This is a genomic window from Mesorhizobium sp. M0060 (assembly GCF_040323155.1).
Classification (GTDB): Bacteria; Pseudomonadota; Alphaproteobacteria; order Rhizobiales; family Rhizobiaceae; genus Mesorhizobium.
The window spans coordinates 1-54,938 of sequence record NZ_JAMYUP010000012.1 but is presented as its reverse complement, the minus strand read 5'-3'; the positions used below and the strand labels follow the sequence as shown (position 1 = coordinate 54,938).

Genomic DNA, 54,938 nt, shown 5'->3' with positions numbered 1-54,938 from the left:
CCTCGCCATAGCCGGAACCCGAGCAATAGATGATGCCGGGATTGATCGCCTTGAAGTCTTCGTAGCCATAGCCAAGCCTGGCGAGCACGCCGGGGCGGAAATTCTGCACCACCACATCGGCCTTCTTCGCCATGTCCATGATGATCGCATGCACCTTGCGGCTCTTCAGATTGAGCGCGATGGAACGCTTGTTGCGGTTCCAGGCGAGGAAATTCGGGCTTTCGGAGCCGCCGACCCATTTGGCGAAGAAGGTCATGCCGCGGAACATGTCGCCGGCACCGGCACGCTCGATCTTGATCACGTCGGCGCCCATGTCGCCAAGCAGCTGCGTAGCGAACGGCCCTTGCAGCAGGTGGCTGAAATCGAGAATGCGGATGCCGTCAAGGGCCTTGTTCATTTTTGTCTCGTTTGTTGTCAACGCAGATCGGGGGTCAAAGCAGGTCGGGTACGTAGCGGGGTGCTGCGGTGAGGCCGCCGTCGACGCGCAGGTCGGTACCGGTGGTGAAGCCGGCGGCATCGGAGGCCAGATAGACGGCGGCTTCGGCCACTTCGGACGGTTTGCCGATGCGGCCGAGCGGATGCATTTTCACCCAGGCCTTGGCGAGATTGCCGCCGATCTCCCTGACCAGCTTGTCGTTCATCGGCGTGTTGATGGTGCCGGGCGAGATCGAGTTGACGCGGATGTTGAGCGGGCCGAACTCGACCGCCATCTGGCGCGTCATCGCCATTACCGCGCCCTTGGCACCGGCATAGGCGGTCCAGCCGTCGAGCCCGATATGCCCTTGCGCCGAGGCCATGTTGATGATCGACCCGGATTTCTGCGCGATCATGTGCGGCAGCGCATATTTGCAGCCGCGGAAGACGCTGGTCAGGTTGACCGCGATCAGCCGGTGCCATTGCTCGTCGGTCATCTCATGGACCGGCATGCCGCCGATGGCGATGGCGGCATTGTTGACGAGAACGTCGAGATGGCCGGTCTTGCCGACGGCGCCGTCCACCAAGGCGGCGATGTCGGCCTCCTCCGCCACGTCGCAATGGACGTAGTCGGCGCGGTGGCCGGCGGCTCGCAACTCGGCCGCGAATCTTTGACCCTTCTCGTCGGCGATGTCGCTGAGGAAGACGTGCGCGCCCTCGCGCGCCATCGCCTCGCTGATCGCATGGCCGATGCCGTCGGCGGCGCCGGTGATGATTGCGGTTTTCCCTTTGAGACGATCCATGTCAGCCTCCAATGATGCGCCGGCGCTTCGCTTCGTCGAAAGCGACGGCGGCTATGATGATCATGCCGGTGATGACCAATTGCCACTCGGTCGGCAGGCCGAGCCCGCGCAGCCCGTTGGACAGGAACTGCAGGATCAGCACGCCGAGCGCCATGCCGGTCAGGCTGCCGATGCCGCCGGCAAGGCTCACCCCGCCGAGCACGGTGGCGGCAACGACCTGGAATTCGAAATTCAGTCCGGCCGTGTGTTGGGCCGAACCGACGCGGGCGGCCAGGATGATGCCGGCAACCGTCGCCAGCAGCGCGCTGATGATGAAGCAGATGAACTTGACGCGGCGCACGTCGTAGCCCGCCAGCCTTGCCACTTCGGGATTGCCGCCGACGGCATAGATCTGCCGTCCGAACGGCCGATGCTGCATCATGTAGGCGAAGACGGCGAGCAGGACGATGGCGATGACAGCCGAATAGGGAACGACGTTGAACAGGCGGCCGTCCGACAGCGCGATGAAGCTGTCGAGCGCGGCATCGTCTGGGATGGCGCGCTGGCCGGTGTAGAGATAGACGCCGCCGCGCATAATGAACATCGTGCCCAGGGTCACGATCAGCGAGTTGATGCCGGCATAGGATGTCAGATAGCCATTCACCACACCGATGATCAGCCCGAACAGCAGCGCGCCGCCGATGCCGAGCGCAAGCGAGTTCGTGTCGTTCATGATGATGATCAGCGGCAGGGCGATGGTCGCCAGCAGCGACCCGATCGAAATATCGACCTCGCCGGACATGAAAACGATGGCGCAGCCGATGCCGGCGGTGAGCGCAAGCGACGCCTGACCGAGCACATTGGTGATGTTGCGCACCGAGAAGAAGTTCTCCGCCGTCAGGGAAAAGAAGGCGATCACCAGGATGAGGCAAAGGAGCAGCGCCAGTTCCTGCCGCGCGAAGAGCCGCGCCAGCATGGACGGCCCGGCTTTGATGGACTCGGTGCTTGCAAGGCTCATCGCTTGCTCCCTTCGAAGGCCTGGGCCGAATGACAGGGAATGCTGCCGCAAAGTGTCATCGCCTTATCCGATCGCTGCATTGAGGATTTTCTCCTGCGTGGCGTCGTCGCGGGACATGATCGCGGTGAGGCGACCTTCGCACATCACTGCGATGCGGTCGGCAAGCCCCAGCAGTTCAGGCATTTCAGACGTCATCATGACGACCGCCAGGCCTTCGCCGGCGAGCCGGTCAATGAGCGCGAAAATCTCCGATTTGGCGCCGACGTCGATGCCGCGGGTCGGCTCGTCGACGACGATCACCTTCAGGCCTCGCATCAGCCAGCGCGAGATCAGCACCTTCTGCTGATTGCCGCCGGACAGGTTCTTGACCTGCTGGAACAGGCTGGGCGTCCGGATGCGGAAACGGTCGACATAGTCCTGCACCGCCTTGCGTTCCCTGGCCTTGTCGACAATGCCCATTTTGGCGAAAGCGCCGAGCGAGGCGAGGCTGGCATTCTGATAGACCGGCAACTCACCCATCAGCCCTTCGCTCTTGCGGTCCTCGGTGAGCAGGCCGATGCCGAGACGGACGCCGGTGTGCGTGTCGTGCGGCATCAGCCGGCTGCCATCGACGGCAATCGTGCCGGAAGTGATCGGGTCGTAGCCGACAACCGCCTTGGCGAGTTCGGTCCGGCCGGCCCCCATCAGGCCGAAGAAGCCGAGGACCTCGCCGGCATGCGCCTCGAACGACACATCCTTCAGCTTCTTCGCGGTGCTGAGCCCTTCAACGGAAAGCGCGACCTTGCTGCCCGGCGCGCCGCGCTTGCGGGGAAACAGGTTTTCGATGCGTCGGCCAATCATGTCCTGGATCAGCGTGTCGTTGGTGTGTTGGCCGATCGGCCTGGTCGAGACGTGGCGGCCGTCGCGCAGCACGGTCACGGTGTCGGCGATCTCGAAGACCTCGTCGAGCTTGTGGCTGACATAGAGCACGGCGATGCCGAGCGCGGCCAGCCGGCGAATGACGGTGAACAGCAGCGAGACCTCGTTCGGCGTCAGCGAGGAGGTCGGCTCGTCCATCACCACGACGCGGGCTTCATGGGCGAGCGCGCGGGCGATCTCGACCATCTGCTGCTGGCTGACCGGCAGCGATCCTGTGCGCGCCGCCGGATCGACGTTGAAGCCAATGCGCTTGAACAAGGCGGCAGCGTCGGCACGAATCTTCCTCCAGTCGATCGAGCCGCTTTTGCCGGTCGGATAGCCCTCGAGGAAGATGTTCTCGGCGACGCTGAATTCGGAGATCAGCGCGATCTCTTGGAATACCACCTTGATGCCCTCTTTCAGGCTGTCGCGCGGCGACTTGATGTCGGCCTCGCGGCCGCGCAGGCGGATGCTGCCGGTATCCTTGCCGTAGACCCCGGCCATGATCTTGATCAGTGTCGACTTGCCGGCGCCGTTCTCGCCCATCAGAGCGTGGATCTTGCCGGGTTCCAGGGTCAGGTCGACATTGTCCAGCGCCACCACGCCGGGAAAGCGCTTGCCGATGCCATGCATTTCGAGCGCCGGCACGCTTTTGTCGACGGCCGCGGCTTCGCCGGAGTGAAGGAAATCAACCGACATTGGCTCTGTTCCGGACGATGTCGAGATAGGTCGCGAGGATGATGACGATGCCCGGCACCACCATCTGCAGGTCCTGGTTCCAGCCGAGGATAATGATGCCGTTGTCGATGACCTTCAGCACCAGCACGCCAAGCAACGTGCCGAGCAGCGAGCCGCGGCCGCCAAGCAGGCTGGTGCCGCCGAGGATGACGGCGGCAATCACCGTCAGCTCGAAGCCGCGGCCGGCGGTCGGCTGGCCGGCATTCATCAGCGACGACAGGATCATGCCGGCGATGCCGACGCAAAGGCCGGTGGCGACGAAGGCGAACAGTTTCAGGCGTTCGGAGCGCACGCCGGAGAGGCGAACCGCGCGCTCATTGGCGCCGACCGCGTAGAGATAGCGGCCGAGCGTGGTGAAGCGCAGCGTTGCCGCGGCCAGCGCGAAAATCACCGCGGCAATGACCACGGGCAGCGGGATCGCGCCGATATAACCGGCGCCGAGATCGGTGAAGCTTGCAAGCCGGTGGTGGTTCTGCACCGCCTCGCGGGTGAACAGATAGACGCCGCCCTGCAGCATCATCATCGTGCCGATGGTGGCGATCAGCGAGTTCACCTTGAGCCTGGTGACAACCAGCCCGTTGAACAGGCCGACCGCGCCGGAAAAGGCTAGCGCCGCCAGCAGGCCGAGCGTCAGGCTGTGCGTTGAATTGAGGACGGCCATGCCGATGCAGCCGACAAAGGCGAGCGATGCACCGACCGACAGATCGACTTCAGCAGTGATGATCAGCATCGTCATGCCCGAGGCGACGATCAGTACCAGCGCGCATTGGCGCAGGATGGCGATGATGTTGGCCTCGGAATAGAATTGCGGCGCCGCTATCGAGATGGCGATGCAGAGCACGGCCAGGATCACGCCGAGCACCAGGTGGCTGCTGCCCAGCAGCTGGCCGCCGATGAAACGCCTTGGCGCGGAGGATTGCGTAAGCTCGCTCATTTCCATTCCATTTCCGGGCCGTATCGGTGCCGTCGCCATTTGGAACCTGCCGGCCTAAAACCGGACGGTTGACCTGTTTTGTCGTCGGCATCCGATCCGGTGCCTTCCCGCCGCGCGGGAAGGGCTATCCGGGATCCTTACTTCTTCAGGTCAGCGGAGGTTTTCATGCATTTTTCCGGCGGCTGAAGCGCATTGACGGCATCCCATTTGATCGTGCGTGTGGTGCCATCGTAGTCGTAGAATTTCTTCCACTCGTCGCCGTTCATCGGCGCGGTCGGGCTGACGATGTGCTCCGGCACCTCTTCGCCGTTGAAGAGCTTAACTGCTGCATCGATGGCGGTGTAGCCTTCCTTTTCCGGGAACATCGCGGCCTCGATGCGATAGGACGGCTCGTTCTGCATCGCATTGATGAAGGCAAGGCCTTCGCCGCCAGTGCCGACCGTCAACAGGCCGTCCTGCGACTTGCCGGCCGCTTTCCAGGCCTGAAGTCCGCCGAGCGACGAGGAATCGTTGATGCCATAGATGATGTTGATGTCGGCGTTCTTGGCAAGTGCTGCCGAAGAGACTTCGAGCGCGCGGTCCGGATTGCCGCCGCCGTCGAGGTCGTGGACCATGACCGCGTCAGGCACGATGGTCTTCAGGCCGTCCATAAAACCCTGCGAACGCAGGACCGTGGCGGACAGGAGCGGAAGGCCGACATTCATCACCTTGGCTTTGCCGTCGAGCTTTTCCTTGGCGAATTTACCGGCTTCGACGCCAGCGGTGTAGCCGGTATCATAGTCGCAGATCGCGACCATTGTCGTCATTCCCTTGACCGGATTGCCTTCGAGCACGACCGGAACGTTGTTGGATTTCGCCTGGCGCAGCAGCGGCACGACGCCTTCCTCGTTGACAGGTGTAATGATCAGAACGTCGACGCCCTTGGCCATGAAGTCTTCGGCGGCGGAAACCTCCTTGGCAACGTCGAGGTTGGCGTCCTGTACCTCGAGCTCGATACCGAGTTCCTTGGCGCGGGCCTGCATGCCCTTGATGACGTTCTGATACCACTCATGGGTGGCGTAATTGGTGACGTAGCCGATGCGCTTCGGCATGTTTTCAGCCTGTGCGGCAGCGGCGCTCAGAGCCAGCGCGGCCGCCGAGGCAAACAGCATTGATTTGGACCAGTTCATGTTTCTTCTCCCTGTATTTCTTGTCAGTTGCTGAACGGATAGTCCCCCCGTTCCGGGTCGGCACGTGAAGAATTGGCAGCTTCGCCCGCGCCCAGCGCCGCCGATATCTTTTCGGCCGCCGCCTGGGTCCGCTCGAAAACGGTTTTGCGATCGAAGCGCGCGGCCTTTTGCGGCAGAAACGGGACGGTAAGCGCCGCAATGACCGCGCCGGTATGGTCGCGCACCGGCATCGAGATGTTGGTGCAGGCCTCGACTGCCAGCGAGGCACGCATTTCATGGCCGAGCCTTGCGACTTCGTTCAGTCGCGCTTCGATTTCCGTCCGGCTGCCTTGCCCTTCGCCGGCAGCGACGATCCGCTCGACGATGCGGTCGCGCTCGGCGCGGCTCGAATGGGCGAGCAGCACCGCGCCGGAGCTCGTTTCGAGGATCGGGAAATGCGAGCCGAGGGCAACCGAATAGCGCATCGGCAAAGGCGAATCGATCTGCAGCACGACTAGTGCGCTCTCGCCTTCGCGAACGACCAGATGGCAGCTCTGATCGGCATTGGCGGCGAGGCCGCGCATCACCGGCAGCGCGCATTCGACCAGGCGGTTTACCGGCGGATGCATATGTGCCAGCTCGAACAGCTTCAGCGACAGGCGGAAGCGGTCCGATTGGGTCCGGAAAATGTAACCGCGCTTCTCCAGCAGCAGCAGGATGCGATAGATCTCGTGAATGGAGCGCCCCATTCCGGTGGCGATCTCGGTCTGGGTCAGCGGCTCGCCGCTCGCAGCCATGAATTCCAGGACGTCGAGCGCCTTCTCCACCGCGGGCACGCGATAGCCGTTGCGGCCGCTTTCGCCTTCGTCGGCGATCTGGGCAATACCGGCGGCCATTACGCGACGCTCCTTTGCGGCTGGCCCTGCTTGGTCTCGCGATAGAGCCGGCCCAGCCGATCCGCGAGCTCCGCCGCCGGCAATTCGCCGGCGATCGCCGCAGCGGCATGGGGGGCGCATTGGCGGAAGAAGCTGATGAAGCCCGGATGGGTCGGGCGCAGATAGGACGCCTCGATGGTCGCCAGCGTCGAAGCGAAGAAGTCGCCCGAAAGAGCGTTGACCTCGGCATCCTGCCACGCCGCCAGCGATCCCGGCTGCCCGCCGGATTTCACATAGTCGCTGCGCTGGTAGCCGGGCGAGCACAGAAAAAGCGCGTAGTCGACAGCGGCTTGCTTGTGTTTCGATTGGGCGCTGACGCCGATGCCGGCGCCGCCCAGCAAGGCGCCGGCGGATCGCGGCGTGGGCACGTCGGCGAAGCGCAGATACGGCCTGTCGGCCTTGGAAGCATAGTTCACATAGCCGAAGGCGAACGGCACATAGACCACATCGTCATGCGCGATCATGTGATCGTAGCAGCGGATCGGGTTCCATTTCGGCGAATTCGGATGCGACAGCTCGGCAAGCTGGCGCAACTGCGCGGCAGCCTGCTCGACCTTCTCCCTTGCAATGAACTCCTCACCGTTTTCCTGCGGATGGCCGAGCGTCAGGAGCAGGCACATGGCGTCCGTCGGCACGAACGGCAGGCCAAGCCACTTGCCGTCCTTGCGCGCGCGCCGGCCAAGCTCCAGCACCTCTTCATGAGTAGTGGGCACTGCTGCGTAGCGCTCCAGGAGATCTGGGCGATATGAAGCGATCTGGCAGGCGGCATCGATCGGCAGTGCCCATTGGCGCCCGTCCCTTGTGTAGGATCGCCAGGATGCGCCGACCGAATCCTGTTCGAAGCCGCGGCGCTGCTCACCCGGCAAATCGAACGGCACCATCAGCTCACCTTCAGCAATATCGCCAATGAACGGGTGGTCGAACACGACAAGGTCATAGGCGCCGAGCACCGGACCAAGTGCGCCCTCGCCGAACTCGTAGAGGCCGCGGCGGTCCCATTCGATCTCAAGACCGGGATTGGCGGCGCAATACGGCCCGATGCTGGCGTCGAGCGGACCCCAGCAGCGTCGGTGATCCCACGCGAGACCGCGCAGTCTTGTCATGCCCGAAATTCCTCCCTGAACCGTCCATGCGCCGGGTCAGCCGATTAGTAGCAATTATTTTCACCTAGACAAGTAATTTTTACATACGCAAAGCCGGCCTCGGCTTCCGTTTGGCACGGAAGCCACCAACGGCCCGTGGTGCGCATCACGTTGCCGCCGGCCTGCAACCAAAGGCTGCAATGGATCTGCCTTTTTTGGAACTTTCGCGACGAACATTCGTTCGGTTGGCGCAGCCATTCAGAGCAGCGTCACCGGAATCAGCGCCGCGTCGCAGGGAGCGGACTAAATGGACCAACTGTGGGCGCGGCCATGAACCGGTTTACCGCCTTGGCATTCGCCACGTTTCTGGCGATAACTTCAATCTGGGTCCTGTCGCTGGTTTCTTAGGATTTGGCTCTGGTTTCTTAGGATTTGGAGGGGTTCTCGACAGGTTGACCGCTTAACAACGACGTCCAAGGCGTGTCGTTCTGCCAGCCGGAGCCGCGTGCGTGAAGAAACTGTCGCCAGGAGCACGTCGGCGCGCACATTCGGGGTTGGCACCCATGCTGCCTGCAACGCATTCCAATCGGTTTTCAGGAAACGGCGAGATCTCATGTTACCGAGGGCGATCGTTCGAAATTGTGCCGCCATCCGTCTTTGTTGCATCGGCGCGACGATATTTCTTGCCGGGCTGCTTGCCGGCTGCCAGGGCGGCGTGCTGGACCCGCAAGGGCCAGTCGGCGCGGCGCAGCGGACGATCCTGCTCAATTCGGTTGCCATCATGCTGGCCATCGTCATCCCGACCATCGTGGCGACGCTCGGTTTTGCCTGGTGGTTCCGGGAAACCAATACAAGAGCGCGGTTTCTGCCGGACTGGGCCTATTCCGGACGGATCGAACTGGTGGTCTGGTCGATCCCCATCCTCGTCATCCTGTTTCTGAGCGGCATCATCTGGATCGGGTCGCATGACCTCGATCCAATGAAGCCGCTGGATTCCCAGCAAAAGCCGCTTGAGGTGCAGGTCGTCTCGCTCGACTGGAAATGGCTGTTCATCTACCCGGAGCAGAATGTCGCGAGCATCAACCAGCTCGTGGTGCCGGCGGGCAGGCCGGTGCATTTCTCGCTTACCTCGGCAAGCGTCATGAACGCGTTCTTCGTGCCTCAGCTTGGCGGCATGATCTACACGATGAACGGGATGACGACGCAGCTTCACCTGCAGGCGGATCAGCAGGGCAAATTTTATGGGCGGTCGGCCCATTTCAGCGGCGACGGTTTTCCAGGCATGCAATTCGTGCTGCATGCAGTCGCAGCGGATGCCTTCGACGCGTTCGTCAATTCGGCGCGAAGCCAGGGACAGGCACTCGACAAGACCAGCTACCAGGAACTGGCCAGACAGAGCATGGACGTGCCGTCTTCGACCTATGGCTCGGTGGAGCCAGACCTTTTCCATGAAATCGCGACGCAGGGCGTTCCGCCCGCGCCCGGCCCCCAGGCCGGACGCCCCGAGCCGAGCGCATCGCCCAAGGCAGGAGGCTGACAATGCTCGGAAAATTGAGCTGGGACGTCATTCCGTTCGATCAGCCTCTGCCAATGATCGCCTCGGCGATCGTCGCCCTGGCAATCCTCGGCGTGCTGGCCTGGGTCTTTCTGGCCGGCCATTTCCCCTATCTGTGGCGCGAATGGATCACTAGCGTCGATCACAAGCGGATTGGCGTAATGTACACGCTGCTGGCGCTGCTGATGCTGCTGCGCGGCTTCAGCGACGCCGTCATGATGCGGTCCCAGCAGGCTCTCGCCTTCCAGGCGCCCGGCTATCTGCCGCCCGATCACTTCAACCAGGTCTTTTCCGCCCACGGCACCATCATGATCTTTTTCGGGGCGATGCCGTTTGTCATCGGCCTGATGAACCTGGTCGTACCGCTGCAGCTCGGCGTCCGCGACGTTGCCTTTCCGACGCTCAACTCGGTGAGTTTCTGGCTCACCGCCACCGGCGCGCTGCTGGTCAACATCTCGCTTGTCATAGGCGAGTTCGCGCGTACCGGATGGCTGCCCTATCCGCCGCTCAGCGAGACCGCCTACTCGCCGGGCGTCGGCGTCGATTATTATCTGTGGGCGGTGCAGATATCCGGCGTCGGAACGCTGCTCACCGGCATCAATTTCGTCACTACGATCCTGAAGATGCGGACGCCCGGCATGAACTACCTGCGCATGTCGATGTTCTGCTGGACTTCACTCGCCGCCAGCCTGCTCATCGTCGCCGCCTTCCCGATCCTCACCGCCACGCTCGCGATGCTGACGCTCGACCGCTATTTCGGCTTTCATTTCTTCACCAACGAAGCCGGCGGCAACATGCTGATGTTCGTGAACCTGATCTGGGCCTGGGGCCATCCCGAGGTCTACATCCTCGTCTTGCCGGCGTTCGGCATCTTCTCGGAAGTTATCTCCACCTTCTCCAGCAAGCCGCTGTTCGGCTACCGGTCGATGGTGGCCGCGACGCTCTTCATCTGCATCGTTTCCTTCATGGTGTGGCTGCACCACTTCTTCACCATGGGCGCCGGCGCCGACGTCAACGCCGCGTTCGGCATCGCCACCAGCATCATCGCTGTCGGTACCGGCGTGAAGATCTACAACTGGATGTTCACCATGTATGGCGGCCGCATCCGCTTTGCGACGCCAATGCTGTGGTCGCTAGGCTTTATGGTGACGTTCGTCATCGGCGGCATGACGGGCGTTTTGCTGGCCGTGCCGCCGGCCGATTTCCTGCTTCACAACAGCCTGTTCCTGGTGGCGCACTTCCACAACGTCATCATCGGCGGTGTGCTGTTCGGCGCCTTCGCGGGATATACCTATTGGTTTCCCAAGGCATTCGGGTTCCGGCTGCACGAGGGTTGGGGCAAACTGGCCTTCTGGCTGACGCTGATCGGGTTCTACGCCACCTTCGTGCCGCTCTACACTGTTGGCCTGCTCGGCATGACCCGCCGCATGCAGCATTTCGACGTGCCGGCCTGGTATCCCTGGGTGCTGGTTGCCGGCGCCGGCATGATCATCACCACCGCCGGCGTGATCGCGCAAATCATACAGCTCGTCGTCAGCGTCCGGCAGCGTGAGGCGCTTCGCGATGTCACCGGAGACCCCTGGGACGGCCGCTCGCTGGAATGGGCCACGCCCTCGCCGCCGCCGGTCTTCAACTTCGCCGCGCTTCCGCATGTCGAGGGTGAAGAGCCCTACTGGAACATCAAGCAGCGGGCGCGCGAGCAGAACCGCCTGCGCGACGAGCCGGACTACGAGCCGATCGAGATGCCGCGCAACAGCCCCACCGGATTCGTCTGCGCCTTCTTTGCCACCGTGATGGGCTTCGCCCTCATCTGGCACATCTGGTGGATGGTGGCGCTCGGCGCGCTCGGTGCTTTCGCCACCTTCGTCGTATTCGCGTGGCGCGACATACCCGAATACGTCATTCCGGCCGCCGAAGTCGCTCAAATCGACCGCGCCAACCGAGGCGCCCGCCGCGAGGCGCTGGCCACGTATACGGGGCCAAGGCCATGACCGCGATCGACGTTCGAGACCGCGATCCCTACCGACTCGGCCATCGCGTGCACGGTCCTGCATCCGGCCATGGCGAGGGCGGCCCGGCGCCGATCAGGATCGTCGTGGGCTACGGCTTCTGGATCTTCCTTTTGAGCGACATCGTGATGTTCTCGGCCTTCTTCGCGGCCTATGCCGTGCTGGCGGGCAAGACGGCGGGCGGGCCGAGCGGAGCCGAGCTGTTCAACCTGCGCAACGTCGCGATCGAGACGGCGGCCCTGCTGTTGTCGAGCTTTACCTGCGGTCTCGCCAGCCTCGCCGTGGCAGCGCGGCGAAGCTCCTGGTTCTACGTCGCGATGGCCGTCACCTTCGCGCTCGGCGCCGCCTTCATCCTGCTCGAGCTGCGCGAATTCGCGAATATGGTTGCCCGCGATGCCGGACCGACGCGCAGCGCCTTCCTGTCGGCGTTCTTCACGCTGGTGGGATGCCACGGCCTTCACGTCACGGCGGGGCTGCTGTGGCTGCTCACGATGATGGCGCAGATCTTCGCCAAGGGATTTCGCGACGACATCCTTCGGCGTTTCATGTGCTTCAGCCTGTTCTGGCACGCCCTCGACATCATCTGGGTCGCCCTGTTCACCGTGGTCTATCTCCTGGGAGCAAGCCGATGAGCAATGCTGGGGATCGCCATGCGCAACAGCGCGACACCGATAGTCTGGAACGCTACGACATCGATACGGCGCCGGGCGACGAATATCTCGGCGATGCCGATGTCGCATCCGGCTTGCGCAGCTATGTGATCGGTCTCGGGCTGGCAACGCTGCTGACCATCGCCTCGTTCTGGTTTCTGGGAACGAACCTGATTTGGGCACCCGGCATTCCGGTGGCACTGATCGTGCTGGCGATCGCCCAGATGGGCGTGCATCTCGTCTTCTTCCTGCATATCACGACGGGACCGGACAACACGAACAATGCCCTGGCGCTTGCCTTCGGCGTGCTGATCGTGATCCTGGTGATCGGCGGCTCGATCTGGATCATGGCCAATCTCGACCACAATTTGATGCCGGTGCATGAGACGATGACCATGGGTCGTTAGCGATCATATCGCGACAGCGCAACCCCGGGCCTCGCCCGACGTTGCCCGCGCCCGTGCTTTGGGCGCATCGTAGGATGGCGAGCCGCTATCAGCCGGCATCCTCAAACCCGTTCGAATGTGCCGACGAGCTCGGCCTCTCCCACGACGTGCGGCTCGGCCTCTTTCAGCACGTCGTCGACGGCAGCCTTCTCGCCGAGACGCAGCGTCTCGACGTCGACCGCAAGAAGCCGGAAATGGTAGTGGTGGAGCCCATGCCCAGGCGGCGGCTGGGGACCGTCATAGTGAGGATTGCCGAAATCGTTGACACCGAGCCTCTCGGTCTTGGCGCCGGCGGTCGTTCCTTCGGGAAGAAAATTGCGCTGTGCGTCGATGTCGTAGACCGCCCAATGACGGAACGTGCCCGAAGGGGCATCGGGGTCCTCGACGGCCAAGACGAAGCTTTTGGTTCCTTGCGGCGCGTCCGTCCACTCCAATGGCGGCGAGACGTTGCCGCCGTCGCGGGAATAGCGCGGCGGTATTTTTTTGCCTTCTGCAAAGGCAGCGCTTTTGAGCGTGAAAGCCATGGTTTCCATCTCCCTGTCTGAGGTTTCCGCATAACAACCACGAGCCGCCGATGTTCCGGTCGCCGCGCCTCGGTCAAGCTGGATAGCTCGCCGTTGCCCGGAACATTCGCCGAGGAAGCGGGTTTTTCGGTTCGGACGCATCGCCGCGGAATAACGGCAATGGGGCTCGGCAATGGACGAAGAGCGCGACATGACCGGGCTAAGCGGTATGCAATCAAGCGGGGCAAAAGGTGTTGTGGTCGCATTCTCCGTACCGGGCGGCGAGACCATCTATGCCCACGAGCGGGAAACCGTCGCTGCCGTCGCGCGCACGATTGCGGCGTCGAAGGGCTTTGCCTTCCGCGAGGGCCTGAGTGACGGCGGCGGTGACAGCGGCGGGCTGTATTTCGTGCCGGACGACAGCCTGCTTGCTGCCGATGCGGTCCGGCTCGGCATCAACGGGCCCGACGACCTCTTCGGCGGTGTGGTGCCTTGGCGCCTCGCAACCACCAAGGCCATAACCCACGAGTTGGTGGACGGGTCGGTGGCACGGCCAAAAGAATGGCCAGTCGGCTTCGGCAGAGCCGTCGGCGCGGCCGTGCTGCCCGGCTACACCGCATTTTCACGCTATGATGCGCTGCGCGCAGCGGAACGTCTGCTGGAGTTCGGGCTGGTCCGGTACAAGCCACCGCGCGCTTCGCGGGGCCGGGACCAGCATATCGCCGCGACGGTCGCCGACATCGAAAGGCTGCTGGAGCGATATCCATCCTCCGACCTAAGGGAATACGGGCTTGTTCTCGAAACGGAGCTTCGCGACATCGTCACGCTGAGCATTGGCAGAACGGCGATCGACGGAACATTGGTCAGCTATTACGGCGTGCAGCGGACGACGACCGACAATGCCGGACAGCCCGTTTACGGCGGATCCGATCTGGTCGTCGTGCGCGGCGGATGGGAGGCGCTCGACGGGCTGCAGCTTTCTCCGGCGCGAAGTTTGGCTGTGGCGCAGGCGAGGACTTACGACGCGGCGATGGATGGCTATCCCGGATTCTTCGCCTCGCGGCGCAATTACGACATCGGCCAAGGTGTCGATTCCTCGGGCGTCTGGCGATCGGGCGTTCTGGAAGCCAGCTGGCGGATCGGCGGCAGCAGCACCGCCGAGCTTGCGGCAATGGACGCTATGAAGCGTGACCCCGACGTGCAGATTGTGCATGTCTCCGCTGTCAAGCAGTTCGGCAACACTGCGCGGCAGCCGCTGAACGCAGAAGTCCATTTCCACGGAGAGGATCCCGAGGAGGGCCAGGTCACGCGCTATACTATCGTCACCCAGGCTATCCGAGGGCCCGTCGGGGACGCCGGCCGATCGTCTTTTAGCTATGTCAGGTCGAAGTGAAACACGTCCCCGGCAGGGAACATCCGTGAGTGGCCCGAGTTTGTTTCGGGCAGCCAGCGAAGTCAGAAAACGGAGGAAAAAATGATCGAGATCATTTCCGCTCCCCGAAACGTAGCCGCCTTTCGTGTCGCGGGTACCGTGACGGCGGACGACTACGACAAAGTCATCCCGGCAATCGAAGCGAAACTGAGCGATCACAAGGACATCGGCGTCCTGACTGATCTCACTGATTTCGAGGACATGACGGCTGGCGCTTTGCGTCGCGACCTGCAGTATGGGCTGACCAAACTTGGCGAGCTCCACCGCTTCAAACGTGCTGCAGTGATCTCCGACAAGCAGTGGATCAAGGCAGCCACGGAAATGACGGACGCGCTGTTTCCGCAAGTCGAGGCGCGGGTGTTCCCGGAGAACGAAAAAGCCCAGGCCCTGGTATGGGTGGCGGGCGTACAATAGCGGCATTGGGGAGTGGCCATGCCCTACGACAAGCGACAGGATTCGGAAGGCCTCTGGGAGGTCTATGACAGCGAGAGCGACGAAGCCGTCGTGGTCGACGGATTGCCGCTTTCCGGGCTCGACGAAAGCGAAGCCGATGAAGCGATTGAAAAGCTCAATGAGGGCGAGCTGACGTCGGACAACATCCCCGAGACGGTTCGGTCAGGGTGGCCTCCTACCAAAGACGGTTTGTGATGACAGCCCTGACGGACGTGCCCGAGGACCCGTCGCGGATCTACGACGAGGCCTTGACCCCGAGCTTGCGGGCTTTGTCCTCAAAGTCGTCGCGAATATCCTCGATTGTCGGCAGGTGCAGGCGCCGCAGCTGGGAGTGCAACTTTTTGGCGGCATCGGAGCTCAGGTCGCGCTTGAAATTGGTCGCGACCTCCTCGGCTGAGCCGTAATGGCGATAGCGCTCGATCTCGGTCTTCGTGGCCTGCTGGACGTGCTCGAGAGTCTTGCGTTCGGCATCGGATTTTCCGTCTGGTTTGGCCCGCATGACCGGATTGAACGCTTTGCTGATAACGAAGTCGACCAGTTCCTGGTGGGCGTGAGCCATGATTGTTCTCCCTCGAAGAAGGCCTGTCCGAGCCTAACCGCGGCGGCAATTGAAGGTTCCGTGGCTTCGGATTTCGTTACCGCTACAGGTCAAGGCGGTTCCTCGAAGATCACAGCCGCGCCTTGGTGGTGCGCGGCGTTGCCAAGAGCAGGCTTGTTTCGCTGCCGGTAATTCCGGGAATCAGTCGGATACGTCTCAGCACCGCATCAAACTCGCTCAGGGTCTGGGTTCCGAGTTCTATCACCAGATCCCAGCGACCATTGGTGGTGTGGATCGTCGAGACCTCGGAGAAGCCGCCCAGCGCCCGGATGACGCGATCGGCGGCGTGGCCTTCGATCTCGATCATCATGATGCCACGCACGCGCTGATCGACCGCGTCGGCGCGCAAAATAACGGTGTAGCCGACGATGACGCCGTCTCTTTCAAGTCGCTCCATTCGAGACCTCACCGTCGCCCGGGAGACACCCAGGCTGATGGCAAGGTCCGAAATGCTGCGTCTGGCGTCGTGCCGCAAAGATGTGATGATCTGCTCGTCGAGCTGGTCCATGATTACTCATAACGGAAGTAGATGATGCCACTATGGTAAGGCACTTCGACAAATTTGCCAATTTGACATGTTCATTCTGCCAGCGATGCGGGCTTCAATAAAGGCATCGTAATTTGGTGGGGTATGAGAATGCATTGCACGATCGTGGGCGCACCGATCCAGGCCGGCTCGGGCAGGATGGGCTGCGAGATGGGGCCAAGCGCGCTGCGCACGGCCGGCCTGGCCGGCGCACTGACCGACCTCGGCCATACGCTGACCGACCTCGGGACGATCGTTCCTGCTGACATGCGCCCTGTCGTACATGGCAATGCGGCGGTGAAGGCGCTGCCGGAAATCGCCGCCTGGACGGCAGCGATCAGCGAAACCGCCTATGCCGCGAGCGCCGACGCAATGCCGATCTTTCTTGGCGGCGACCACAGCATTTCGGCCGGCACGCTCGCCGGCATTGCCCGCCGGGCGGCGAATGCCGGCCGGCCGCTCTTCGTGCTGTGGCTCGACGCCCACCCCGATTTTCATACGCTCGACACGACGACCAGCGGCAATCTGCATGGTGTGCCCCTGGCCTATGCCAGCGGGCAGCCCGGCTTCGAGGGCTATTTCCCCCGCCTCGCAGCGCAGGTCGACCCGGCTCGCATCTGCACGCTGGGGATCCGCAGCGTGGACCTGGCGGAACGGGAAGCGTTGCGCAGAGCCGGCGTGACGGTCCACGACATGCGTTCCATCGACGAGCACGGCATCGCGCAACTGCTTCGCGCCTTTCTCGAACGGGTGAGCGCCGCCAACGGCATGCTCCACGTCAGCCTCGACGTCGATTTTCTCGACCCGTCGATCGCCCCGGCGGTGGGCACCACCGTTCCCGGCGGCGCCACCTTCCGCGAGGCGCATCTGGCGATGGAAATGCTGCATGACAGCGGCCTCGTCACCAGTCTCGACCTGGTCGAGCTCAATCCTTTTCTCGACGAGCGCGGCCGCACCGCCACGCTTTTGGTCGACCTGACCGCAAGCCTGATGGGCCGGCGGATCATGGATCGCCCGACAAGGGGGTTCTGAGGCATGACCGTGAATTTGAACATCGTTCCTTTCGTCAGCGTCGACCGCATGATGAAACTGGTGCTTGCCATCGGCGTCGAGCGCTTTCTGGTCGAGCTTGCCGCCTATATCGAAGAGGATTTCAGGCGCTGGGAGCTGTTCGACAAGACGCCGCGTGTCGCTTCGCACAGCATTGACGGCGTCATCGAGCTGATGCCGACCAGCGACGGACAGCTTTACGGCTTCAAATACGTCAACGGGCATCCGAAGAACACGCGTGACGGCCGACAGACCGTGACCGCTTTCGGCGTGCTTGCCGATGTCGGCAACGGCTATCCGATGCTGCTTTCGGAAATGACCATCCTGACCGCGCTCAGGACGGCGGCGAGCTCGGCCGTCGCGGCGAAATATCTCGCTCCCGAGGCCGCCAGGTGCATGGCGATCATCGGCAATGGCGCGCAATCGGAGTTTCAGGCGATCGCGTTCAAGGCGCTGCTTGGCGTCGACAGGCTGCGCCTCTACGATATCGACCCGGCGGCCTCGACGAAATGCATGAAGAACCTTGCCGGCCTGGGTTTCGACATCAAGCTCTGCGCGTCGGCGCAGGAGGCCGTTGAAGGTGCAGAGATCATCACCACGGTTACCGCCGACAAACGATCGGCAACAATCCTGACCGACAACATGGTGGGATCCGGCGTGCACATCAATGCGGTAGGCGGCGATTGCCCGGGCAAGACCGAGCTGCATCGCGACATTCTGCTCCGCTCGGATATTTTCGTCGAATATGCGCCGCAGACGCGCATCGAAGGCGAGAGCCAGCAGCTCGATGCCGATCATCCGCTCACCGAATTGTGGCAGGTGATGACAGGAAAGGCAGCAGGGCGCACAAGCACCAGCCAGATTACGCTGTTCGATTCCGTCGGCTTTGCAATCGAGGATTTTTCCGCATTGCGCTACGTCCGCGATCAGCTTCAGCGAACCGGCCTTTATGATGAACTAGACCTTCTGGCCGATCCTGATGAACCGCGTGACCTGTTCGGCATGCTGCTGCGCGCCAAAAAAGCCGCCGAACTTGCGGTCGCCGGCAGCTGAGCAGCGCTCCGTCCGTCAGTGCTTCTTGTCCTGATACAGGCGCTCGGTCGCGCGGTCGGCTTCCCTGCGCTCCGCCGGGCCGCGACGGCGCTGCGTGAGGAGGGCGTAGGCGAACACGATGGCCAGCAGCAGCGGGCCGCCTGCAACAACGAGCAACCACATACTATTCTCAAACATCGAACCGTCTCCTTTCCCTCACAACCGGGAAGGAGCAGAACCGTTCCTCCGGCTTGATGGAGGTTGCCCGCACGGCGTGGTGCGAAATCAGGATTTTATGTCCCGAGCAGGACGTTTTACGTCTTTTGCGGGCCATCATGGCGCCCTATCTAGACTCCTAGCATTGGGTCGCATCCACTCTCTTTGAAGTGAAGGGAACCACAACGGCTTTCCGACATTTGATTGTTCAAGAGACAAACATGCAGCCAAACCGGCTCAGGGGCTAGGATATCATGCGTGAGAACCAATCCGACGTCTTCGATCTGTTTTCCGAGGTTTACAAGAATGCGGCGCAGGAGGAGAGAAGCCTCCAGCAATATCTGCTTGCCTGCCGCGAGGACAAGTCGATGTATGCGTCGGCGCCCGAACGGATGGTCGAGGCGATCGGCGAGCCGACCTATGTCGACACCAGCAAGGACGAGCGACTCGGCCGCATTTTCGCGAACAGGACGATCAAGATCTATCCTACCTTCGCCGACTTTTACGGCATGGAGGATACGATCGAGCGGATCGCCGGCTATTTCCGCTATGCCTCGCAAGGGCTGGAGGAACGCAAGCAGATCCTTTATCTGCTTGGCCCCGTCGGCGGCGGCAAGTCCTCATTGGCCGAACGGCTGAAGAGGCTGATGGAGCAGCGTCCGATCTATACGCTGAAGGTCGGCGGCCAGATCAGCCCGGTGTTCGAATCGCCGCTCGGGCTGTTCGACCCCGATCGCATGGGCGACCTGCTGGAGGACAAATACGGCATCGCGCGGCGCCGGCTGAACGGCCTGATCTCGCCATGGGCGGCCAAGCGCCTCGACGAGCTGTCCGGCGACATCTCCAAATTCAGCGTCGTCAAGCTGATGCCGTCCAGGCTTCGCCAGATCGGCATCGCCAAGACCGAGCCGGGCGATGAGAACAATCAGGACGTTTCGGCGCTGGTCGGCAAGGTCGACATCAGGCAACTCGAGCACTTCAGCCAATCTGATCCGGACGCCTACTCCTACAGCGGCGGGCTGAACCGGACGACGCAAGGCCTGCTCGAATTCGTCGAGATGTTCAAGGCGCCGATCAAGGTGCTGCATCCGCTGCTGACCGCCACCCAGGAAGGCAGCTACAACGGCACCGAGAATTTCGGCGCCTTTCCCTATCAAGGCATCATCGTTGCCCATTCCAATGAATCGGAATGGCTGCAGTTCAAGAACAACAAGAACAACGAGGCGTTCCTCGACCGCATCCTGGTGGTCAAGGTGCCGTATTGCCTGCGGGTCACCGAAGAGCGGCAGATCTACGACAAGCTGCTGCGCGAAAGCGAGCTGGCCTCCAGTCCCTGCGCGCCGGAAGTGCTCGACATTCTCAGCCGGTTCACCGTTTCGACCCGCCTGGCCGAACACGACAATTCGCCGCTCTACACCAAGATGCGCGTTTATGACGGCGAGAATCTCAAGGAAACCGACCCCAAGGCGAAATCGGTCCAGGAGTACCGAAACGCCGCCGGCGTCGATGAAGGCATGACCGGCGTCAGCACCCGCTTCGCCTTCAAGATCCTGTCGCAGACCTTCAACTACGACACCGAAGAGGTGGCCGCCGATCCGGTGCACCTGATGTACATCCTGGAAGAGGCGATCAAGCGCGAGCAGTTCCCGAAGGAAACCGAGGCGGCTTATCTCGATTTCATAAAATCGGAGCTGGCCACCCGTTATGCCGAGTTCATCGGCCACGAGATCCAGAAGGCCTATCTGGAATCCTACAGCGAATACGGCCAGAATCTGTTCGACCGCTACATCGCCTATGCCGATGCCTGGATCGAGGATCAGGACTACAAGGATACCGATACCGGCCAGATCCTCAATCGGGAGGTTTTGGACAACGAACTGTCGCAGGTCGAAAAGCCGGCCGGCATCGCCAATCCCAAGGACTTCCGCAACGAGGTGGTGAAGTTCACGCTGCGCGCACGGGCCAGAAACCATGGCCGCAACCCGTCATGGACAAGCTACGAAAAGCTGCGCGAAGTCATCGAGAAGCGGATGTTCGGGCAGGTCGAGGACCTGCTGCCGGTGATCAGTTTCGGCTCCAAGCAGGACAGCGTGACGGAGAAGAGGCATACCGAATTCGTGCAACGGATGGTCCAGCGCGGCTACACCGAACGCCAGGTCCGCCGGCTGGTGGACTGGTATATGCGGGTGAACAAGGCGGGTTGAAGCCAGCCCGGGGTAACATATGCCGATCTTCATCGATCGCCGACTGAACCCGAAGGACAAAAGCCTCGGCAATCGGCAGCGTTTCCTGCGGCGGGCGCGCGAAGAGTTGAAGCGCACCATCCGCGATCAGATCCGCACCGGCAAGATCGCCGACGTGGACGCCGAGCATGCCGTTTCGATGCCGGCGCGGGGCACCGGCGAGCCCACGTTCAATGATGCCAGGAACAGCGGCAGCCGTCAGCATGTCCTGCCTGGAAACAAGCGTTTTACCCCGGGCGACCGGCTCCCCAAGCCCGGCCAGGGCGGCGGCATGGGGTCAGCCCCAGGCAGAACCGAATCGGAGGACGATTTCCGTTTCGTGCTGTCGCGCGAAGAGGTGCTCGACCTCTTTTTCGAAGACCTCGAACTGCCCGACATGGTCAAGCTCAACCTCAAGGAGATCCTCGCCTTCAAGCCGCGCCGGGCCGGTTTCGCCGCGACCGGCTCGCCGACCAACATCAATGTCGGGCGCACGATGCGTAACAGCCATGGCCGCCGCATAGCGCTCAGGCGCCCCAAACAGGTGGAGCTCGACGCAATCGCGCAGGAGATCGCGTCGCTGGAGGCGAAGCCGCAAAACGCCGAGATGCGCCAGCGCATCGTGGCGCTGCAGGAAGAGTTTGAGCGGCTGGAGCGCCGCCGCAAGCGGATCGCCTATGTCGACCCGGTCGATATCCGCTTCAACCGCTTCGACGCCCAGCCGGTGCCGAACGCCAATGCGGTTATGTTCTGCCTGATGGACGTGTCCGGTTCGATGGGCGAACGCGAGAAGGATCTGGCCAAGCGCTTTTTCGTGCTGCTGCACCTGTTCCTGAAACGGCGCTATGACCGGACCGAGGTGGTCTTCATCCGCCACACGCACGAGGCGCAGGAGGTGGACGAGGAAACCTTCTTCTACAACACCCAAAGCGGCGGCACGGTGGTTTCCACGGCACTCGAGGAGATGCACCGCATCGTCGAGCAGCGCTATCCCAGCCGCGAATGGAACATCTATGTCGCCCAGGCTTCGGACGGCGACAATTTCGTCACCGATTCCGAGCGCTGCATCGCCCTTCTCGACGAACAGATCATGCGGCTTTGCCAGTATTTCGCTTATGTCGAAATCCTCGACGAACGCGAGAGCCACATCTTCGGCGCCACCGACAACGGCACGTCGCTGTGGCGTGCCTACAGTGCAGTCAAGCTGAGATGGTCGAATTTCCAGATGAGCCGCATCGCCACGGCGGCCGACATCTACCCGGTTTTCCGCCAGCTCTTCGCCAGACAGCCGGGTTATCAAAAGAGCGGTGAAAGAGGGGGCTGATGGCGAGCAAATCCGGGTTGCTGTTTTCCGGTTCCGACTGGGATTTCAGGACGCTGTCGCGCGCCTACGAGACCATCGAGGCGGTCGCCACCGAAGAGCTTCACCTCGACGTCTATCCGGTGCAGATGGAGATCATCTCGTCCGAGCAGATGCTCGACGCCTATTCCTCGGTCGGCATGCCGCTAATGTACCGGCACTGGTCCTTCGGCAAGCACTACCTCTACCAGGAATTGCTCTATCGCAAAGGCGGAAGGGGGCTCGCTTATGAACTCGTCATCAATTCCAATCCCTGCATCGTCTATCTGATGGAAGAAAACACCATGGCCCTCCAGGCCCTGGTGACAGCGCACGCGGCACTCGGCCACAATCATTTCTTCAAGAACAACTATCTGTTCCAGCAGTGGACGGACGCCAGCGCCATCCTGAGCTATCTGGACTTCGCCAAGGGCTACATTGCCCGCTGCGAGGAGCGGCATGGCGTCAATGCGGTGGAAGAGATCCTCGACGCCGCGCATGCGCTGATGGAACAGGGCGTGTTCAGATACCACCGGCCGCCGAGGCTGTCGTCGGAAAGGCAGCGCGAGGGCGTTCGCGAGCGCCTGGAATATGAAGCGCGTTCCTACAATGACCTGTGGCGCACGCTGCCGCCGTCGAAGGACGGCAACAAGGCCCGCGAGACGGATACCATGACGGAGCGCAAGAAATCGCTCAAGCTGCCCGAGGAAAACCTGCTTTACTTCCTGGAGAAGAACAGCCTGATTCTGGAACCCTGGCAGCGTGAGGTCATCCGAATCGTCCGCGTCATCGCGCAATATTTCTATCCGCAGCGGCAAACGCAGGTGATGAACGAGGGCTGTGCGACCTTCGTGCACTACACGCTGATGAACCTGCTGTTCGACCGCGGCCTGATCGGCGAAGGTGCGATGCTGGAAGTGCTGCGCAACCATTCGAACGTGATCTTCCAGCCGGGCTTCGACGATCCGCGCTTTTCCGGCATCAATCCTTATGCGCTGGGCCTCGACATGATGCAGGACATCCAGCGCATCTCGACCGCGCCGACCGCCGAGGACCGCGACTGGTTTCCCGATATCGCCGGCAATGGCGACTGGCGCCAAACCTTGCTGGACGCTTGGGCCAACCATCGCGACGAGTCCTTTATCCGCCAATATCTGAGCCCGGCCCTGATACGGAAATGGCGGTTTTTTGTCCTCGCCGATGCTGCCAACGATCCACATTACGAAGTTGCGTCGATACACAATGAGCGCGGCTACGAGAGCATCCGCGCCGCGCTCGCCCATAGCTACGACATCGGCGCCAGCCGGCCGGACATCCAGGTGGTGGACGTGGACCTGCTCGGCGACCGGCATCTGCGCCTGCAGCACAAGGTCAAAGACGGCATCGTGCTGGAAGGCGGCAGCCGCGACGCCACGCTGCGCCATATCCGCAAGCTCTGGGGCTACGAGGTCAGCATGGCCGCGGTCGACGCACAGACTGGCGCCGCACTCCACGAGCGGTCGACCAGCCAGATCGGGGAATGACCTTTACCGCATCACTGATCGTCCTATGTACGCGCGCACGACGAGGGGTGCTGGGAGTAAGAACATGCGCGTATTCATGATCGCCACCCTTCTTCTGGTCGCTATCACGATGGCGCTCTCACTTGCGCACGCATTGGAATTGCCCGGCAAGTTGCGCCTCGAGGAGGCCACCTACAAATCTGTGCAGGCGATCTACTATCCCGGCTTCACGGTCGGCGGGTTCGCCGAGATCGGCGGCATCATCGCACTCGCCATCCTGCTCTACCTGACGCCTTATCCAAGCGCCCGATTCTGGTGGACCTTGGCAGCCCTTGTCTTCTTGCTGGCGGAACATGCGACTTATTGGTTGATCACGCATCCCGTCAACAATTTCTGGGTGCAAGACGTTGCTACGCCGAAATCAGCCGCGACGTTTTTTTCAATGTTCTCTCGAAAGCAGGTCGGCGACTGGAGAGAGTTGCGCAACGTCTGGGAGACCTCGCATGTCGCCAGGGCAGGTTTGGCGATGCTGAGCCTCATCTCAATTGCTGTCGCCGCGACATTTTTTGCTGAATAGGGCCGAGGAATCCTGAATAGGGCCGAGGGATCGCGACGGCGCCCTCGTCCGCCAATTTTCCGGCCGCGAACGTTCCATCCTCAGATCAGGGAACGAGACGCGGCGCCGTACTGTCTTAACGTTGAGCAATCCGGTCGTTCAGCGGCCGGCGCGATGCTTGTTATGGGCGCTTTCCTGGTGCTCGCCGCGGATGATGTTGCGATCGTCGGGATCGGCAATGTCCTTTGGGTCCGACCTGAGCTCGGCACCGCGCCGGAACGCCTCGCGCTCTTGCCTGGTCTTTTTCAAATCCGCTTCCGCGTCGAAATCCTTGCCGGCGTTTTTCGTGTTCTCGCGCTCTTCGATAATGCGCAATTGCTGCTCATGAGTCTTTTTTCCGACCATCGGTGACCTCCTTCTTTCTATGTTCCGCTTCCCCAGGTCCAATCCGCTAGAGCCCGAAAGGATAGGTCTCGGGAACGCCTGTCCCAACATGCTCCGGCCCAAGCGGCGTCACGGCACTGGTTTCATCGAACCAGACGAAAGCATCGAACTGCCGGGCAAGCGAGGCATCCGCATAGTGGCTGTGCAGCTCGGTCTCGGGCCGGTAGATGACGCCGATAAAGCGCTCCAGCCGGCGCTCCAGAAGCCGTTGGCGCAGCGTGTCGTCGCGCTCGAAATCGAGCAGGAAAGGCGAGACGCCGCTGTCATGGCAAAGCCGCTCATAGCTGTCGTTGTGGGAAGGCCGAACCGGTTTCACCTCCATGTCACCGTCCCAGTCCGTGGCCGCGGCCACCGTCCCGGAATGCGTGCCGAACCCGATCAAGGCAACCTCGTCGCCAAAACGCTGGCGGCAGAGCTGGCCGATGTTCACTTCGTCTCTGATGACCCCCATCTCGGTGTAGCGGGCATCACCGATATGGGAATTATGTGCCCATACCACCGCCTTGGCGTTCGGGCTGCGGGCCTGCAGTAGGTGCTCCAGCGTTTCGAACATATGGGTGTCGCGCAGGTTCCAGGATTGCGCGCCGCCATAATACATGGTGCGATAATAGCGCTCGGCGGAGGCGACCAGACGGGCATTCTGGGTGGCGTCGAGGAAGTCGATGCCGTCCTGCTGCGCATAGTCGAGCTCTCTGGAAAGCAGTTCGCGACATTGCTCGAGCACGGCCTTCTCGCATTTCTGGTAGCCGGAGGTGAGTGCGACACGGCCATAGGTGGCCGGGTCGTTCTGCCACGGCGTCAAGCAGCCGTAGCGTTCGCGTGCGATCCTTGCGGCCTGTGGGTCGACCCGATCGAGATATTGCAGGACCGCCGCGATCGATCCACCCATATTGTAGATGTCGAGGCCATAGAACCCGGCCCGCCGGGAGGATATCCTGATCCGCTCATTATGCTCTCGCATCCAGTCGACGAACACCGCGACGTCGGTGTTTCGCCACATCCAGGTGGGAAACCGCTGGAACGGCGGATCGGCGCCGGGCCGCGGCGGCCTGTGGCGGACATAGCGGTCGATCGCCGCGGCATCGGGCCAGTCGGCCTCGACCGCGATGATGGTGAAGCCATGCTTTTCGATCAGCCTGCGAGTGATCGCCGCGCGCGCCCGGTAGAACTCCGACGTGCCGTGGCTGGCTTCGCCGAGCAAGACGACGCGCCGGTCGGCAAACCGGTCGAACAGCGCACCGAAGGCCGGATCGTCGAAATCCGGAAGCGGTTCAGCGGCGGTCGCTATCATCTGCGGCAGGCTGCTTCTGCGCTGATGCCGGTGCGGAAGATCGGCCGCTATTTGGCTGTCGCTGCCTGGCTCGCCCCAGCCTTGCTCGCCGATCAGCGGAACAAACCGCACGCCGCCGAAATCCTCCTCGGTGTAGGTTGCGGCGCCGGTACGGGTGACCTTGAGCAGGCGCTGCGAGTCGAATTCATCGCCGACCGGGATGACAAGCCGGCCAGCGACGTCGAGCTGTTCTTGCAGAGCGAGCGGTGCGCCGGGTCCGGCGGCCGCAACCAGGATCGCATCGAAGGGTGCCGCCTCGGGCCAGCCCTTGGTGCCGTCGCCGGTGCGGACTTCGATATTGTCGTAGCCAAGCTTTTTGAACCGTTGCCATGCCGTTTCAGCCAACGCGGCGTGGCGCTCGATCGTGTAGACGCGTTCGACGATCCGGCTCATCACGGCAGCCGCATAGCCCGAGCCGGTGCCGACCTCGAGGACATGGTCACCGGCTCCGATCTCCGCCATTTCGATCATGAGCGCAACGATATAGGGCTGCGATATCGTCTGACCTTCGGCGATCGGCAGCGGCCCATCCTCATAGGCGAATTCCTCAAAACCAGGATCGACGAAAGCCTCGCGCGGGACCTCGCGCATCGCCTGAAGGACATTGCGGTCGCGAATGCCACGGCGGCTTAAGTGGATGTCGACCATTTGGTTGCGGGCATCGGAGAGATCGAGCATTTTTTTGCTCCTCTTACGGGCCTCCGCCACAATCGCCCAAGCTGCTCAACGGCACTTTGGCCGGTCCATATCCCGGGGCCTCGGCAGTCCACTTGGATTCATGCAATGCGGTGCATCTTCCTAACCGTTGGCAAGCCCCGAGGTTCCCCAAAAGCCCGACCCGCTTTTTGTCTGCGAGGCAGGTTGTAGGATCGGCAAGCGGGCGCTGGCCGCGCCGCCCAAACTTATTTCGAGGCAAATCCTTTCTCCGACGCGACGCCACTCCAGATAACGACGGACGAGGGTATTCCGGAGGCATTGCCATGAACGACGAGGCCCGCACTCCCGCGCAAACAACCGGCCTTGACCAGGGAGATCTGATGAACCGCTACTGGCGCGCCGCGAACTACGTTTCGGTTGGGCAGATCTATCTGCTCGACAATCCGCTCTTGCGCGAGCCCTTGCGGCCCGAGCACATCAAGCCGCGGCTGCTCGGCCATTGGGGCACGACACCCGGCCTCAATTTCATCTATGTGCATCTGAACCGGATCATCCGTGAACGTGGTCTCGATGTCCTGTTCATCTGCGGTCCGGGTCACGGCGGCCCGGCAATGGTCGCCAACACCTGGCTCGAGGGCACCTACAGCGAAATCTATCCCGAGATTGGCAGGGGTGAAGACGGTTTGCGAAAGCTGTTCCGACAGTTCTCGTTTCCCGGCGGAGTGCCGAGCCACGCGGCTCCGGAGACGCCCGGCTCCATCCACGAGGGCGGAGAGCTCGGCTATGCGCTGGTCCATGCCTTCGGCGCCGCCTTCGACAACCCCGATCTTGTGGTTGCCTGCGTCGTCGGCGACGGCGAAGCAGAGACCGGCCCGCTCGCCGCGGCCTGGCATTCCAACAAGTTCCTGAACCCGGCATCCGACGGTGCCGTCCTGCCGATCCTGCATCTCAACGGCTACAAGATCGCCAACCCGACGATCCTCGGCCGCATGGAAGACGAGGCGTTGCGGAGCCTGTTCCTCGGCTATGGCTACGAGACCTTTTTTGTCGAAGGCCATGAGCCTGCCACGATGCACCGCGAGATGGCCCGCACGCTCGATGCCGTGCTCGACCGGATCCGCTCGATCCAGGAGCCTGCCCGAGCCGCGGGCTGGAAGGGAGAGCGCCCGTTGTGGCCGATGATCGTGCTGCGCAGCCCAAAGGGCTGGACCGGACCGAAAGAGGTCGACGGCAAGAAGGTGGAGGATTTCTGGCGCTCGCACCAGGTGCCGGTGTCGAACGCACGTGGCGACGGGGCGCACCGCCAGATCCTCGAAGACTGGATGCGCAGCTACGAACCGGAGACGCTGTTCGACGAAGGCGGCCATCTCCTGCCGGAGCTCGCGGCGCTTGCGCCAACAGGGTCACGACGCATGGGCGCTATCCCTTACGCCAATGGCGGCCTGCTGAAACAAGACCTGGTGCTTCCCGATTGGAAAGGCCTGGCGCTGGACGTACCGCGTCCGGGTGGCACCGTCGGAGAGGCGACGCGGACAGCCGGAAGCTATCTTCGCGACGTGATCCGCTTGGCCGCCGATGCCAGGAATTTCCGGCTGATGGGACCGGACGAGACGTCCTCCAACCGCCTCGACGACGTGTTCGAGGTTACGGACCGTGTCTGGATGGAGCGGATCGAGCCTTACGACGTCCATCTTTCCCGTGACGGCCGCGTCATGGAAGTGCTCAGCGAGCATCTTTGCCAAGGTTGGCTGGAGGGCTATCTGCTGACCGGCCGCCATGGCCTGTTCTCGTGCTACGAGGCGTTCGTCCACATCGTCGATTCCATGGTCAACCAGCACGCCAAATGGCTGAAGACCTCCGGCGAGCTCGCCTGGCGCAAGCCGATCGCCTCGCTCAACTACCTGCTGACCTCGCATGTCTGGCGGCAGGATCACAACGGCTTCAGCCACCAGGACCCGGGCTTTGCCGATTTCGTGGCCAACAAGAAGGCGGATACGGTCAGGCTCTATTTCCCGCCGGACGCCAACACGTTGCTCTGGATCACCGACCATTGCCTGAAAACCTACAACCGCATCAACGTCATCGTCGCCGGCAAGCAGCCGGCGCCGCAATGGCTATCCGCCGACGCCGCGGAAGCACACTGCAAGGCCGGCGCGGGCATCTGGGAATGGGCCGGGACAGTTGCCAGGGACGAGGATCCGGATGTGGTCCTGGCCTGCGCCGGCGACGTTCCGACGCTGGAGACGCTCGCTGCCGCCGACATCCTGCGATCGCGGATTCCCGACCTGAAGATCCGCGTCGTCAATGTCGTCGACCTGATGATTTTGCAGTCGAATTCCGAGCATCCGCATGGCTTTGCCGACGACAAGTTCGACGCGCTGTTCACCAGGGCCAAGCCGGTCATCTTCGCCTATCACGGCTACCCCTATCTCATTCACCGCCTGACCTACCGGCGCGTCAACCACGACAACATGCATGTGCACGGCTTTCGCGAGGAAGGCACGACGACGACGCCGTTCGACATGGTGGTGCTCAACCAGCTCGACCGCTATCATCTGGCGCTTGCCGCGATCGCGCGCGTGCCCGGGCTGGCCGAACGGGCGAAGGATCTTGCCACCGAGCTGCATGGGAAATTGGCTGAGCACACGGCCTATGTCCGCCAGCATGGCGAGGATATGCCCGAGATCCAGAAATGGAGCTGGCCGCAAGACACGGCAACGAGGGCTGGCGATTGATGCGCTCGATCCTCGCGCTGAATGCCGGCTCGTCCAGCATCAAGTTCGGGCTTTACGATCTTGAAGCGTCCGCCGAACTGGATCTTGCCTCGCGCGGTTCGCTGGATTTGGGCGATGCGCCAAGGCTGACTGCGAAAGCCGGCGATGGGGCGGTGCAGTGCGATCGGCCACTTGCCGCACACTCATCGCGCGACATGGGCATCGGCCAGATGCTGCAATGGATCGAGAACGAACTTGGCGGAAGGAAACTGATCGCCGCCGGCCACCGCATCGTCCATGGCGGACGCGACTTCGTCGAACCTGTCCGCCTGACGTCGACAGTTATCCAGGCTCTCGATAGGCTGACGCCGCTTGCGCCACTGCACCAGCCGCGCAGCCTAGCGCCGATCCGGGCGCTTGCCGCGTTGCGGCCGGACCTGCCGCAGGTCGGATGCTTCGACACGGCCTTCCATCGGACAATCGAGCCGATGGTCAGCCGTTTCGCGCTGCCGCGCCACTATGAGGCAGACGGCATCCACCGCTACGGGTTTCACGGACTCTCCTATGAATATGTCGCCGACCGGCTCAAGCAGATGTCACCCGATCTGGCGGCGAAAAGAACCATCGTCGCCCATCTCGGCAACGGCGCGAGCCTATGTGCCATGCGCGACGGGCGAAGCGTCGATACGACGATGGGCTTTTCGGCGCTTGACGGCCTGGTCATGGGCACGCGCTGCGGCGCCATCGATCCCGGCGTGCTTTTGTACCTCCTGCTGGAGAAAGGCGTCGGAGGCGACGCACTTCAGCACATGCTCTACGAGGAATCCGGGCTGCTGGGCGTGTCCGGCATTTCCGGCGACATGCGCACGCTGGAAGCCAGCGATGACCGCCAGGCCCGCGAAGCGGTGGAGCTTTTCGCCTTCCGCGCCGCCAGGGAGATGGCGGCCCTCGCCAACACGCTGGGCGGCCTCGAATGCCTGGTATTCACAGCCGGCATCGGTGAGCACTCTGCTCCGGCCCGCAAGGCAATCTGCGACAGGCTTGGCTGGCTTGGCGTGGCGGTCGACGAGGTCGCCAATAGTTCCCATGCCGCGCTCATAAGCCAGGCGGGCAGCAAGGTCGAAGTCCGCGTCGTGGCGACCGACGAAGAAGGGATGATCGCCGCTCACACGCGCAAGCTGATGGAGGAGCCCAGCTGATGCGCATTGTCTGGAACGATCCCGTTTGCGGCGGCGCTGTCCGACCGGCTACGTCGCGAGCGCGGCCGATCTGTTGAAGACGATGGTGACCCGCGTTCCTTTGCCCGGGGTCGAGTCCACCTCGAACCGGGCTTTGGCATTCTCGGTCAGCGACTGCGCGATCAACGCTCCAAGCTTGCCGGGTTTCGGCCAGGTCTCGCCTTCGGGCAGGCCGATGCCGTCATCGGCCACAACGATGCGAAATCCGTCGCCGTCTACCACGCTGCGCAGGGTGATGGTCCCGCCTTCACGGCCCTGAAAAGCGTGTTTCAGCGCGTTCGTTAAAAGCTCGTTGACGACCAGTCCCGTGGGCATCGCAACGTTGATGGACACGGGATGGGTATCGACCTTCATATCCAGCCGGATGCCCTGCATGGCATGCGACGTCATCACGGCAGAAGCGATCTGGCTGAGATAGACGCCGAGGTCGACCTCGGCCTTCTGTTCGTCGGCCGACAGCGTCTGGTAGAGGATCGCAAGCGCATCGACGCGGCCGGCGAGGCGCTCGAAACGTTTCTGGTTGGGTGATGCCGCGCTGCGGGCCTCCAGCCTGATGAGCGCCGTGATCATCTGGAGATTGTTCTTCATCCGATGCTGCAACTCGCGCAACAGCGTGTCCTTTTCGCGGATGCGTTCTTCGATGGCCTCGCTGTCGCCTGCCTTGTGCGCGGTGACGTCGACAAAGGCGACCAGTCGAAAGGACCGCTGCCCGCGCTCGTCCACGATCAGGTTCGAATAGACGTCGACGATGGCCGGCTCCGCGCCGGCACGTCGCATCCTGAACGTTCCCGCCCGATCGGTATCCTCGACGATGGCCTCGGCCAGCGGCCGATGCTCGTGTTCGCCCAAGCCTTCTCCGCTGAGCGCAGCCCAATTCCCGCGTTGCAGCTCTGCCCCGGAAACACTAGACAATTTCTGGAACTCGGAGTTGACATAGACGACACGCTCGTCGCCGCTCAAATCGGAAATTGCGATCGCTATCGGGAGCTGGTCGAGGAACCTCTTGAAGCGGTCGCTATCCAAGGCGCTCGCCAGATCGGGGGTGTCCAGCAATTGCTGGATCTGCTCTGTTTCGGCTTCGGCGGACATTCCAGGCTTTCGATGTCTTCGGATGAGGCCAGATCAATATCAGACACTCGCCAACTGCGAAGTACGCTCATTGCCGCCGTGCGGCCAGGGATGGCGGACAGTCAGGGTGGGTCAGGAATGGGATGCATCCGAAGGCTCAGCTCGAACGCTCTGCTCGACCAGATGGTATCTATACCGGTCGCGAATATGCTCGTTGAAGAACCGGCCCTTCGACGAGGATTTGCGAAACGCGGCGTGGACCTGCGGCGGCACGTCCTCGTAATCATAGCGGTTTCCGCTCGGGACGAACCATACGGAGAGTATCCTCGTCGCCGGTTGGTAATCGATGCTTCTGATCGCAGTTGAAGGCATTCTCAACAGGTCCAATCCACGCCGTCGTGTGAATAACCCTGCACGGAGAGCGAAGTTCCTTCCTGCCGAAGCAGCCTTGCCGCTACGAGGCGGCTTCACGAAATACGGTTGATGCCATCGCTCAAGACATCGGCTGCAGGCCGCCAGGGTGATCTCTTTGCCGCCGCGGGCGACCTGCCGGAAGGATTTCACTACCGGCCCGAACTGATCACGCCGGACGAAGACGCAGAGTTGACGAGCCAGCTCGCAAGCCTGCCTTTTCGGGCCTTCGATTTTCACGGCCATCTGGCAAACCGGCGGGTGGTCGGTTTTGGGCTGCGTTATGATTACGACCGGCGCGAAGTCGTCGAGGCACCGCCGATACCCGGCTTTCTGCTGCCGTTGAGGGAAAAGGTTGCGGATTTTGCCCGCTTGCCCGCCGAGACCTTCGTGCAGGTTCTGATCAACGAGTACCGGCCAGGCGCCGGTATCGGCTGGCACCGCGACAAGCCTCATTTCGAGGCGGTCGCCGGCGTTTCGCTGCTGGCCGCCTGCAGCTTTCGCCTGCGCCGGAAAAACGGCACGCGATGGGACCGCAAGACGGTCATGGTCGAGCCAAGATCGGCCTATCTGATGACGGGCGCAGCGCGCAGCGAATGGGAGCACAGCATTCCGCCGGTTGCCGAGCACCGCTACTCGATCACGTTGCGGACGTTGCGGCCGCAAACGCACTTAAACCAGAGCGGTGACGAAGCCTGGGCACTGCCCTGAAGGACCACTGCCCTGAAAACTGGGCCGATACGGTTCATTCGGCGCCGTGCTGCTTGGCAAAATCCGCCAGCATGGCGCGCTGGCCTTTCAGGATCTTGATCTCGGCCTCAGGCAAGGAGAACCAGCCCGCTCTGTCCACTTCGGGAAATTCCTTCATCGAGCCGGACCTTGGCGGCCATTCCATGACGAAGGTATTGCTGCTGATGGCTTCGGTGTCGAAGTCCGCTTCGACGCACCATGCGATGACGAGCTTGCCGCCCGGCTGCCTGTAGCTGCCAAAGTGTTCGAAAACTCCATCGATGGCCACGCCGAGCTCCTCTTCTGCCTCGCGTTTTGCCGCCGCCAGCTCGTCCTCGTTCTCGTCGACCAAGCCCTTCGGGATCGACCATGCGCCGTGGTCCTTCTTCGCCCAGAACGGTCCGCCCGGATGCACCAGCAAGACCTGGAGAAGGCCTTCGCTTCGGCGATAAATCAGCAACCCAGCGCTGCGTTTGGCCATTCCGCTATTCCCTGACGAAAATGAAACGAACGTTCTCGTCCGGGCCGACATATGGAACAGCCTGCCATGGCGGAACGATTTCCGCTCGCAGCCGTTCCGTCCGTTCGGCAAATGAGTGATTGACATGGCGACGCCGCGAGCTGCCTGGAAGGGCTTTATGAAAGTCGGATCGGTTTCCTGTGGCGTCAAGATCGTCGGCGCCGTCAGCGAGGCCGAGAAAGTGCATTTCAGGATCCTGAACCGCAAAGACGGTCTCCCGGTCAAGAGCGCCTATCTAGACGAGGAGACCGGCGACACGGTCGAGGCGGCCGAGCAGGTAAAGGGCTACGAGGTCGAGAAGGGCGAGTTCATCCGGATAGAGCCGGACGAAATCAAGAAGCTGAAGATGGTGTCGCAGCATACGCTTGAGATCGGCGAGTTCGTGCCGGCCGTAGAAATCGACACGCGCTACCTCGAAAAACCCTACTATCTCGTCCCAGCCGACGCGCCCTCCACCGAGGCTTTCGCGGTGATCCGGGACGCGATGGCCAGGAAGAAGGTGGCAGCCCGCTCCTGCGTCGTGCTGTACCAGCGAGGCCGAGAGGTGCTGATCCAGCCGCTGGGCAAGGGCATGCTGATGACGGAACTGCGAAATCACAATGAAATGATCGCGGCGGCCGCGGTCTTCGAAGGCCTCAAGGCTCGCAAGGTCGATCCTGAGATGCTGGAAATCGCGCAATTGCTGATCGACAAGAAGCCCGCCAAATTCGACCCTTCGAAGTTCGAAGATACTTATGAAAAGGCGCTGGTTGCGATGATCGAGGCCAAGCGCAAGGGCAAGAAGCCGCCCAAGCCGGCGCCTGAGCCCAAGACGAACGTCATCAATCTCGCCGATGTTCTGCGCAAAAGCCTGGCGCAAGAGGGCGGCAAGGTTTCGAACAAAAGTTCGAAGACGACCGCGAAACGCAAATCGGCCTGAATGCCCGAAAGCAGAGCGAACGGAACCGAAACCATTCACGCGCATTTAGGAGGACGTTGCAATCCGTCGGCAAGCAAGCGGAACGGGGGACTGGTGAACGTCGTTGAACTAGGGGCCGCCGGAATCCCGCAAGTTTCCTCCGCCGACCTGATGCAGGCGTTGCCCGTCGCTGTCTACACCACCGACAAACAAGGCTACATCACCTACTTCAACGAAGCCGCTGCCGATCTCTGGGGATATCGCCCGGTGATCGGCCAGGACCGCTGGTGCGGTTCATGGAAGCTTCGCCATCTCGACGGGCGGCCGATGGCGCATGACGAATGTCCGATGGCCGTTGCCTTGGTCGAGGAGCGGGACGTTCGTGCGGGCCGGGCAATCGCCGAGCGGCCGGACGGCCAGCTCATCCCGTTCAGCGCGCATCCGATCCTGCTTCGCAATGAAACCGGCGAGGTTGTCGGCGCCATCAACACGCTGCTCGATCTGCGCACGCAGACGCTGGCCGACGAGGCCGGCATAAGGCTTGCTGCCATCGTCGAATCCTCGATGGACGCCATCGTGTCGAAAGACCTGAACGGTATCATCACCAGCTGGAACGACGCGGCGCAAAAACTGTTCGGCTATACGCCTGCCGAGGCGATCGGACGGCCGGTGACGATCCTCATCCCGCCCGACCACCTGGATGAGGAAACCCTGATCATCAGCCGCATTCGCGCCGGCGAACGGGTTCCTTCATACGAGACTATCCGGCAGCGCAAGGACGGCACCCTGGTCCCGGTTTCGCTCACCATCTCGCCGATACGCGACGGCATCGGACGAATCGTCGGCGCCTCGAAGATCGCGCGCGACATCAGTTCCCACAAGGAGAGCGAACGGCGCATCCGCATGCTCATGCGCGAGGTCAACCATCGCGTCAAAAACCAGTATTCGGTGATCGTCTCGATGATCCGCGAGACCAGCAAACTGGCGAGCACGCCGGCGGCTTTCCTTTCACAGGTTCGGGAGCGCATCATGGCCCTTTCGGAATCCCACGATCTCCTGGTCGATGCCGAATGGCAGGGCGCGACGGTCGGCGAATTGATCCATGCCCAGACCAAGGCCTTCGCAACACAGGCCCGTCTGTCGATGACCGGGCCGACTGTCATGCTGCAGCCGAACGCCGTGCAATATCTCGGCATTGCCTTTCACGAGCTGGCCACCAATTCGGTAAAGCACGGAGCGCTGTCGCGCCATGGCGGACGGGTCGAGATCGAATGGACCGTGACGCCGGCCGCCGATGGCAGCGATGGCTTCCGCCTTGTCTGGCGGGAACTGGACGGACCGTTGGTGGATGAGAAAACGCGACGCGGCTTCGGAACGGTTGTGCTTAAACGCGTTACGCCCCAGGCGCTCAGCGGCACAGGACGCCTCGAGTTCCACAGGCACGGCGTCACCTGGACGCTGGAAGCGCCGCTGCGCTTCGTACAGATGTCGATGGCTGAGATCGCGATTGATTGAAGGCCGCTCGGGCTCGGCAGCCACGACGTGAGCAACCGCAATTCCTTGTGGAAATAATAAGGAGGAGCAGCGATGAGTTGGCTGGGCACCTGGCGGAACCAGTACGGGTCGGTGGTCGAAATAACCGGCGAAGAGGACGGACGGATCAGCGGAACCTTCAGGACGGCGCTGGAGGACAGCGCCTTCTTCGGCATGACGGTGCCCCTGTTCGGAACCTGCCACGGAGACGTCATCGGATTCACCTGTGCGGCCGAAGGGCGGGTCGGAGCCGCAGCGGTGAGCTATACCGGCATCCTCAGGAATGGAAAGTTGGAGATGCTGTGGCACACTGTTGCGGATGCCGCTTTGTCGGCGGAAAAGGAAGGTGCCCCGGCCCGAGCCAAGAAACTTCCTGCATGGCGCGCCTTTGGAACCAGCCTCGATCGTTTTGAACGCGTCTCCTGACTTGTCGCGCCCGCCGCGCGGCATTCAGCTCGCAAGTGAGGCAGCAGGAGCCGTGGTGCGCCGGAACTCGCGCTGACGATGGCGCGTTGGTGAGCCAGGAACGTGCTGTCCGTTACAGGATCGTCCAATGAGCGTGCTTTATCGCGCGGCGAAAATCGCCGAACAGGCCCATGCCGGACAGGCGGACAAGACCGGGCGGCCTTATATCGAACATTGCCGCCGAGTCGTCGATGCCGTCGAAACGCTCGACCAGAAAGCCATCGCCTATCTTCACGACGTTCTCGAGAAAGGCGATGGCTGGAACCGCGACCGGCTGGAGGCGGCCGGGTTTGGACCATCCATCGTGTCGGCCGTCGACGCCCTGACACGCCGGCCGAACGAGGACGATGCCGCTTTCGTTCGCAGGGCTGCGGCCAACCCGCTGGCGTTGCCGGTCAAGCGCGCCGATCTCGCCGACAATCTATGGCAGGCACGGCAGATCGGGGCCTCGACAGCGAAATACGAAGGCGGCTTGCGCATCCTCGACGAGGAATTTGCCCACTGACGAATGACTGTCCGCGCAACCGGTCGATGCGGAATTCAAGCTACTCGGTGACGTGCGGCGTGTGCCGCTTGTCTTCGGCAGGATCGGCCTCGATCCGCGCCTTGTCCGGGTCGAACGCGCCGTGGCGGGCGATCGCCAATGCAGGGGTGTCGGGCGTCTCGTAGGCCCACATGAAATCTTCCGCCGACGAACCGACCGCATGAACACGCCAATAGCTTGCCGTGCCCTTCAACTGGTCGTGGCTCGTTGTGTTCGTCTTTTCCAAAAGGTCGAAATAGATATCCTCGAACGGAATATAAAAGACAGGGTCATGGCCGTCTTCATAGAGCACCTTTGCCCGCTCGCTCGACGCAATGATTGCGTCGGAGAACCGAACGGTCACGGTTCCATCGAATGGGGCAATCGTAAGCGGGCCGGAGCGGCGGCCGGAATTTGCGGCTAAGGGCTGCATTCGACTTCTCCGTTGACTGCGCTGCCTTCTCCAAAACGTGTTATTGCCCGTCAGAGTTCCAGACGGCGGGTGCGACGAGGCCGGCGACGGAACGGTTTTTCAAGGTCGTCGTTGTTTCAGACCTCCGCACGCGCCATAATCGCAATGGCCGCAACTCACCGACTCAACAGCAAACGGACGCCATGCTGGATCGATCGCCCACCCTTCCAAGGTCGCTTGGCGCAGCCCTGCGAAGGGAAGTGCCGCGGTTCACAGCGCCCGGCAACGACACCTCTTGCACCACAATTGCATCCTATAATGTGCATAAATGCGTCGGTACCGACGGCCGGTTCGATCCGGAGCGCGTGGCGGCCGTGGTCAAGGAAATCGACGCCGATATCATCGCTTTGCAGGAGGCCGACGAAAGGACCGGAAGCAGGCAGGGATTGCTGGATCTGGCGGCGCTCGAGCGGGACAGCGACCTCGTCCCCACACATGTCCCGGAAAATCGCCGAAGCCATGGCTGGCATGGAAATCTGATCCTGGCACGCCGCGGCGTGGTCGAAAGCGTGAACCAGATCCGGCTGCCCGGCCTCGAGCCGCGCGGCGCGGTTATCGCGGATCTGGAGCTGAAAGGGGTCGCGCTCAGGATCGTTGCCGCCCATTTTGGCTTGCTTCGGCGGTCACGCTCGCTGCAAGCCAACGCACTTGTCGAAGCCACCCACCCGGTTCTGCGGCCAACCATCCTGCTCGGCGACCTCAACGAATGGCGCGTCCGCAACAGATCCTCGCTGCTTGCCCTGTTGCCGCATTTCGGTCCGATCGATGCGGTTCTGCCGAGCTTCCCGTCGCGCTTTCCGCTGTTTGCGCTCGACCGCATTCTGGCCAGGCCGCCGCACCTGATTTCCAGCATCGAGGTGCATAAGACGCCGTTGGCGCAGCGCGCCTCCGACCATCTGCCGATCAAGGCCCGCCTGAACCTGGACGCGATAAGGCAGCCGCGACTGCAACCAGAATGAAGCTGGAGGGTTGTTAGTCAAATTTTCAGGTTGTTTGCTTCGCTGATATTTGCCGGTGCACTTCATGGATACAGCCATTTCGCGGTTTGCCCAGGACAAGATCGCGGCCGGCAATAGCGGGCTGCTGCTGATCGCCGACAATTACGATGCGTTTGCCGCGCGAATCCTCACCGCGCGCAGTGCCACAAGCAGTCTCGATTTGATGTACTATCTCTGGCACGACGACCACAGTGGCCGGCTGCTGATGCAGGAGGTCGTCAAGGCGGCGGAGCGCGGCGTCCGCGTCCGCCTGCTTCTGGACGATATCAATCCGCGCAACAGCGATGCCGCTTACCTGGCGCTTAACAGTTACAAAAATATCGAGCTGAAGCTTTTCAACCCCAGCGGCATGAGGAACGGCAGCATCTTTCGGTCGCTGGAGATGGTCGCCCGGCTGTTTGCGATGACCCGCCGCATGCACAACAAGGCCTGGATCGCCGACGACAGCATGGCCATCGTCGGCGGGAGAAACATCGGCGATGCCTATTTCGACGCCGCGGAGACGAATTTCCGCGATCTCGACCTGTTGCTTCTCGGTCCTGCCGTAGGGCAGACGATGCAGATCTTCGAGGCCTTCTGGAATTGCGAGGCGGCAAAGCCGATCCAGCTGCTCAACCCGGCTGCTGCGGGCCCGCGCGCCGATTTCCTGGACAATCTCGATGCGACCGCGGACGGCCAGCTTTTGAACAGCCTCAGTGCCTGGCGCACGATCACGGAGTTCATTGCAGCGCACAGCGACGTCTGCTGGACGAAAGGCGTTCGCGTCATTTCCGATCCACCGGAAAAGGTGCGCGGCAAAAGGCGCAGGAACTGGCTGACCAAAGAGCTGCTTCCCGCTATCGCGGCGACCAGGCAGCGCCTCGAAATTGTCTCGCCCTATTTCATCCCCGGCCGCACCGGGTCGACCATCCTGTCGCAACTGGTGGACCGCGGCGCCGAGGTTGCAGTCCTGACCAACTCGCTCGCTGCGACAGACGTCGCCGCCGTGCACGGCGCCTATGCCAAATATCGCCGCAAGCTGCTCAAAAGCGGCATCCGGCTTTTCGAATTGCAGCCGTTCAACCGCCAGGCCAACATCTCCGTCTTCGGCTCAAAGGGAGCCAGTCTCCACACCAAGGCTTTTACGGTCGACGACACGCTGGGATTTGTCGGTTCCTTCAATTTCGATCCGCGTTCGGTGTCGTTGAATGCGGAAATGGGCGTGCTTTTCCACGACACCGACCTGGTGATGGAATTGCGCCGGCGGTTCGACCGCGAAAAGTCGCCGCAGACGAGCTACCAATTGGTCCTGGACAAAGGCACCTTGCGGTGGCTCGGCATGGCGGATGGCGAGATGCAGCAATATTCGCGTGAACCGGACGCCAGTCTCTATCGGCGCATCGTTGCAGCGCTGGTCGGATACCTGCCGATCGAATCGCAATTATAGAAGCGACGGATTTGTCGGAACGCAACTCTTGTCGGAACGCAACTCGGGATCGCGAGTTGTAACCGTTGTCCGGAGCATGCCTATGAAGACCGCGATATACAGTTTTCTTGCCGAGCTTTTGCCGTTCTGGATGGCGCACAAACGCAAAATGCGCGCCGCCGGCGCTGCTGAGCGGTCGACACGACCGGTTGCTGCGGGTGACGATGTTCAGCCGTCGGGCGAGCCGAATCGAGCAGCACCGGCCCGACGGCGCAACACGTCTTCGAGCGGGATGCGGCCAAATTAAATCCCGCTCCAACTGTCTGATTAGCCTCATTTCTGTGACGCTAAATGATTACATTTGGCTGAAAGAGCTCTAGCTCCTTGGCGATCACGCTATTGTCGAGTATCGCTATTCGAAATCCGACGTTGCCAAGCATCCATTTTGCAGCACGTACGTTAATGGCACTACAGTTTGCCGCTATAGGTGAGCGCCATGAGTGATAGTGCGATAGAATTCTTGCAGGACTGGATTCACGAAAACCTTCATGTGCCGCCGCCTCCGATCAGGCTTGAAAAGGAGGCGGAAATCCTCGCCAAGGAGTGCAAGGAAGAGGCGGCCGACGCCGGCGTACCCATCGAAGATATCGAGGAAGAGGTTGGCGACCTCAAGGATCTTCTCGTCGCCAAGCTCGAAGAGGCAGCCGAGGACGAGGCCAGGCAACTCAATGGCAAGCGCCGCGACATGAATAGCGCGGCTGAACCCAGCGGTCGGGCGACCCTGCAGAACATCTTTGATTCAGGGCGGTCCGAACAAATGCGCCGCTGAGGACGCCGCAATCTCCTAAGCGTTTTCAGCGGCTTGCCGTGGGTCAGACTTCGCACGGTCCGCTCCGGACTGAAGGAATGACGCCATCGCGTAAACCTTTTCGCGGGACGTGCGTTGTTGGGTTTCAAGCCAGGGAGATAACCATGCAGATGAAATCGGAAATCGCTGGCGAGGCCGCCAAGCAACGCCACATCCAGCGCCGGATCGACGAGAAGGACAAGTCCAAATCCAAGGGCAAGCAAAAAGGCGCCATGCAGGCCGGCGCCCGCAAATATCCCGAGCCGCCCTTTCCCGAGCAGCATCAGCCGAAGCCGGGGCATGAATGGGCGATCGAGCCGGCGCCGCTTTACGATGCGCCATTCTATATCGGATCGAAAAAGCTCGACGGTAAAGTGGCCGTCATTACCGGCGGCGATTCCGGCATCGGCCGCGCGGTGGCCGTGCTCTATGCGCGTGAAGGCGCAGACGTGGCGATCGTCTATTTGTCCGAGGACAAGGACGCCAAAGAGACCAAGAGGGCCGTCGAAGCCGAAGGCCGGCGCTGCATCCTGATCAAGGCCGACGTCAGCGAACGCGACCACTGCCACAACGCGGTGGCTGAGATCGTGCAGGAGTTTGGGCGGATCGACGTGCTGGTCAACAACGCCGCTTTCCAAATCCATTCCAGCGACTTCAGCGAGCTGACCGAAGAGCATTTCGATACGACGCTGAAGACCAACCTCTACGGCTATTTCCACATGGCACAGGAGGCCGTGCCGCATATGAAACCCGGCTCGGCGATCATCAATAGCGGCTCCGTGACCGGCATCGAGGGTTCGAAGCAACTGGTCGACTACTCGATGACCAAGGGCGGCATCCATGCCTTCACCCGGGCGCTCTCGGGCAACCTCATCGAGAAGGGCATAAGGGTCAACGCCGTGGCGCCGGGTCCGGTATGGACGCCGCTCAATCCGTCGGACAAGGAAGCCGGCGACGTTTCGCGGTTTGGCGCGGACACGCCGATGAAACGGCCGGCACAACCGGAAGAGATCGCGCCAGCCTATGTGTTCCTCGCCTCGCCGCACTGCTCGAGCTACATTACCGGCGAGATATTGCCGATCGTGGGCGGTTACTGACGACATGTATTTCATCGCCCTGGCGACGGACTATGACGGCACGCTGGCGCATGAGGGGATCGTCGCCGAAAAGACGCTTGCGGCGCTCGAGCGTTTCAAGAAGAGCGGACGCAAGCTCATTCTCGTCACCGGGCGCGAGCTGCCCGACCTCAAGCGCGTCTTTCCCGAAGTCGCGATCTTCGACAAGGTCGTCGCGGAAAACGGCGCACTGGTCTACACGCCGGCCAGCGAGGAGGAGCGGGCGATATCTCCGCCGCCCGCCCCCGAGTTCGTCGCCAAACTCAGGAAACGCGGTGTCAAACCGCTTTCGGTCGGACGCTCGATCGTCGCGACGTGGGAACCGCATCAGGTTACCGTGCTCGAGGTCATCAAGAAATTGGGGCTGGAGCTGGAAATCATCTTCAACAAGGGCGCGGTGATGATCCTGCCCAGCGGCATCAACAAGGCGACCGGGCTGATAGCCGCGCTTCAGGACCTCAGACTGTCGCCGCACAACGTCGTCGGTGTCGGCGACGCCGAAAACGACCACGCCTTCCTGCGGGCCTGCGGCTTCAGCGTCGCGGTCGACAATGCACTGGCGGCGGTCAAGGACACCGCCGATCTTGTGACACGCGGCGCGCGCGGAAAAGGCGTCGAGGAACTGATCGCCAAGGTGGTCGAGCGCGATCGTGAGCTTGTTCCGAGCCGCGACGGTATTCTGCTTGGCTCGGACACCGGCAAGGAGGTGTACCTGTCGCCAACCGATACGGTGCTGATCGCAGGCAGTTCGGGCATTGGCAAATCGACCTTGGCGACCGCACTGACGGAGCGCTTCGTCGAGAGAAAGTTTCAGTTCTGCATTTTCGATCCGGAAGGCGACTACGACGGCCTCGAAGGCGCCGTTCGGCTGGGCGACGGCTCGAATGCACCGACCGAGACGCAGCTGCTCGATCTTCTGGAGAAGCCGGACAACAACCTGGTCGTCAACGGCCTGGCGCTGCGCGTCAACGAGCGGCCGGACTTCTTTGCCGACCTGCTGCCGGGCCTTGGCAGTCTTCGTTTCCGCACGGCAAGACCGCACTGGCTGATCATCGACGAGGCGCATCACCTGTTGCCGAAGCGGCGCGACGATACGCCAATGGTGCTGGCGATGGAATTGCCCGGCACGATCCTGATCACGGTTCATCCGGACGCGATCTCAACCGACGCATTGCGGCTGGTCACCGCCGTCATCGCACTCGGCCCCAAGGCGAAGAAAGTCATCAAGACGTTCTGTCGCGAGACCGGCACCGAACCGCCAAAGAATCTACCTTCGCCAAAAGACGAGCGCGTGCTGTTCTGGCGGCCGCAGGCGCACAAGAAACCTGCCATGGTCGAGGCGATCGAGCCGCGGCAGTCGCTCAAGCGCCACAGCCGCAAATATGCCGAGGGCCAGCTCGACGAGAAGGGCAGCTTCTATTTCCGCGGCCCCGACAACGCGATGAACCTCCGCGCCCACAATCTGATGATTTTCGCCCAGATCGCCGAGGGCATCGACGACAAGACCTGGGAACACCATTTGCGCGCCGGCGACTATTCCGAATGGTTTCGCCACCAGATCAGGGACAAGGAACTGGCGCGCGAAACCGCCGAGGCGGAGAAAGACAAGGCGCTTTCGGCGCAGGAGAGCCGCAACCACGTCTTGGACGCGGTGCGCCGCCGCTATACCGCTCCCGCCACCGCGCCGAAGGAATAAATGCAAACTGCGCCCAACCGGTCCCAAGCCGGCTGAGTTGGAGAGATCAGACGATCAGATGATCGATCCTGACCGGCAGGTCGCGGATGCGCTTGCCGGTGGCGTGATAGACCGCGCTCGCGACCGCGGCTGCTGTCCCAACATTGCCGAGTTCGCCCAGTCCTTTGACGCCAGCCGGGTTCACCTCGTGATCGATCTCCGGCACGAGGATCACCTCGAGTTGCTTCACATCGGCGTTGACCGGCACCAGATAGTCCTGCAGGTCGCGATTGACGTAGCGCGCGTAACGCTTGTCGATTTCCGTCGCTTCGTGCAAGGCCTGGCCGATGCCCCAGATCATGCCGCCCATCAGCTGGCTGCGCGCGGTGCGCGTGTTCATGATGCGCCCGGCGGCAAAGGCGCCGACGATACGTGGCACGCGGATCTCGCACGTATGGCTGTTGATGCGCACTTCGACGAATTCCGCGCCAAAGGCGTATTTCACCGAATCTTTGTCCTGGTCGCCGCCATGGAATTCCGACTGCCCGGCATAGAGCTTCTTCAGGGCCTCAGGTGACGACCCCTTTGGCGCGAACTCGGCATATTCCTCGATCGCGCCGATCTGCATCGTCTTGAAGACGTCCGACAGCTTGGCCGACTTGCCGTTGTCCGCGACGATTTTCTCTTTCTCCATTTCGAGCTTGGCGTTGCCTGACCCGGCCAGCGGCCCGTCCTCGGCGACGGCCGCGGCGAAGAGCTTTGCGCGGACGGCATCGCAGGCTTTCAGCACCGCCGAGCAGACGCTTGCCGTCGAAATCGACCCGCCGGACACCGGCGCCGGCGGCAGGGCGCTGTCGCCCATTTCGACGCTGACCTTGTCAATTTCTATCCCGAGCCGTTCGGCTGCCATCTGGCCCGCCACGGTGCGCACGCCGGTGCCGATCTCATGCGAGCCGCATTGGACGCGAACCTCGCCGTCGGTGGTCAGGCGGACACGGGCGGCGCATGGCGCCGCCGCCGTCGGATAGATGGCCGTGGCGCAGCCCATGCCGACCAGCCAGTCGCCGTCACGCATCGAGCCGACCGCGGCCTCGCGCTTCGTCCAGCCGAAGGCCTTGGCGGCCTGGTCGTAGCATTTCAGCAGCGAGCGGCTGGAGAACGGCCTGCCGCCGATCGGCTCCTTTTGCGGCTCGTTGATGCGGCGGAACTCGATCGGGTCCATGCCGAGCGCCACCGCCATCTCGTCCATGGCATTTTCCAGCGCATAGACATAGGGCGTCTCGGGCGGCGAACGCATGTAGCCGGGCGTGTTGCGGTCGGCATGGACCAGCGAGACGTGCGTCAGCACCGAGCCGTAATTGTACATGCGGCCGGTGGCGGAGGTGCCGCCGACGACATAGGGATCGGGCCGCGAGGTCACTTCCCAGCCTTCGTGCGCGAAGGCGGTGATGCGGCCGTCCTTGTTGGCGCCGATGCGAATGCGATGCCGAGTCTCCGCCCTGTAGGTCTGCGTGCCGTACGCCTGCATGCGGCTGACGACGCAGCACACCGGCCGGCCGATCCGGCGGGCTGCCTCCGCCACTATCGCCGTGCGGGCCGTCATCGGCCCCTTGGAGCCGAAGGCGCCGCCGACATAGGGACTGACGATCCGCACATTGGCCGGGTCGATCTTCAACTGCCGGGCGAGCTCGGCCTTCCAGCCGGTGACGTTCTGGCTCGGCTCGTAGACCGTGAGTTGGTCGCCCTGCCAGACCGCCGTCGTCGAGAACAGCTCGATCGGATTGTGGTGCTGGGTCGGCGTCGAATATTTCTCGTCAATCCTCACGGCGGCTGCGGCATAGGCGGCGTCGAAGTCGCCGGCTTTGACGTCATCCTTGAACAGCGGGCTCTTGCCGGCAGCCGGCTCCATTTCCGTTCCATTGGAATCGAAGCCGGCGCTGGGCGTCTCTTCGGCATAATCGGCGCGGATCAGGGCTGCTGCTTCCTCGGCTGCCTCGAATGTTTCGGCTACCACCAGCGCGATGATCTGGCCGTCGTGGAAAATGGTCTTGTCATGCAGCGGAGCGATCGAACTTGCGCCGGTGTTGCCGAATTTCGGCCTGTCGATGCCATCCATGTCGCCGACGCTGACGATATCGAAAACGCCGGGCACCTTACGCGCCCTTTCGAGCCGGACGGCGGTGATGCTGCCCTTGGCGATGTTGCTGGTGGCGAGCGCGCCATAGGCGATATTTGCGGTTGGGAGGTCGGCCGAATAGCCGGCCTGTCCGGTGACCTTCAGGCGGGCATCGATCCGGGGAACGGGATTTCCCATGTTCTCTTTCGGCGCGGGAGCAGCTTGGTTCATCGGTCAGACCTTCATATCGCGCGTTTCGAGCAGTGCCCGCACAAGCGTGCGCTTGCCGAGCGGTATCTTGAACGCATTGTGTTCGCGCGGTTTCGCCTCGGCGAACGCGGCTTCGGCGGCAGCTTCGACCGCATCGTCGTCGAGTACCTTGCCGCTCAGCGCTGCTTCGGCCGCCCTGGCGCGCCATGGCACGGTCGCCACGCCGCCAAGCGCGATGCGCGCCTGGCTGACCGTGTCGCCGTCCATGTCCAGGGCCACGGCGGCCGAGGCGAGCGCGAACGCATAGGATTCGCGATCACGGATTTTCAGGTAGCGCGAGCGGCGGCTCCAGGCGCCGAGGGGCACCTCGATGGCCGTGATCACCTCGTCGGGGGCGAGATCGGTCTCGACATTGGGCGTATCTCCCGGCAGGCGATGCAACTTCGAAAATGCTATCTTGCGCATACCGCGCCTTGCCTCGACCTCGACCGTCGCGCCGAGCGCGATCAGCGCCTGAGCGAAGTCGCCGTGATAGGTGGCGATGCAGGCGTCGCTGGTGCCGAGGACCGCATGTTGCCGGTTGAAGCCTTCCATGGCCGCGCAGCCGGAGCCCGGCTCGCGCTTGTTGCACGGCCAGGAGGTCTCGCGAAAATACTCGCACCGCGTCCGTTGCAGCACATTGCCGGCCAGGCTCGCCATGTTGCGGATCTGACCGCTAGCGGCGAATTTCAGGCTTTCGGCAAGGACCGGGCAACGGCGCTTGATCTCGCCTGTGTCTGCTGCCTCGCCCATGCGGACCAGCGCGCCGAAACGGATACTGTCCTCACCGACCTCGATCTGCCGCAGGGCTCGATCACCGAGACCGTTGAGATCGACCAGCCGCTCGGGCTGTGCCACGCCAAGCTTCATGTAGTCGGCCAGATTGGTGCCGCCGGCGATGAATTGCGCATCGGCCTCGGTCGGCGGAACACTCTCGGCGGCAAAACGGGAAGCAATGGCGGCCGCCGCGGACACGCTGGCCGGTCTCTCGTAAACGAAGGGGCGCATCTCAGGCTTTCCTTGTTTCGTCCCGGGCCTGCACGACGGCCGCGACAATGTTGGGGTAGGCAGCACAGCGGCACAGATTGCCGCTCATATATTCGCGGATGCCGTCTTCGGAGCCGGCATGGCCTTCGTTGATGCAACCAATGGCGGACATGATCTGGCCGGGCGTGCAGTACCCGCATTGGAAGGCATCATTGTCGATGAAGGCCTGTTGCATCGGATGCAAATTGCCATCGGCGGAAGCGAGCCCTTCGACCGTGGTGATCTCGTGGCCCTGGTTCATGACGGCGAAGCTCAGGCACGACAGCACCCGCTTGCCGTCGACAAGAACGGTGCAGGCCCCGCATTGGCCGTGATCGCAGCCTTTCTTGGTGCCGGTCAGGCCGACATGGTCGCGCAGTGTGTCGAGGAGGCTGGTGCGATTGTCGAGGGCGAGATTGTAAGGCTGCTTGTTGATGCGCAGTGAGATCGCCGACAGATCGCGCGGCTCGGCCGAAGCGGCAGCTTGCGGCGCGGCGGCTTTTGCCGACGTGGCCATAAGCGGCCCTGCCGCAGCCGCCGAAACGGATCCGGTCATGAAACTGCGTCGGCTCAGGCTGGCAAGGGTGGTTTCGGACATGGCTGGCTCCCGACTGGCTGGGTCTCAAGCCGGCCGAACCAGTCATGGATAGCAAGGTTCCCCTGCCTCACGCGTCTGTGATCCTATGTTCATCCGAACCGTGCCGGGGAACTCTCGAGCCGGCTTGCCGTTCAAGCTGATCGGGCAGAAACCGACTTGGCGTCTGGAGCGAAATCATGAAATCACAGCTTGTTGCCGAAAGCGCCGGCCAAAGAACATTCGTCGTTGTGCTTGACCCCGGCGAAGAGGCGTTCGCGCAGCTGACGTCCTTTGCGGTCGACAACGGCATTGGCAGCGCATCGCTGACCGCGCTTGGCGCTTTCGAAAGCGCAACCGTCGGCTGGTTCGACCCCGGGGAAAAGACCTACCAGAAAATCCCCGTCCGGGAACAGTGCGAAGTGCTGAGCGCGATCGGCGATGTTGCCATCGGCGACGACGGCAGGCCCAGCCTGCACGTCCACGCCGTGCTTGGACTGAGCGACGGCAGCACAAGGGGCGGCCATCTGCTGGACGCCATCGTTCGCCCGACGCTCGAGGTCACATTGGTAGAAACACCTGGCCATCTGCGCCGCAGGCACCGTCCCGAACTCGGGGTCGCCTTGATTGATTTGGAGGCGTGAGCCGATCACTTCCTCGATTTAACTGCGGCGGTCTCGGGTGCGCCTTCCCAGCCGAAGACGCTGCGGCCGCCGAGCAGATGCGATTGGTCGAACTCCCCGGCGACGATTTCCTTCAGGCTCGGCCCGGTGGCATAGCGCTCGACCTGCCGCGACTGGTCGTCCAGCCGCCGCAAGGCGCCGATCTCTTCGTCACGGCCGAGCCTGGCCTTGTGGACAGCCGACTTCAGCACGCCGATCGTCTCGTCATAGACCTTCAGCGGCACAGGGAACGGGTGCCTGTCCTTGCCGCCATGCGCCAGCGAGAAGCGTCCTGGATCGGAAAAGCGGCACGGCGCGCCATGCACGACTTCGGCGACCAACGCCAGCGCCCGCACCGTGCGCGCGCCGACATTGGGCACCAGGAGAAGCTCGGCGAAATCCGTCGGACCGCGCTCAGCCGCAGCCGCGATATTGCCGTGCAGGCGGCGCATGACGACATCGCTTTCGCGCACATCGTGATGCGCCGGCATGACCAGATGCGGCAACAGCGGTTGCGCCGGCTCCGGCGCCGGAGCCGAACCTCGTTCCAAAGCGGCGAGCTCCCTTACGATGCGATCCGGTCCAAGGTCGTGCAGAAGGTCCAGTTGTCCCTTGCGCGACGCACCGGCGCGGCGGTCGGTCAGGTTGACGATCTCGCCCTGGTTGGCACCTTCGATGGCGGCATGCGGCTGGTCGACAAAGCTCTTCAGGCCTTCGGACAGCCAGTGATAGCGGCGCGCCACCTTGCTGTCGCCGTTCATGCCTTGCTGCACCACCACCCAGTTGCCGTCATCGGTGACGATGAAGCCGTGCAGATAGAGATCGAAACCGTCCTGGACCGCGGCGCTGTCCACCTTGGCGACAAGCCGGCTGGCAGTCGCCAGGCCTTCTCCGTCGAGGCCGACACGCTCGCCGATCAAGGCAAGCTCGTGCGGGGTTTTGCGCGAATGCGCGCCGCGACCGCCGCAAACGTGAATGCCGAGCTCGCCGGAAAGCGGCGACAGGCCGCGCTTCAAGGCACCGACGACGCTGGTGGTGATGCCGGAGGAATGCCAGTCCATCCCCATCACGGCGCCAAAGGACTGAAACCAGAACGGATGCGCCAGCCGGCGCAGCAATTCATCGCGGCCGTAGTGGTGGATGATCGCCTCGCACATGACCGCGCCAAGACGCGTCATGCGGTCGCCGAGCCATTTCGGCACGCGCCCGCCGTGAAGTGGAAGATCAGCACTTCCCGATCGTTGTGCCACGTTCTTTTGCTTGCTCCTGAGTCCTGCTCGACAGATAGGTAGCGGAAGCGGAGTAGAGAAGCGATGACCTGCTTCAGGCCACGATCGTTGCACACCGCTACCGGGCAGGTTCGCTGAGGAGATCAAACTTTTGGATCTCGCAATGCTCGCCCACCGATGCCAGCAGATCCATTGGCGCTGCCCCAGTGTCCGGCCGTCTCCAACTGATCTCGAACGAGAATACAGGGTCTTTGAGATCTGGGCGCCTCTCTATTGCGACGAGGCGTGCCCGGTAGCCAAGCGGCCCAATGATCGTATCGAGTTCCTGTCGAGCTGCGGCCTTCCAGGTCAACGCCAACTGAGCATGATGTTCGCGCGACATTCGAAGGTCGACCCATTTCAGGACGAGCAAGGTGGCCAGCGTCAGCGCCGTGCCGGCCGCGCCCAAGCCGTATTGGCCACCACCGAAAGCCAATCCGATCGCCGTCATCACCCACAATGTTGCCGCCGTGGTGACACCGCTGACAAGACTGCCGCGGCGAAGAATGGCGCCGCCGCCGATAAAGCCGACACCGGTCAACACGCCCAGCGGAAAGCGCAAGACGTCCATCGATGCAAACGAATCGGGATGCTTGCCAACGGTCTCCAGCAGAATGCTGGCCTGGATCATTGCGATGGCGGCGGCCAGCCCGACCAGCACCGTTGTGCGTAACCCCGCCGCGTGCCCGCGTGCCTCCCGGTTGAGCCCTATCAACAGGCCGGCGAGCGCGGTCAGAAGCAACCGTGCCGCGATGTCTTGCCAAACCGGAACAACGAGCAGCATCGCGGTCACCCGTCAGGCGAAGCCGCTGTTGGCCCTGGTCTGTTCGACATTGTTGTCGCAGCCGGCCGGATCAGGGTCGAGGTCAAAGCGAGTAAGGGCAAGAGCGTCTTCATCGCAAATTCCTTTCGTCGCGATAGGCAACAAACGATGCGCTTAGATTTTGGTTGCGCAGCCGGCGATTCATCTCGGCGACGAGGCAGCGGCGGAACAAAACCTTCGACCCGCGGGTTGGTGGGTTCACGCCAACGAAGGATTTTCAATCATGGTCCGCTTGCTGGTTGCCGGAGCTGTCGCTTACCTGGCCTATCGCATCACCAAGGAGATCGGCGGGTCCGACGAGGTCGATCCACTGTCGCCTTCGCCGGCACCGAACGGCCGCAAGATGCCGAAACGGCAAAGCGAGGCGCAGGGGAACGGGCCGCTGCGGTAGCGAATGCCTTAGCGGCGGCATGGACCAGCCATGACCATTTTTCCGTTGCCGCTCGACCTTCGTCCTATGGAAGCCAAAGCCGCCGACGCTATCCCCGACGATGACGGGCTTTGGCAGTACGAACCGAAATGGGACGGGTTTCGCTGCCTGGTGTTCAAGGATGACGATGCCGTCGATCTTCGCGCAAAATCCGGCAAGCCGCTTGGCCGCTATTTTCCCGAACTGATCTCAGTGCTGCGCGATGTGAAGTCGCGACAGTTTGTTGCCGACGGCGAGATCGTCATCGAGGTCGACGGCTCGTCTTCGTTCGAGGCCCTGCAAATGCGCCTTCATCCCGCCGAAAGCAGGATCCGCAAGTTGAGTTTGGAGACGCCTGCCATGCTGGTCCTGTTCGACATGCTGGCCGAGCCCGGTGGCAGGGTCATCATCGAAGAACCCCTCACCGCCAGGAGACGGGCGATCGAAGCCTTTGTCGCGTCGGCGGGACGGCCCGAACTGCGCCTGTCCAAATGCACACACGATGCCGCTGCCGCTGAGCGCTGGCTGCAGGACGCCGGCCATGGCTCGACCGACGGTATCGTTGCAAAACTGATGGCCGAGCCATACCGGCCTGGCGAGCGCGTCATGATCAAGGTCAAGCGGCTGCGCACCGCAGATTGCGTGGTCGGCGGCTTTCGCTATCTCGCCGGCAGCAACGAAGTCGGATCCCTGCTGCTTGGCCTCTACAACAACGAAGGCAGGCTGGACCATGTCGGGTTCACCTCGACTATCGGCAAGGACGACAGAGCCGCGCTGACCAGACGGCTGGAAAAGCTGCGGGCCAAACCGGGTTTCACCGGCAAGGCGCCGGGCGGACCAAGCCGCTGGAGCACGGAGCGCAGCGGACAATGGGAGCCCATAAAGCCTGAACTGGTGGTGGAGGTTCGTTTCGACCATGTGACAGGCGATCGGTTCCGGCACGGAACCAAGCTGTTGCGCTGGCGGCCGGACAAGGAGCCCCGGCAATGCACGTTCGAGCAGATCGAGTAACGCCACCCCGAGGCAACGCTTCAAGGCTCTTGCTGCCCCGTTCTGTCGTCCACGACGGAACCAATGCAGAATTCACTGGTTCGCCGCGCTAGCCGAGCCTCGGCTATCCATTGCCGAGGCTCGGAACGGTCTGGAGATTATGCGGCTTCTTGCATAGCCCGTTCGTTAACGCCGCTCTCGCCGAGCTTGGAAAGCGCCTCGTCGGTCGCGACCTCTTCCTTGAGCGTTGCCCTGAGAAGCTCGACAACGTCGCTCTTGCCGAATTCTTCCGCCCATGCAATCAGCGTACCGTAGCGAGCGATCTCGTAGTGCTCGACGGCCTGCGCCGCGCCGACAAGCCCGGCGTCGAGGGCGGGAGCACCGTTATACTCCTCGAGCACTTCCGAGCCTTCCTCGAGGATGCCGTCGATCGCCGGACAAGTCTTGCCGCGCGCCGGCTTGCCCATTATCTCGAAGACCTGTTCGAGTCGGTCGACTTGGGCTTCGGTTTCCATACGGTGCTTCTCGAACGCGGCTGTCACTTCTTCCGACTCCGCACCCTTGGCCATTTTCGGCAGCGCTTTCAGTATCTTCTTCTCAGCGTAGTAGAGGTCTTTGAGCCCGTCGAGGAACAGGTCCTCAAGGCCCTTGCTTGCCGTCTTCGCGGCTTTTTTCGTAGTCGCCATGATCCTCTCCCGAATGGTTGGTGGCCGCCTCGCAAATTGGAGGCGTCCGATAACCCTCCGATGGGAAACAAGTTCCCTGACGGATCAGGAGCTTTGAAAATTTTTCCGACGGCGCTTGCGTGGTATCGCGAGGGGCCTCGACCTGCGGCAGCAACAGGCGCGGAGAGCACAGTCAGCGCTCGCCGATATGTCCGACCAGGCGGATATATTCGGCCTCGGCCAGGCCATAGCCGCCATCCGCCAGCGCAATGAGCCCATCGCGGTCGCGGATGATGATTTCGCCGCGGCGGGACCGGATGAGCCCTCGCCCCTCAAGCAGCTGGAGCGCGACCGTGACACCCGGCCGCCTTACGCCAAGCATGATCGACAGGAATTCGTGAGTGATCGTCAGCCGGTCGCCAGCCACCCGATCGTCACACATGAGCAGCCAGCGCGCCAGCCGGTCTTCAAGCTTCGATCGCGCGTTGACCAGCGCGGTGTAGCCGGTCTGGACATGCAGATATTGCACATAGCGTAACAAAAACAGCCGCAGTGTCGGGCTTTGCGTCAGCGCTGCCTTGAATGGCTCGGCGTCTATCCTGGCGGCTTCTCCCGCCAGTTGAACATAGCATTCATGGACCGTGTGGTCGTCGCCCATCACCAGGGCGGAACCGGTCATACCTTCCAACCCGATAAGGCCGACTTCCGCATCGCTGCCGTTCGGCATTTTCGCAACCACTGAACCAATACCATCCTCGAGGAAATAGATGGCCTTAATCGGCGATCCCGATACTTCGAGCGATTCCCGCAACTCCAGCGAACAGCGCTCAATGTGCGGCTCGAGCAACGCAAAATCGTCGGCGCTCATCCGGCGCAGCAGCTTGTTTTTATATGATTTTTGAGTCGGAATTGCAGGATCAGACATGGCTCGGCCCAAAACAGGGCAAGAGCATTTTGATCTCCCAGCCGTCCGCGCCCGGTATAACGTTCAGACGATGTTTCTTATATAAGGGTTGGAAGGTATGGAGCCTACTAATAAATAAATGAAACGATGCACGGCAGTTTTCTCCTGCCGCCTGCCTACGAAAACATCCGACTGAACGTTAGAGTTGGAAACGTACCAAAGGCTGTTTGGTACGAATAGACAATCGAGAATGTCTGGTACAAAAGAGCCCGTCGCTAGAGGCAACGGGCTCCTCTCGGGCGTCGTGGGCTACGCCCGCTGATCCAAATGAGGGTGGCTTGGATCACTGCAATAATGCAGGTGAAAGACAGTTGTTCCCGATCTGTCCGCTCGGTAATTTCCGTACATTGAGTTTGGCAGAAAGCGGCGCTAATTGAATCGAAATCGTCCACACAGAGATGGCGAGTGGACGCTTGAAAGACGCTTCGCGCTTTCGCCCTTTTTCAGGGAGGATGGCATGTCGATGCAAGGTGCAGCAACTCCAGCCGAACTGAGCGTGCTGAGAAAAGCGCTCGACGACTGCTGCCGCGAGTTGGGTGTTGCGGACGACAGTCCGGTCCGTGAGCGGTTGGCCGCTCGTATCATGTTGCTGTTCAACGAGGGCGTGCTTCGTGCCGATTTAAAAGCGGCACTGGCTCCCGATCGCCAACACTAAGCTGCTGCTATGGTGGGGTCCTTGGTGCCGAAGGGGTCGGCACCGGGTCCCCGTTTTAGCCAGAAATCCTGGAAAATCTTATCTTTTCACGACAAAACGCCCACCGCTTAGTTGCCGAGCGGCAGGCGTTTTTCTCGTGAGCGTGACGCTAAATGCGTCCAAGCACGACCAGGATGATGACGATGAGCAGCACCAGGCCGAGGCCGCCGCCGCCGTAATAGCCGGTGCCGTAGAACGGTCCGCCGCCCAAGCCGCTGAAGCCGCCAAGCAAGGCAAGGACCAAGATGATGATGAGAATGGTTCCAAGGCCCATGATGTCTGCTCTCCTTGTTTGCGCTGCCGCCATTCGCATCAGCGCGTTCACATTGTACAAAGGTATGAACTCGCAAAGAGCATTCCTGTTCCGGCGCGACAGCAAGGCGCACGCACATACAGCGAGGAAAATGCCGAGCTGTGCAATGGCGCGCCGGCCGCCTTGAACACCCGAGAACATGCTGAATTCATAGGAAATTTGTCGGAACCTTCGCGCGCCCGAACGGTTGTTTTCGTAGTCGCAACGCGCGACGACCCTCGTAAAAGGAGAAGCATCATGCTCACGAAAATTCTCGCAGCTTCGGCGCTTACGATCGGTCTGGCCACGTCAGCGATGGCGCAGAACGCCGGCGACCCCTCCGGAGCCGCTGCCGACGGCAGCGGGCGGACAGTCGTAGTCCCGGATAACGGCGTCCCTGACACCGGCACGGATTCGACTATCACCAACAGCATTCGCGATTTCTCAACGACGAATTCGAATGCCGACCGGAATTGCCCGCCGAGCCCGCAGGGGGCTCAACCCGATGCGACCGGCAAGGCTCCGGGCACGATGGCGCCGACGGTGAACGATAACCACTGCGGCAAATAAGCGCCCGTTGATCATAGCCTGACGAGGCTGCGGAGCGTACGCTCCGCGGCCCGTTGGTTTGCGATGAAATCGGCCGTCTAACGGCAGCGGTGGTCGAAGCTGACTGCGATCTCCCGACCGTCCAGCGCCCGAACGATGAAGCCAACCAGTTCTTCGTCGGTTTGCCGGAAGGAGGGAAAGCGTTGGCGCAAATCGGCTATGACGACAGTGGTCGAGAGAATGTCGCCGGAATGATAGTCGGCCATGACGGTATGGACGGCAGTGTCGGTATCAATACCGATTCCAAGCGGCGACTTGATCTGCCCCACGGAAGCCTCCACCCATCTCTCCCAGCCGACGATAGCAAGACTGCGGCAAAACGAAAGAGCTTGTACGATTCCGTACGATCTCGCAGGTTCCGTTGCACTTTTCAGGACCCACCCGGCGTCCTTTGCCTTGCGCGTTTCCAAATCATTTGTTTGGCGTGGGGGGGGGGGGGGGGGCGCCCCCCCGCCCCCCAAACACCCGCCAAGGAGGGAAGGCGCGCAGGGCGGGAGGCAGCACAACGCGCGACTGCC

At 62.1% G+C, this 54,938-nt stretch carries 57 protein-coding genes (1 of these 57 running past the window's edge); 30 read left to right on the top strand and 27 right to left on the bottom strand.

The annotated features are described in order from the left end of the window. The 8 genes from NKJ94_RS14160 to NKJ94_RS14125 all read right to left on the bottom strand — a co-directional run. Positions 1-397 carry the 5' end (the start) of a CaiB/BaiF CoA transferase family protein gene (locus tag NKJ94_RS14160; RefSeq protein WP_352525775.1) on the bottom strand. It extends 809 nt beyond the left edge of the window, so 397 of the gene's 1,206 nt are visible here — the first part of the coding sequence; its start codon is at positions 395-397; its stop codon lies off the left edge, out of view. A 34-nt stretch (positions 398-431) separates the two neighbouring features. Then, entirely contained in the window at positions 432-1,217 is a 786-nt protein-coding gene (locus NKJ94_RS14155; RefSeq protein WP_352525773.1) for an SDR family NAD(P)-dependent oxidoreductase, read from the bottom strand. A 1-nt stretch (position 1,218) separates the two neighbouring features. After that, positions 1,219-2,214: an ABC transporter permease gene (locus NKJ94_RS14150; RefSeq protein ID WP_352525771.1), complete on the bottom strand. Its 996-nt coding sequence runs from the start codon at positions 2,212-2,214 to the stop codon at positions 1,219-1,221. 63 nt (positions 2,215-2,277) lie between these two features. Next, positions 2,278-3,810, bottom strand: a complete 1,533-nt coding sequence (locus NKJ94_RS14145) for a sugar ABC transporter ATP-binding protein (protein WP_352525770.1) — start codon at positions 3,808-3,810, stop codon at positions 2,278-2,280. Next, positions 3,800-4,783, bottom strand: a complete 984-nt coding sequence (locus NKJ94_RS14140) for an ABC transporter permease (protein ID WP_352525769.1) — start codon at positions 4,781-4,783, stop codon at positions 3,800-3,802. The genes NKJ94_RS14145 and NKJ94_RS14140 overlap by 11 nt, the downstream gene beginning before the upstream one ends. 137 nt (positions 4,784-4,920) lie before the next feature. Further along, positions 4,921-5,952 (bottom strand): sugar ABC transporter substrate-binding protein, encoded by a 1,032-nt coding sequence (locus tag NKJ94_RS14135; protein WP_352525768.1) that lies wholly within the window; start codon positions 5,950-5,952, stop codon positions 4,921-4,923. 23 nt (positions 5,953-5,975) lie between these two features. Next, entirely contained in the window at positions 5,976-6,827 is an 852-nt protein-coding gene (locus NKJ94_RS14130; protein ID WP_352525766.1) for an IclR family transcriptional regulator, read from the bottom strand. Further along, positions 6,827-7,969 (bottom strand): ABC transporter substrate-binding protein, encoded by a 1,143-nt coding sequence (locus NKJ94_RS14125; RefSeq protein WP_352525765.1) that lies wholly within the window; start codon positions 7,967-7,969, stop codon positions 6,827-6,829. The genes NKJ94_RS14130 and NKJ94_RS14125 overlap by 1 nt, the downstream gene beginning before the upstream one ends. Positions 7,970-8,561: 592 nt before the next feature. On the opposite strand from NKJ94_RS14125, the gene cyoA reads away from it, so the two are divergent. Genes cyoA through cyoD form a run of 4 tightly spaced genes read left to right on the top strand, consistent with a single transcriptional unit; the run spans position 8,562 to position 12,569 of the window. Beyond that, entirely contained in the window at positions 8,562-9,485 is a 924-nt protein-coding gene (gene cyoA / locus NKJ94_RS14120) for a ubiquinol oxidase subunit II (RefSeq protein WP_352525764.1), read from the top strand. A 2-nt stretch (positions 9,486-9,487) separates the two neighbouring features. Next, complete coding sequence (gene cyoB, locus NKJ94_RS14115; protein ID WP_352525762.1) at positions 9,488-11,494, top strand: cytochrome o ubiquinol oxidase subunit I; 2,007 nt, start codon at positions 9,488-9,490, stop codon at positions 11,492-11,494. Continuing rightward, the gene (cyoC, locus tag NKJ94_RS14110) at positions 11,491-12,144 is read left to right on the top strand and encodes a cytochrome o ubiquinol oxidase subunit III (protein WP_352525760.1); all 654 of its coding nucleotides are present in this window, start codon (positions 11,491-11,493) and stop codon (positions 12,142-12,144) included. Before cyoB ends, cyoC begins: the two co-directional genes overlap by 4 nt. Beyond that, positions 12,141-12,569: a cytochrome o ubiquinol oxidase subunit IV gene (gene cyoD, locus NKJ94_RS14105; protein ID WP_352525758.1), complete on the top strand. Its 429-nt coding sequence runs from the start codon at positions 12,141-12,143 to the stop codon at positions 12,567-12,569. The genes cyoC and cyoD overlap by 4 nt, the downstream gene beginning before the upstream one ends. A gap of 101 nt (positions 12,570-12,670) precedes the next feature. On the opposite strand, the gene NKJ94_RS14100 is transcribed toward cyoD, so the two are convergent. Next, on the bottom strand, positions 12,671-13,132 hold the full coding sequence (locus NKJ94_RS14100) for a YbhB/YbcL family Raf kinase inhibitor-like protein (RefSeq protein WP_352525756.1): 462 nt from the start codon (positions 13,130-13,132) through the stop codon (positions 12,671-12,673). A 172-nt stretch (positions 13,133-13,304) separates the two neighbouring features. Here NKJ94_RS14100 and NKJ94_RS14095 point away from each other — a divergent pair, with 172 nt between their 5' ends. The 3 genes from NKJ94_RS14095 (at position 13,305) to NKJ94_RS14085 (ending at position 15,191) form a co-directional block, all read left to right on the top strand. Next, entirely contained in the window at positions 13,305-14,504 is a 1,200-nt protein-coding gene (locus NKJ94_RS14095; protein WP_352525755.1) for a DUF3182 family protein, read from the top strand. A gap of 81 nt (positions 14,505-14,585) precedes the next feature. Then, positions 14,586-14,957 carry a SpoIIAA family protein gene (locus tag NKJ94_RS14090; RefSeq protein ID WP_352525754.1) on the top strand — a complete coding sequence of 124 codons (372 nt, stop codon included), beginning with the start codon at positions 14,586-14,588 and terminating at the stop codon, positions 14,955-14,957. Positions 14,958-14,975: 18 nt separating this feature from the next. Further along, the gene (locus NKJ94_RS14085; protein ID WP_352525753.1) at positions 14,976-15,191 is read left to right on the top strand and encodes a hypothetical protein; all 216 of its coding nucleotides are present in this window, start codon (positions 14,976-14,978) and stop codon (positions 15,189-15,191) included. Positions 15,192-15,231: 40 nt separating this feature from the next. Here the strand turns inward: NKJ94_RS14085 and NKJ94_RS14080 are convergent, their stop codons facing one another. After that, a complete protein-coding gene (locus NKJ94_RS14080) occupies positions 15,232-15,555 on the bottom strand; it encodes a hypothetical protein (protein ID WP_352525751.1) in 324 nt (107 codons plus the stop codon). Between the two features lie 109 nt (positions 15,556-15,664). After that, entirely contained in the window at positions 15,665-16,102 is a 438-nt protein-coding gene (locus NKJ94_RS14075; protein WP_352525750.1) for an Lrp/AsnC family transcriptional regulator, read from the bottom strand. A gap of 129 nt (positions 16,103-16,231) precedes the next feature. On the opposite strand from NKJ94_RS14075, the gene rocF reads away from it, so the two are divergent. Both rocF and ocd read left to right on the top strand, forming a co-directional pair. Next, the gene (rocF, locus tag NKJ94_RS14070; RefSeq protein WP_352525749.1) at positions 16,232-17,152 is read left to right on the top strand and encodes an arginase; all 921 of its coding nucleotides are present in this window, start codon (positions 16,232-16,234) and stop codon (positions 17,150-17,152) included. 3 nt (positions 17,153-17,155) lie between these two features. Next, positions 17,156-18,223: an ornithine cyclodeaminase gene (gene ocd, locus NKJ94_RS14065; protein ID WP_352525748.1), complete on the top strand. Its 1,068-nt coding sequence runs from the start codon at positions 17,156-17,158 to the stop codon at positions 18,221-18,223. A gap of 15 nt (positions 18,224-18,238) precedes the next feature. Here ocd and NKJ94_RS14060 read toward each other — a convergent pair whose 3' ends face one another. After that, entirely contained in the window at positions 18,239-18,400 is a 162-nt protein-coding gene (locus tag NKJ94_RS14060) for a hypothetical protein (RefSeq protein ID WP_352525747.1), read from the bottom strand. 272 nt (positions 18,401-18,672) lie between these two features. Here NKJ94_RS14060 and NKJ94_RS14055 point away from each other — a divergent pair, with 272 nt between their 5' ends. From NKJ94_RS14055 to NKJ94_RS14040, 4 genes are all read left to right on the top strand, one after another. After that, positions 18,673-20,622, top strand: coding sequence for a PrkA family serine protein kinase (locus NKJ94_RS14055; RefSeq protein ID WP_352525746.1), 1,950 nt, complete (start codon positions 18,673-18,675; stop codon positions 20,620-20,622). Positions 20,623-20,641: 19 nt separating this feature from the next. Beyond that, positions 20,642-21,964 carry a YeaH/YhbH family protein gene (locus NKJ94_RS14050; protein ID WP_352525744.1) on the top strand — a complete coding sequence of 441 codons (1,323 nt, stop codon included), beginning with the start codon at positions 20,642-20,644 and terminating at the stop codon, positions 21,962-21,964. Beyond that, the gene (locus NKJ94_RS14045) at positions 21,964-23,502 is read left to right on the top strand and encodes a SpoVR family protein (RefSeq protein WP_352525743.1); all 1,539 of its coding nucleotides are present in this window, start codon (positions 21,964-21,966) and stop codon (positions 23,500-23,502) included. The genes NKJ94_RS14050 and NKJ94_RS14045 overlap by 1 nt, the downstream gene beginning before the upstream one ends. Before the next feature lie 76 nt (positions 23,503-23,578). Further along, positions 23,579-24,058, top strand: coding sequence for a DUF1772 domain-containing protein (locus NKJ94_RS14040; protein WP_352525742.1), 480 nt, complete (start codon positions 23,579-23,581; stop codon positions 24,056-24,058). 138 nt (positions 24,059-24,196) lie between these two features. Here NKJ94_RS14040 and NKJ94_RS14035 read toward each other — a convergent pair whose 3' ends face one another. Together NKJ94_RS14035 and NKJ94_RS14030 are read right to left on the bottom strand one after the other, a co-directional pair. Then, positions 24,197-24,442: a hypothetical protein gene (locus tag NKJ94_RS14035; protein ID WP_352525741.1), complete on the bottom strand. Its 246-nt coding sequence runs from the start codon at positions 24,440-24,442 to the stop codon at positions 24,197-24,199. A gap of 46 nt (positions 24,443-24,488) precedes the next feature. Next, positions 24,489-26,489: a protein-L-isoaspartate(D-aspartate) O-methyltransferase gene (locus NKJ94_RS14030; protein ID WP_352525739.1), complete on the bottom strand. Its 2,001-nt coding sequence runs from the start codon at positions 26,487-26,489 to the stop codon at positions 24,489-24,491. A 302-nt stretch (positions 26,490-26,791) separates the two neighbouring features. Here NKJ94_RS14030 and NKJ94_RS14025 point away from each other — a divergent pair, with 302 nt between their 5' ends. Both NKJ94_RS14025 and NKJ94_RS14020 read left to right on the top strand, forming a co-directional pair. Beyond that, positions 26,792-29,203 carry a phosphoketolase family protein gene (locus NKJ94_RS14025; RefSeq protein WP_352525737.1) on the top strand — a complete coding sequence of 804 codons (2,412 nt, stop codon included), beginning with the start codon at positions 26,792-26,794 and terminating at the stop codon, positions 29,201-29,203. After that, a complete protein-coding gene (locus NKJ94_RS14020) occupies positions 29,161-30,381 on the top strand; it encodes an acetate/propionate family kinase (RefSeq protein WP_352525735.1) in 1,221 nt (406 codons plus the stop codon). Before NKJ94_RS14025 ends, NKJ94_RS14020 begins: the two co-directional genes overlap by 43 nt. A 48-nt stretch (positions 30,382-30,429) precedes the next feature. Here NKJ94_RS14020 and NKJ94_RS14015 read toward each other — a convergent pair whose 3' ends face one another. Beyond that, positions 30,430-31,509, bottom strand: a complete 1,080-nt coding sequence (locus NKJ94_RS14015; RefSeq protein ID WP_352525734.1) for a sensor histidine kinase — start codon at positions 31,507-31,509, stop codon at positions 30,430-30,432. Between the two features lie 111 nt (positions 31,510-31,620). Beyond that, positions 31,621-31,860, bottom strand: a complete 240-nt coding sequence (locus tag NKJ94_RS14010) for a KTSC domain-containing protein (protein ID WP_352525733.1) — start codon at positions 31,858-31,860, stop codon at positions 31,621-31,623. Between the two features lie 111 nt (positions 31,861-31,971). Here NKJ94_RS14010 and NKJ94_RS14005 point away from each other — a divergent pair, with 111 nt between their 5' ends. Further along, a complete protein-coding gene (locus NKJ94_RS14005; protein ID WP_352525732.1) occupies positions 31,972-32,610 on the top strand; it encodes an alpha-ketoglutarate-dependent dioxygenase AlkB in 639 nt (212 codons plus the stop codon). A gap of 34 nt (positions 32,611-32,644) precedes the next feature. On the opposite strand, the gene NKJ94_RS14000 is transcribed toward NKJ94_RS14005, so the two are convergent. Then, positions 32,645-33,109 carry an NUDIX hydrolase gene (locus NKJ94_RS14000; RefSeq protein ID WP_352525730.1) on the bottom strand — a complete coding sequence of 155 codons (465 nt, stop codon included), beginning with the start codon at positions 33,107-33,109 and terminating at the stop codon, positions 32,645-32,647. Between the two features lie 124 nt (positions 33,110-33,233). Between NKJ94_RS14000 and ku the strand changes: the two genes are divergently transcribed. The 4 genes from ku to NKJ94_RS13980 all read left to right on the top strand — a co-directional run bounded on the left by ku (position 33,234) and on the right by NKJ94_RS13980 (position 36,549). Next, a complete protein-coding gene (gene ku / locus NKJ94_RS13995) occupies positions 33,234-34,067 on the top strand; it encodes a non-homologous end joining protein Ku (protein WP_352525728.1) in 834 nt (277 codons plus the stop codon). A gap of 93 nt (positions 34,068-34,160) precedes the next feature. Next, complete coding sequence (locus NKJ94_RS13990) at positions 34,161-35,561, top strand: PAS domain-containing HWE histidine kinase family protein (protein ID WP_352525727.1); 1,401 nt, start codon at positions 34,161-34,163, stop codon at positions 35,559-35,561. Positions 35,562-35,633: 72 nt separating this feature from the next. Further along, positions 35,634-36,005 (top strand): avidin/streptavidin family protein, encoded by a 372-nt coding sequence (locus NKJ94_RS13985; protein ID WP_352525725.1) that lies wholly within the window; start codon positions 35,634-35,636, stop codon positions 36,003-36,005. Positions 36,006-36,132: 127 nt separating this feature from the next. After that, the gene (locus NKJ94_RS13980; RefSeq protein WP_352525723.1) at positions 36,133-36,549 is read left to right on the top strand and encodes an HD domain-containing protein; all 417 of its coding nucleotides are present in this window, start codon (positions 36,133-36,135) and stop codon (positions 36,547-36,549) included. A 40-nt stretch (positions 36,550-36,589) separates the two neighbouring features. Here NKJ94_RS13980 and NKJ94_RS13975 read toward each other — a convergent pair whose 3' ends face one another. Continuing rightward, the gene (locus tag NKJ94_RS13975) at positions 36,590-37,000 is read right to left on the bottom strand and encodes a DUF427 domain-containing protein (RefSeq protein WP_352525721.1); all 411 of its coding nucleotides are present in this window, start codon (positions 36,998-37,000) and stop codon (positions 36,590-36,592) included. A gap of 182 nt (positions 37,001-37,182) precedes the next feature. On the opposite strand from NKJ94_RS13975, the gene NKJ94_RS13970 reads away from it, so the two are divergent. The 5 genes from NKJ94_RS13970 to NKJ94_RS13950 all read left to right on the top strand — a co-directional run bounded on the left by NKJ94_RS13970 (position 37,183) and on the right by NKJ94_RS13950 (position 43,100). Then, positions 37,183-37,998 (top strand): endonuclease/exonuclease/phosphatase family protein, encoded by an 816-nt coding sequence (locus NKJ94_RS13970; protein WP_502896033.1) that lies wholly within the window; start codon positions 37,183-37,185, stop codon positions 37,996-37,998. Positions 37,999-38,062: 64 nt separating this feature from the next. Further along, positions 38,063-39,463, top strand: coding sequence for a phospholipase D family protein (locus tag NKJ94_RS13965; RefSeq protein WP_352525718.1), 1,401 nt, complete (start codon positions 38,063-38,065; stop codon positions 39,461-39,463). A 475-nt stretch (positions 39,464-39,938) separates the two neighbouring features. Further along, complete coding sequence (locus NKJ94_RS13960; protein ID WP_352525716.1) at positions 39,939-40,271, top strand: hypothetical protein; 333 nt, start codon at positions 39,939-39,941, stop codon at positions 40,269-40,271. 143 nt (positions 40,272-40,414) lie between these two features. Next, positions 40,415-41,386: an SDR family oxidoreductase gene (locus NKJ94_RS13955; RefSeq protein WP_352525715.1), complete on the top strand. Its 972-nt coding sequence runs from the start codon at positions 40,415-40,417 to the stop codon at positions 41,384-41,386. 4 nt (positions 41,387-41,390) lie between these two features. Then, a complete protein-coding gene (locus NKJ94_RS13950; RefSeq protein WP_352525714.1) occupies positions 41,391-43,100 on the top strand; it encodes an HAD family hydrolase in 1,710 nt (569 codons plus the stop codon). Positions 43,101-43,146: 46 nt separating this feature from the next. Here the strand turns inward: NKJ94_RS13950 and NKJ94_RS13945 are convergent, their stop codons facing one another. From NKJ94_RS13945 to NKJ94_RS13935, 3 genes are read right to left on the bottom strand one after another with little or no spacing between them, the layout of a single operon-like run. Next, positions 43,147-45,426 (bottom strand): xanthine dehydrogenase family protein molybdopterin-binding subunit, encoded by a 2,280-nt coding sequence (locus tag NKJ94_RS13945; protein ID WP_352525712.1) that lies wholly within the window; start codon positions 45,424-45,426, stop codon positions 43,147-43,149. A gap of 3 nt (positions 45,427-45,429) precedes the next feature. Next, positions 45,430-46,452, bottom strand: coding sequence for an FAD binding domain-containing protein (locus NKJ94_RS13940; RefSeq protein ID WP_352525711.1), 1,023 nt, complete (start codon positions 46,450-46,452; stop codon positions 45,430-45,432). Between the two features lies 1 nt (position 46,453). Beyond that, positions 46,454-47,068 (bottom strand): (2Fe-2S)-binding protein, encoded by a 615-nt coding sequence (locus NKJ94_RS13935; RefSeq protein ID WP_352525709.1) that lies wholly within the window; start codon positions 47,066-47,068, stop codon positions 46,454-46,456. 176 nt (positions 47,069-47,244) lie between these two features. Here NKJ94_RS13935 and NKJ94_RS13930 point away from each other — a divergent pair, with 176 nt between their 5' ends. Continuing rightward, complete coding sequence (locus NKJ94_RS13930; protein WP_352525707.1) at positions 47,245-47,688, top strand: PPC domain-containing DNA-binding protein; 444 nt, start codon at positions 47,245-47,247, stop codon at positions 47,686-47,688. 5 nt (positions 47,689-47,693) lie between these two features. On the opposite strand, the gene NKJ94_RS13925 is transcribed toward NKJ94_RS13930, so the two are convergent. Beyond that, entirely contained in the window at positions 47,694-48,956 is a 1,263-nt protein-coding gene (locus NKJ94_RS13925; RefSeq protein ID WP_352525705.1) for a DUF763 domain-containing protein, read from the bottom strand. 97 nt (positions 48,957-49,053) lie between these two features. Next, positions 49,054-49,758 carry an MgtC/SapB family protein gene (locus tag NKJ94_RS13920; protein WP_352525958.1) on the bottom strand — a complete coding sequence of 235 codons (705 nt, stop codon included), beginning with the start codon at positions 49,756-49,758 and terminating at the stop codon, positions 49,054-49,056. 262 nt (positions 49,759-50,020) lie between these two features. Between NKJ94_RS13920 and NKJ94_RS13915 the strand changes: the two genes are divergently transcribed. Next, entirely contained in the window at positions 50,021-50,188 is a 168-nt protein-coding gene (locus NKJ94_RS13915) for a hypothetical protein (protein ID WP_352525703.1), read from the top strand. 30 nt (positions 50,189-50,218) lie between these two features. Then, positions 50,219-51,217, top strand: coding sequence for an ATP-dependent DNA ligase (locus NKJ94_RS13910; protein ID WP_352525702.1), 999 nt, complete (start codon positions 50,219-50,221; stop codon positions 51,215-51,217). Positions 51,218-51,354: 137 nt separating this feature from the next. Here NKJ94_RS13910 and NKJ94_RS13905 read toward each other — a convergent pair whose 3' ends face one another. Next, on the bottom strand, positions 51,355-51,882 hold the full coding sequence (locus tag NKJ94_RS13905) for a YciE/YciF ferroxidase family protein (RefSeq protein ID WP_352525700.1): 528 nt from the start codon (positions 51,880-51,882) through the stop codon (positions 51,355-51,357). 172 nt (positions 51,883-52,054) lie between these two features. After that, a complete protein-coding gene (locus NKJ94_RS13900; protein WP_352525698.1) occupies positions 52,055-52,729 on the bottom strand; it encodes a Crp/Fnr family transcriptional regulator in 675 nt (224 codons plus the stop codon). A 553-nt stretch (positions 52,730-53,282) separates the two neighbouring features. Between NKJ94_RS13900 and NKJ94_RS13895 the strand changes: the two genes are divergently transcribed. Beyond that, the gene (locus NKJ94_RS13895) at positions 53,283-53,480 is read left to right on the top strand and encodes a hypothetical protein (protein ID WP_352525696.1); all 198 of its coding nucleotides are present in this window, start codon (positions 53,283-53,285) and stop codon (positions 53,478-53,480) included. Between the two features lie 148 nt (positions 53,481-53,628). On the opposite strand, the gene NKJ94_RS13890 is transcribed toward NKJ94_RS13895, so the two are convergent. Next, positions 53,629-53,793: a DUF3309 family protein gene (locus tag NKJ94_RS13890; protein ID WP_023720548.1), complete on the bottom strand. Its 165-nt coding sequence runs from the start codon at positions 53,791-53,793 to the stop codon at positions 53,629-53,631. Between the two features lie 276 nt (positions 53,794-54,069). On the opposite strand from NKJ94_RS13890, the gene NKJ94_RS13885 reads away from it, so the two are divergent. Continuing rightward, positions 54,070-54,381 carry a hypothetical protein gene (locus NKJ94_RS13885; RefSeq protein ID WP_352525694.1) on the top strand — a complete coding sequence of 104 codons (312 nt, stop codon included), beginning with the start codon at positions 54,070-54,072 and terminating at the stop codon, positions 54,379-54,381. A gap of 77 nt (positions 54,382-54,458) precedes the next feature. Here NKJ94_RS13885 and NKJ94_RS13880 read toward each other — a convergent pair whose 3' ends face one another. Further along, positions 54,459-54,689: a hypothetical protein gene (locus tag NKJ94_RS13880; protein ID WP_352525693.1), complete on the bottom strand. Its 231-nt coding sequence runs from the start codon at positions 54,687-54,689 to the stop codon at positions 54,459-54,461. Between the last annotated feature and the right edge of the window lie 249 nt (positions 54,690-54,938).

Coding starts and splice junctions, on each gene's coding strand:
- NKJ94_RS14155 (WP_352525773.1), bottom strand. CDS start 1,217: ATGGATCGTCTCAAAGGGAAAACCGCAATCATCACCGGCGCCGCCGAC.
- NKJ94_RS14150 (WP_352525771.1), bottom strand. CDS start 2,214: ATGAGCCTTGCAAGCACCGAGTCCATCAAAGCCGGGCCGTCCATGCTG.
- NKJ94_RS14145 (WP_352525770.1), bottom strand. CDS start 3,810: ATGTCGGTTGATTTCCTTCACTCCGGCGAAGCCGCGGCCGTCGACAAA.
- NKJ94_RS14140 (WP_352525769.1), bottom strand. CDS start 4,783: ATGAGCGAGCTTACGCAATCCTCCGCGCCAAGGCGTTTCATCGGCGGC.
- NKJ94_RS14135 (WP_352525768.1), bottom strand. CDS start 5,952: ATGAACTGGTCCAAATCAATGCTGTTTGCCTCGGCGGCCGCGCTGGCT.
- NKJ94_RS14130 (WP_352525766.1), bottom strand. CDS start 6,827: ATGGCCGCCGGTATTGCCCAGATCGCCGACGAAGGCGAAAGCGGCCGC.
- NKJ94_RS14125 (WP_352525765.1), bottom strand. CDS start 7,969: ATGACAAGACTGCGCGGTCTCGCGTGGGATCACCGACGCTGCTGGGGT.
- cyoA (WP_352525764.1), top strand. CDS start 8,562: ATGTTACCGAGGGCGATCGTTCGAAATTGTGCCGCCATCCGTCTTTGT.
- cyoB (WP_352525762.1), top strand. CDS start 9,488: ATGCTCGGAAAATTGAGCTGGGACGTCATTCCGTTCGATCAGCCTCTG.
- cyoC (WP_352525760.1), top strand. CDS start 11,491: ATGACCGCGATCGACGTTCGAGACCGCGATCCCTACCGACTCGGCCAT.
- cyoD (WP_352525758.1), top strand. CDS start 12,141: ATGAGCAATGCTGGGGATCGCCATGCGCAACAGCGCGACACCGATAGT.
- NKJ94_RS14100 (WP_352525756.1), bottom strand. CDS start 13,132: ATGGCTTTCACGCTCAAAAGCGCTGCCTTTGCAGAAGGCAAAAAAATA.
- NKJ94_RS14095 (WP_352525755.1), top strand. CDS start 13,305: ATGGACGAAGAGCGCGACATGACCGGGCTAAGCGGTATGCAATCAAGC.
- NKJ94_RS14090 (WP_352525754.1), top strand. CDS start 14,586: ATGATCGAGATCATTTCCGCTCCCCGAAACGTAGCCGCCTTTCGTGTC.
- NKJ94_RS14085 (WP_352525753.1), top strand. CDS start 14,976: ATGCCCTACGACAAGCGACAGGATTCGGAAGGCCTCTGGGAGGTCTAT.
- NKJ94_RS14080 (WP_352525751.1), bottom strand. CDS start 15,555: ATGGCTCACGCCCACCAGGAACTGGTCGACTTCGTTATCAGCAAAGCG.
- NKJ94_RS14075 (WP_352525750.1), bottom strand. CDS start 16,102: ATGGACCAGCTCGACGAGCAGATCATCACATCTTTGCGGCACGACGCC.
- rocF (WP_352525749.1), top strand. CDS start 16,232: ATGCATTGCACGATCGTGGGCGCACCGATCCAGGCCGGCTCGGGCAGG.
- ocd (WP_352525748.1), top strand. CDS start 17,156: ATGACCGTGAATTTGAACATCGTTCCTTTCGTCAGCGTCGACCGCATG.
- NKJ94_RS14060 (WP_352525747.1), bottom strand. CDS start 18,400: ATGTTTGAGAATAGTATGTGGTTGCTCGTTGTTGCAGGCGGCCCGCTG.
- NKJ94_RS14055 (WP_352525746.1), top strand. CDS start 18,673: ATGCGTGAGAACCAATCCGACGTCTTCGATCTGTTTTCCGAGGTTTAC.
- NKJ94_RS14050 (WP_352525744.1), top strand. CDS start 20,642: ATGCCGATCTTCATCGATCGCCGACTGAACCCGAAGGACAAAAGCCTC.
- NKJ94_RS14045 (WP_352525743.1), top strand. CDS start 21,964: ATGGCGAGCAAATCCGGGTTGCTGTTTTCCGGTTCCGACTGGGATTTC.
- NKJ94_RS14040 (WP_352525742.1), top strand. CDS start 23,579: ATGATCGCCACCCTTCTTCTGGTCGCTATCACGATGGCGCTCTCACTT.
- NKJ94_RS14035 (WP_352525741.1), bottom strand. CDS start 24,442: ATGGTCGGAAAAAAGACTCATGAGCAGCAATTGCGCATTATCGAAGAG.
- NKJ94_RS14030 (WP_352525739.1), bottom strand. CDS start 26,489: ATGCTCGATCTCTCCGATGCCCGCAACCAAATGGTCGACATCCACTTA.
- NKJ94_RS14025 (WP_352525737.1), top strand. CDS start 26,792: ATGAACGACGAGGCCCGCACTCCCGCGCAAACAACCGGCCTTGACCAG.
- NKJ94_RS14020 (WP_352525735.1), top strand. CDS start 29,161: ATGGAGCTGGCCGCAAGACACGGCAACGAGGGCTGGCGATTGATGCGC.
- NKJ94_RS14015 (WP_352525734.1), bottom strand. CDS start 31,509: ATGTCCGCCGAAGCCGAAACAGAGCAGATCCAGCAATTGCTGGACACC.
- NKJ94_RS14010 (WP_352525733.1), bottom strand. CDS start 31,860: ATGCCTTCAACTGCGATCAGAAGCATCGATTACCAACCGGCGACGAGG.
- NKJ94_RS14005 (WP_352525732.1), top strand. CDS start 31,972: ATGCCATCGCTCAAGACATCGGCTGCAGGCCGCCAGGGTGATCTCTTT.
- NKJ94_RS14000 (WP_352525730.1), bottom strand. CDS start 33,109: ATGGCCAAACGCAGCGCTGGGTTGCTGATTTATCGCCGAAGCGAAGGC.
- ku (WP_352525728.1), top strand. CDS start 33,234: ATGGCGACGCCGCGAGCTGCCTGGAAGGGCTTTATGAAAGTCGGATCG.
- NKJ94_RS13985 (WP_352525725.1), top strand. CDS start 35,634: ATGAGTTGGCTGGGCACCTGGCGGAACCAGTACGGGTCGGTGGTCGAA.
- NKJ94_RS13980 (WP_352525723.1), top strand. CDS start 36,133: ATGAGCGTGCTTTATCGCGCGGCGAAAATCGCCGAACAGGCCCATGCC.
- NKJ94_RS13975 (WP_352525721.1), bottom strand. CDS start 37,000: ATGCAGCCCTTAGCCGCAAATTCCGGCCGCCGCTCCGGCCCGCTTACG.
- NKJ94_RS13970 (WP_502896033.1), top strand. CDS start 37,183: ATGCTGGATCGATCGCCCACCCTTCCAAGGTCGCTTGGCGCAGCCCTG.
- NKJ94_RS13965 (WP_352525718.1), top strand. CDS start 38,063: ATGGATACAGCCATTTCGCGGTTTGCCCAGGACAAGATCGCGGCCGGC.
- NKJ94_RS13960 (WP_352525716.1), top strand. CDS start 39,939: ATGAGTGATAGTGCGATAGAATTCTTGCAGGACTGGATTCACGAAAAC.
- NKJ94_RS13955 (WP_352525715.1), top strand. CDS start 40,415: ATGCAGATGAAATCGGAAATCGCTGGCGAGGCCGCCAAGCAACGCCAC.
- NKJ94_RS13950 (WP_352525714.1), top strand. CDS start 41,391: ATGTATTTCATCGCCCTGGCGACGGACTATGACGGCACGCTGGCGCAT.
- NKJ94_RS13945 (WP_352525712.1), bottom strand. CDS start 45,426: ATGAACCAAGCTGCTCCCGCGCCGAAAGAGAACATGGGAAATCCCGTT.
- NKJ94_RS13940 (WP_352525711.1), bottom strand. CDS start 46,452: ATGCGCCCCTTCGTTTACGAGAGACCGGCCAGCGTGTCCGCGGCGGCC.
- NKJ94_RS13935 (WP_352525709.1), bottom strand. CDS start 47,068: ATGTCCGAAACCACCCTTGCCAGCCTGAGCCGACGCAGTTTCATGACC.
- NKJ94_RS13930 (WP_352525707.1), top strand. CDS start 47,245: ATGAAATCACAGCTTGTTGCCGAAAGCGCCGGCCAAAGAACATTCGTC.
- NKJ94_RS13920 (WP_352525958.1), bottom strand. CDS start 49,758: ATGCTGCTCGTTGTTCCGGTTTGGCAAGACATCGCGGCACGGTTGCTT.
- NKJ94_RS13915 (WP_352525703.1), top strand. CDS start 50,021: ATGGTCCGCTTGCTGGTTGCCGGAGCTGTCGCTTACCTGGCCTATCGC.
- NKJ94_RS13910 (WP_352525702.1), top strand. CDS start 50,219: ATGACCATTTTTCCGTTGCCGCTCGACCTTCGTCCTATGGAAGCCAAA.
- NKJ94_RS13905 (WP_352525700.1), bottom strand. CDS start 51,882: ATGGCGACTACGAAAAAAGCCGCGAAGACGGCAAGCAAGGGCCTTGAG.
- NKJ94_RS13900 (WP_352525698.1), bottom strand. CDS start 52,729: ATGAGCGCCGACGATTTTGCGTTGCTCGAGCCGCACATTGAGCGCTGT.
- NKJ94_RS13895 (WP_352525696.1), top strand. CDS start 53,283: ATGTCGATGCAAGGTGCAGCAACTCCAGCCGAACTGAGCGTGCTGAGA.
- NKJ94_RS13890 (WP_023720548.1), bottom strand. CDS start 53,793: ATGGGCCTTGGAACCATTCTCATCATCATCTTGGTCCTTGCCTTGCTT.
- NKJ94_RS13885 (WP_352525694.1), top strand. CDS start 54,070: ATGCTCACGAAAATTCTCGCAGCTTCGGCGCTTACGATCGGTCTGGCC.